Source organism: Bacillus sp. SH5-2 (assembly GCF_008368905.1).
Taxonomy (GTDB): domain Bacteria; phylum Bacillota; class Bacilli; order Bacillales; family Bacillaceae_G; genus Bacillus_A; species Bacillus_A luti.
Window position 1 is genome coordinate 1 of the sequence record NZ_QOSD01000013.1, and the last position, 57,671, is coordinate 57,671.

Sequence of the window (57,671 nt, forward strand, 5' to 3'; positions counted from 1 at the left end):
GAGCTAGAGAAGCCAGAAGAGTTACAAGGAGAACGACTAGAAGAGCCAAAGGTAACAGAAGAGCTGAACGTACTTGAAAAACTAGAAGTAAAAGAGCAACCGGAAGTTTCAAACAAACCAGAGGCTCAAGGTAAAGTAGAAGTACAAAGCAAACAAGATGTGCAAGGTAAAGAAGACGCACAAAATAAATCTGAGGTACCATCTAGTAAGGAAAATAATAAGCAATCAAAATCACTTCCTCAAACAGGAGGAGCATCAACTGAATCTGCTTCTACTCTTGCAGGTATGTTTGCACTGATTATGGGAGCGATGTTATTTAGACGCCCCAAAAAATAATGAGTTTGAGAGTGTTAAGTTGTTGTGTTTTTTAGTTAGAGAATAAGATATATAGAAAAAGGTGGAGACGATTAGTCTCCACCTTTTTTATTTGTGTATGCAACTAAGCTGGGGCATACTTTTTGTTTTAATTTAAATTTTTGATAAACACATGCTTTATTTTTTTGCGAAATCGGGTGATTAACGTAATGATAATAATACCGAAGATGATTTTCCAAAGGTTTTGGCTAAGTACTGTGAATATAAAATCTAAGTTTTCCCCTAACCAGTAACCGCCAATTAAGAAGAATGATACCCAAAATAGGGCGCCTGAATAAATTGTCATCGCAAAGCGGCGAAATGGTAGGTTGATAATTCCTGCAAAGTAACCTGTAAAGTGGCGTACGCCTGGAATGAAAAAGGCGATAAAGATTAGAAAATATCCGTATTTATCGAACCACATTTTCGTTACATCAATTTTACGTTGTGTTAAGAATACATATTTTCCGTATTTTTGAATGAAAGGCATGCCTAGTTTATTTCCTAAAAAGTATTGGAATGTCATACCTACGCTAGTCCCAATAAAAGATAAAATAATTAAAATGGGTAAACTTAAATCACCTTGATTCGATAAAAATCCCGCATAGGCTAATGTTGGCTCCCCCGGAAATGGAAGGGCGATATATTCTAAAAGCAATCCGACGAGTACGACATAATACCCATATTGCTGAAATAATTCTTGAATCCATTCCATATTGTACGCTCCTTTCTTTTCATGTTGAATAGCTCAATCCAATCGTAATTGTGTGAATAACTATACTTCATATAGCTCTTTACTAATTAGTAAAGAGCTATATGAAGTGTGAAGGTTATGATTAGTTAAAATCATAGCGGTATAAAAATATGTTGAAATCATCTTCCTTTGGTCCAAAATGAATTGCTTTTTCTTGTACACGTTGGAAGTGTTGTTTGTCGTAAAATTGATAGTTACATTTATTATCTGTATATAAATATAAAGCTGTTACGTCTTCTTTTTTCATGTATTGGAATAGTTGATTGAGTAAAGATTTCCCAACTCCAAGTCCTCTACATTCCTCAGATACGATGAATAATTGTATACAGCCTTGGAATTGATCTTCTTTTCCTTGAATGAGTTCTTTATATGTTTTTTGAACTTTTATAAATGCTTTTAAAAGCTCTCTATTTTCTTTATTCGTCATGAATAGTTTTAGCGTGTTAAAGACAAAGCTAAAACTATTATGAAATCTTTTTAAACGTTTTTTGTCTTTTTCGGAATCGCCTAAAATGACACCGATAACTTTATTCTCTTTTTCAGCTACTTTGCTAAAGGAACTTCCTAAAATGCAACTGTGAAGGTAGAAATTTAATATTGAATTTAAAAAATTTTTATCGGTAATGAATTCATTAAATCCAAATGCTTCACCAATTAAATGTTTTATATGCTCATAGTCTTCCTTAACAAGACTTCTATATTTTACTGTGTTCATAATTGTATACTCCCTTTATTAATGTAAATGACTTATTATAAATAGTAAGGTCTCCTCTAAGGGGAGAGTCAATGGTTGTATGCGAAAAAATATAAGGGAAGAGATGCAAATGAAAAAGTTATTTTCTATTGGAGAAGTTGCAAAAATAAAAGATATAACGATAAAAGCTTTAAGATATTATCATAAGATGGGGATTCTTATTCCAAAGCATGTTGATGAATCAACGGGGTATAGATATTATTCTATAGATCAATTTATTCACATTGATATTATAAAAAGCTGTAGAGAGTTGAACACGAGCATAGTAGAGTTGCAAGAGATTTTTAAAGAAAGTAATACGGATAAATTGTTGCGATTTTTACAAGTGAAGAGAGCAGAAGCAGAAGAGCATATAAAGAAAATGAAAGAGGTAATGGACACGATTGATGGGTTACATGCGAAAGTAGGGAGTTCGCAGGAAATGTTAAAGCATGATGAAGTATCTGTCGAGTTTTTTGAACAACGTTATGTCATTGTAGCGCCTTGTAAAGAAGTCGGGAGTTTACAGGAGTTACTGTATTATTCAAATCTAGAGAAAATCGTTCAAGATTATGAAGAGAAAATGTCAATGGAGATGGGGATTCTCTACAATGTAAATGAAAAGTGGGATGTAGAACCGAAGTATGTTTTTAATAAGGTGAAAGATCATGTACATATGGAAGAGATGCAAAATATAAAAATATTGCCGGGCGGACAATATGTAACGTTAGCGTATAGTAAAGAGAATGAAGAGGAACGTAGAGATACTATGATTAAATATGTAAAAGAAAACAATATAGAAGTGGAGAGTTTTATTGAAGTGGAGTTAGTGAATGATTTTTTTAATACGGAGTCATATAGTTGCCAAATTCAAATTTTTATAGGGGATTGTGAGAAGAAGAAATATTGATGTTATAAATTTAGGGGTGGGACTGTTCCAAAAGTCTAAATTTGAAATGGAGCTATGTTCTTTTGGGTGAAATAGCAATATTGCATGAAATTATATCGAATTAACTATAAAATGCGACACTAATAGCCTGTCTATTAATAAGAAAGGGCCGTCCCCAAAAAAATGGGACGACCTCATTAGTAGCAAGGAACGTATTATTTACGTGAAAATCCTTCTTCATCAAGGTATTCCGCAGCTTCTGGATAAGAGTTGAATGTACCGTCTAAGTTTACGCCAGCGTACACGTTCCACATGTCATCTTCTGATATAAGAGTCAGGATATGACCATCTTCGTTATGCCATTCTTCTTCTTTCGCAGGTTCTGCAGGTACTACTACTTCTTCTTGTGAAAGTAATTCAATTGATTGTTCGATTACTGAGCGTAATTCATCTGCTGAGAACTCGCGGATGTTAACCATGCCTTTATCGTCCGTTTTGTAACCTTTAATGCCACTTGCATATACAAATCCGTTTCCATTGGGGTGTAAGTGATATACAACGTTCTTTTTATCTAAACGACTTTCTTCAAAGTGAAAGTTTACACGTTTTAATGATACGTTCTTTCTTTCTAGTTCTGGGAAAGATTCAATAATTGATAATTTTTCTTCAAAAGTTAGCATAGTGCCTCCAAGTATATAGTAAAAGATTTAATTCGTTCATTATAGCATAGTTGCAATTGTTTCCAAAGGTAAGGGGGGAACTTTTCATTGAATACGTTTACGTCACGATACTGTAAAAAGTGGACTAACGAATGTATCTTTTTAGGTGTACAATGGAAAATGGACTTTATATGAAGGTGGTTATTATATGTTTCAAAAAATAGCAAAGGAATGTTTAGCAGGATTTACTGTTGCGATCGTTGCGTTGCCACTTGCTATTGCATTTGGTATTGCTGCGACAGGAACGTCTGAGGGAGCGCTTGTTGGATTGTATGGTGCGATTTTTGCAGGTTTATTCGCAGCGTTATTTGGCGGGACACCTGGACAAGTAACGGGGCCAACTGGACCGATTACGGTTATTGCGACAGGAGTTATTGCGACGCACGGGTTAGAGGCGAGTTTTATAGCATTTATGATGGCGGGACTGTTTCAAATTTTATTCGGTGTATGTAAGCTTGGATCTTACGTGCGGTACATTCCGTATCCTGTCGTTTCAGGATTTATGAACGGAATCGCATTAATTATTATTTTAGGTGAAATGAAGCATGTGCAAAATAGTTTTCTACTTGTTGTGTTAACGATTATTGTAATGATTGTTTCTGGCAAATGGATTAAGGCGATTCCGTCTAGTTTAGTAGCACTAGTCGGTGTGACAGCTTTGCTTCCTTTATTTTCTTCTCTACTCGAAGGACTTACAATAAAGTTACCGATTATCGGAAATCTTTCATTAAATAAAGTAATTGAAAAGATTGGAACCATTCCAGAAGCGATGCCTACGCTTCATATTCCATCTTTAAGCGGAACAGGAATAGCAACACTTATTTTACCAGCGCTTAGTATTGCTTTATTAGGATCGATTGACTCGTTGTTAACATCGGTCGTAATGGATAATGTGACAGGTACACGTCATAAAAGTAATAAAGAGCTCGTTGGACAAGGTATCGGTAATATGATGAGTGGATTGTTTGGTGGATTAGCGGGTGCAGGTGCGACGGTTCGGTCGATCGTTAATATAAGAAGTGGCGGTAAAACGGCGCTTTCAGCATGTATGCATAGCGTTATATTATTTATTTTCATTATGGGACTTGGTTCGGTCGTACAATACATTCCGCTTGCTGTATTATCAGGTATTTTAATTTTAACTGGTATTGGAATGTTCGATTGGGAAAGTATGAAAAAGATGCATGTAGCGCCAAAAGGTGATGTTATTGTTATGCTCGTAACGATGATCGTTACAGTGAAGTTTGATTTAATGATCGCTGTTGCATTTGGTATTATTCTTTCTTTCATTATATATATGGTGAAATGTAAAGAACGTAAAACTTCTATTGTAAATGAGGGGGACGTGACGTATAAAATTAAAGGACCGCTTTCTTTCTTATCGGTGGATCGAGTTTTTTATACTTTACAAGATGTGAAATCTCCAGTTATTTTACGTATGAAAGGTGTACATTATATAGATGTATCAGGAGTTATGGCATTATTAAATTTCATTGAGCAATCTCGTAAAGTGGGGATGAGTGTGACACTTGAACAGGTGCATCCACATGTTGAAAAAACAATTGTGGCGATGGCGAATGATGAGCAAAAGGAACAATTGCAATTTTTGAAAGCTGAAACAATATAGAGAGAAGGACCCTCACATGATAGAGTGTGAGGGTTTCTGATTATTCGTATATGTATGTATTGAATTCGAATATCTAGATGTTACACGTCTGTTGACAATTATTAAACTTAGCAGTATAGTAACACTTTAGATTGGCAGTATAGTATTATAATAAGTGTAAGAATTTTAAGATTTCTTTTCACTGAAAAGAAATCGCTTTAAGCTGGAGGGAATATTTGATGTACAAACAGTTACCACACGGAGTAAAAGTCGGAATTACACGTTCAATTGTTGCTTCTTTTGAGCAGTATATGAAGGAAATTGAATGGAATGAAGAAAAGTTTGATATGCAACAATTTGTTGAACAGTGGAAACAGTATTTATACACAAAATCAACTTGGATTAATAAAGTAGACGATGAGTTGAAAGGACATCCAGATTTCCATCAAGCGTTAGCAGTGAAAGTGAATGAAAAAATTAACGAGCTTATTAATGAAGAGCCGACTGAAGAGCAATTAAAAATATTAAAAGATAACAAAATAAACAATATAGATGATTTTTGTAAGTTAGAAGCAGCGTATCATATTGAGTGTTTGTAGTAGAATTACATAAATGGATTTACATAGAAAAACACGTCGTATTCATAAAAGAGTACGACGTGTTTTTGATTCATTCGTTAGCGCATCATTACGATTGTTGCGGGATAAACGCTTTCCATTTAGATAAATCAATAGTTTCCTTTGAAACTGAAGCAGCAGGGAATGTAAAGGTCCAAGGTTTAGTTGAATTGGCCTTGATTCGAAAATCTTTTAATGTAAATGTTTCTTCAGCAACGACGGCGCCAGAACAATCTGCGATATGCAATGGAAGTTGTTCAAGTGTTATATTTTGATTATAGCCATTACGAATTAAAATAGTTGCATTTAAATCTCCATTTTCTTCTACAGCTGCGTTTAGCCCTAGCAAGTTAATCTCACCTTCTGCAGGTGGGGTAAGGTTAGCGACAATTTCTTGCAATTTCATGATTGCACTTTCAGATAGTCTTTCTTGCCATATAGGATCTAAATCTAATGAATGTTCGCCTTTTAATTCAAATACGAGTTGCCAGTTTTCTGTAGAGAGTGTTGCTTCGGTTATTGAATTTTCTTCAAAGACGAAAGTCCAAGGCATATTTACATTTGATGGAATCTCTTCTAAGAGTGACAAATCAAATGCTTGACGTGCACATGTTTCGCCATCGTTATTTAATAAAGATAGAGTAAAAGTTTCAAATTGAATTGGATGTTTTACGCTGCTACGAATAAATGTAGTAATGTAATACGCATTTTCATGCTTTTTACTTTCAATTCCAGCTAGCGAAATTTGATTTTCCTGTAAGGTAGGTAAAGATTTATGTAAAAATTGATAAATGTATTTTTGCTCTTGTGAAACCTCATTCCAAGAAGGATGAAAGTATAAGTTCGGTTTCACGTTTTTTGTATTGTTGATGTCGCTTTCGACTCCTAATAATTGGGAACTCGAAATTACAGAGTCTTTACCTTTTTTTCTTGCCTTCTTTAAAAATGATAGCATGTAATTCACCTCGTTATATGTTTTGTGGAACGTTTATATATCGTGCTAAATATAAAGCAACCTCTTTTTCAAAATGGCTGAATGTTTGTAAAAAGATTTCAAAACCTTCTTTTTGATAAAGACGCGCTGGATCCTCTTGTTGGTATTGTCTTAAGCCAATACCTTCTTTTAAATGCTGCATTGCACTTAAATGGTTTGTCCAACCAGAATCAAGGAAGTGCAAGCTAACTTGACGTAATACTTGTTGTGCATCTGTATTTTTTTCTAAATCTTGCACACGCTCTATATAACTTGTAAGAGTATCTTTTAGTAGCTCTTGTAAGTCCTCATCGGAATGGACGTTATTAGCAGATAATGCTGGAATTTCTTCGGTAGATAAAACTTCTTTTAAAGCTTCTACTAGTCTAGTGAAATCCCATTCTTCAGGAAGCATACCTTCTAATAAATGTTCTTTAGCAATAGTAGATATTGTATTTTTAATCATTGGAATGACAATCTCTATCATATCTACTTCTTCATTTAAAAGGTTATTACGAAGTTTGTAGACTACATTTCGTTGATCGTTAATGACATCATCTAACTTCAAGTTATATTCACGCATTGAAAAATGACTACCCTCACAAATTAATTGTGTACGGTTGACTAAATCATAAATTTTAGTGTTTTGAATTAAACCGTTCTCATCAACTTTAAGTGATTTTGTATACTTTTCTACTTCTTCACCTGCGTAGCGTTGCATCATTTCATCTTCTAATGAAAGGAAGAATTGAGAACTTCCAGGGTCACCTTGTCGGCCAGCTCGTCCTTTTAACTGATTATCAACGCGGCGAGATTCATGTCTTTCTGTTCCGATTACATGTAAGCCACCAAGTTCGTGGACACCTTTTTCTAATAAAATATCCGTTCCTCGTCCTGCCATATTTGTTGCAATTGTGATTTGCCCTTTTTTCCCTGCTAAAGCAATTAAATCAGCTTCTTGCTCAGCGCTTTTTGCATTTAATAGTTGATAAGGTAGTTTCGCTTCATCTAAATAACGTGCAACTGTTTCAGATTGAAGGATGGACATCGTACCAATTAAAATAGGGCGTTTTTTCTTATGTATGTTTAGTACTTCTGCACAGACAGCGTTATATTTAGCATCAGCTGTTACATATACGACGTCTTGTTTATCTTCACGAATGATAGGGCGATTTGTTGGAATTGAAATAACTTCCATATTATATACACGGTTAAATTCTTTCTCTTCTGTTTTTGCTGTACCAGTCATACCAGATAATGACGGATACATGCGGAAGAAGTTTTGAATTGTAATAGATGCTTGCGTCTGATTCTCATCTGTAACCGGTAAGCCTTCTTTCGCTTCAAGCGCCTGATGTAATCCATCGCTTAACGAGCGGCCATCCATAATACGTCCTGTAAAAATATCAACGAGCATGATTTTTTCATCCTCGACAATATAGTCTACATCACGTTGGAAAGCGACATTTGCACGTAATGCTTGAATCATATAATGATATAAAGTTTGATGCTCTAAATCATATAAGTTATCAATATCAAATAAATCTTCAATTTTTGTAATGCCATCTTCTGTAAAATTACATGCTTTTGTTTCCGCATCGTAAGTGTAATGCAAAGTGTCTTGGAATGTGTTCATTACCTTCGCGCATAAATGATGAAAATCGGAACTGCTCGCTTTTTTCCCCGCGATGATAAGTGGGGTTTTAGCCTCATCAATTAAAACGCTGTCAATCTCATCAATAATTGCAAAGTGATATGGGCGCTGCACTTGGTGTGATTTAGACGCTGCCATATTATCGCGAAGATAATCGAAACCAAACTCAGTACCAATTCCGTATGTAATATCAGCTTCATAAGCGCGTTTTTTATCGATAGATTCCATTTGCGCCATATTTAATCCAACTGTTAATCCAAGGAATTCATGAACTTGTCCAATTAATTCTTTATCACGCTTTGCTAAGTAATCATTTACTGTAATAACGTGAACTCCTTTTTTCTCAAGAGCACGTACGTATGTAGGTAAAGAAGAAACAAGTGTTTTTCCTTCTCCTGTAGGCATTTCAGCGATGTTTCCTTCTAGTAATACAAGGCCACCGATTAACTGTACATCGTAGTGACGAAGACCAAGCACTCGTTTTGCAGCTTCTCGAACGACAGCAAATGCTTCTACTTTTATATCATCAACTGTTTTTCCGTTTTGTAACATGTTTTGAAAAACAATTGTTTTTTGGCGTAATTCATCATCTGATAATGTTTCCATCACAGATTCTAATTGATTAATGTCATTCACAATTTGTTCATAATTTTTAATCTTTCTTTTTTGTGAATCTCCCAATAATTTCTTGACCGAATTCAGCATTCTTGTAACACTCCTCTGACTGACAATAGATACATTATAGCATAGTTATACTAGAAAAAAGTAGAAATGGAAAGTGGTAGGGGATTGAGTGAAATCGTTTTTTTGAGTAAGAATACTTTCGTTTTGTTGTAAAAAAGAAAGTATTCAATATATAAGAAATTTGGTATGATAATTTAATGAGATAAAATACGGTCTCTATAATTTGTAATAATATGCTTGAGAATATATGTAAAAAAGAAAAGAGAAGGAACATGAATAAGAAGTTTGTAAAAGGTGCGGCAATTTTAACAATCACAACTTTTCTGTCGAAATTGCTTGGTAGTTTTTTTCAAATTCCGTTACAAAATATTGCAGGAGATGAAGTACTTGGCATATTCCGTCTCGTGTTTCCTGTATATATGATTGCTCTTACATTGTCAGTAGCGGGTGTTCCGCTAGCAATTTCAAAATTGATTGCAGAGTTAAACGGGAAAAATAAGAAAAAAGAAATTGCGAAATTATTTAAATCTGCATCGATTATAGGAATGGCTTTCGGTGCATTTGGATGTTTGGTGATTGTATTATTTTCTACTGAAATTGCAAGTATGCTTGGTGGACAAGAAACGAGGGTGCCATTACTCGTTACGTCATCGGCGTTACTCGTTGCACCATATATGGCAGTTTATCGTGGTTATTTCCAAGGGTTTGGTGATATGAAACCGACGGGGATATCACAAGTCATTGAGCAATTTGTACGAGTATTCTTTATGTTAATCATCGCTTATATATTAGTATATTGGAATAAAAGTAGTGCTGTCATTACTAGTGGGGCAATGGTTGGATCTTTTCTCGGGGTAATAAGTTCCCTTATATACTTACGTATGACGTACAATAAAAGTTCGTACCGATATAAGGAAAGCTTATATGCACTGCGAAATTTGAAAGAAGACGGAAAGAAAATATTGCAAGTATCTATTCCAATTGCTATTGGAGCTTTATCCATGCCGCTTTTAAATTTAGTAGATTCGCTTACAGTGCCACATGTACTGCAAGGGTCATCTGCAGAAATTCAAGCGCAATTTGGTATATATAGCCGAGGTTCTGCATTTACACAATTAATCGTTGTTTTCGCAAGTGCAATTGTATTTCCGTTAATACCATTATTAACATCTGCGCTAACGAAAAGAGATATGAATTTAGCCAAAACGACAGTTCAAAATACGAACTCACTTATGCATGTGCTAACAGCCCCGTTAACGATATGGCTAATGGCATTAACAGTTCCATTAAATGTGGGATTGTTTACAGATGCGAAAGGAAGTAGTATGTTAGCTGTTATGATTGGTAGTTCGTATTTCACATCAGTTATGGTATTATCAATAGGAGTTTTGCAAGGGATTAACCGCTCTGTACAAGCGGCGTGGATTGTTATCGGCGCAAGTTTTGTGAAAGGTTTATTAAACATAGTATTAACGAGAAAGTTCGGTATAGATGGAGCTGCGTATAGTACACTGATTATTTATGTGTTAATCTGCATCGTAAATCATCTATACATTCGAAAATATCTTTCCTATTCCATTCGCATAGGAAGATTTTTTACTGTAATAGGAGTATCTTGTATTTTAGGATTAGGACTATATGAATTAACTACAGTGATAGACGTTACATCTTCAAGAATGATTGCGCTAGTATATAGTGGTGTAGCATTTGTTATTGCAACAATTTTGTACGGGGTATGTGCTTTGAAGTTAAACTGGATATCAACAAAACAAATACCATTTTTGAAAAAATAGATAAAGAAAGTTACGGAATTTGAGAATTGGAATTCGGACGGGCTTATTGTGATGATACTTTTTAACGTATCGTGTTTTTTAGGTAAGGAGTTGGTACCAGTTAGGATAGATGAAACAATTGGTTACCAAATGTTGGAGGAGATTAAGAGTGCGGTTAGTTTTATCAGGATATTATGGTTTTTATAACGTTGGAGACGAAGCTATTCTACAATCGATTATTGAATCGTTACATAAAGAGAATCCGAATATTGAACTCGTTGTGCTGTCAAATGACCCTGACTATACAAGGAAAATGTACGGAGTAGAAGCGGTAAATCGTTGGAGTATAAAATCGGTTTATAAAGCAATAAAAAATAGTGACGGGCTTATTAGTGGTGGAGGGAGTCTCCTCCAAGATAAAACAAGTGTGAAAAGCATTTTATACTATACGGGTATAATGGGGTTTGCCCGTATGCTAAAAAAACCGTATTACATTTATTCGCAAGGAATAGGACCGATTACAAAAAGACATAATCGACTATTAGTAAAATGGCATTTGTCAAAAGCTGCATATATATCAGTTCGAGATGAGGATTCATTTTTATATTTAAAAGAACTTGGAATGAAAAGTGATATTGAGCTTGTTCCAGATCCGGTTTTAACATGGAAACGAAAAAAACAATCGGATTGGCTACAAAAACATGATTTGCACGGGAAAATTATTGCAGTTAGTGTGCGTCACTGGAATGCAAAAGAAGATTACATAAAAAAGTTAGCGATCGCTTTAAAAAAATTGAAGCAAGAAGGATACCAAATTTTATTCGTCCCGATGCATGGGCCATTTGATCAAAATGCTTCGCGTGATGTAGTGGACTTAATGGGAGAGGAAACGTATATGCTTCCATATAAAATGGATATTGATGAGAAAATATCTATTTTATCAGAGTGTTCACTTTTAATTGGTATGCGTCTTCACGCTCTTATTTTTTCGGCTGTCGCGAAAACACCAATGGTCGGAATTTCATACGATCCAAAAATTGATTCATTTTTAAGACAAGTGAATCAACCTGTTATAGGAAGTGTGGATGGAGACTGGAGTGCTGAAGATTTATATAAAATTGCGAAAAAGCAAGTGATGCAGCATGAAGATATACAGCAATCCCTGCAAAGAAGAGTAGATGAGCTTCAACTGCAAGGTGAACAAGCAGCCAAGAAAATTATTTATCATATAGAAAAAAACACTCTACAGAAAAAGTAGAGTGTTTTTTTAATGTACCTCTTTACGCTCGGAATCTTTTTTTCATATATTGCGTAATGAGATAGACGCCGTAACCTTGCATAATCATAAACGTCGGTATTATAAAGTAGCGATAACGCGATTGTACCTCAATGAATATATGGACTCCTGCGTAACCTAAAATTAATAGAGAGAAGAATAGTAACGTTTTATTTTTTTGTTCTTTTATCGTTTTGATGGAAGCGATGCAAGCGAATAGGCAGATGCTTACGTAACATAATTTTTCTAACGTCCATAGTAATCGTGATAATTCAGGTTTTATATACCCTTCTAGCCCCCAATAAATGGATGCGTCATAATCTCCCCACATAACTTTAAATTTATTCTTGAATAACAATAATAGCTGTCCTTTATCGGCAATTCTTTCTGTAATGAGTTGTTTTTCAATTTCAAAACGTTCCTCGCCAATCGGATATTGAAAAACAAGTTTATGGTCAGGGAAAGAAAATCCACCTGTTGTCTCAGGATTTAATCCGACTACAAATTTCCAGTAAGGGTCTCGGCTAGATAATGGATATTGTGTAACCCCTGTGGTAATTAATGTATAGCTAAAGATAAAGTGCACGATATAATACACGCCAAGCATACCAATTAACTTTGAAACGACCATTTTTTTATTAATTTTTTGATCACCTATTACGTGAGTGATCAGTAAGAAAAGAATGAGCGCTAGTAAAATAACAATACCAATTGGTCTCATAATATCGCCAAATGCAATAAGAATACTAACAAATATCCATGCATACGAATGCGAGATTCCTTTTTTTACGAGAAGATAAAAACCAGCGTAGAATAAAAATGTTGCGAGGTGCTGATTTGTTAAAACAGAAGTCATCATAATGTTAGGGATGTATGTTGCGAAAATAAGTGCTGCAACTCTACCGCTAAATTCGTTAAATAAATGCGAAGCTATGCGATATATAAAGTACGTAATGCCAGTACAGTACAGTACGTTTAGTAATTTAATCGCCAATACACTTTCTCCAAATAATTTCAAAACACCAGCTTGATACATCGTAAAGCCTAGCTGATATACCCAAGTAGTAAAGTATGTTTCGTTTGCGAATGAGAAATTGTTATTTGCCGCATCAACTGCTCCGTTATACATTTGTGCGAAATCCTGTACGATATTTGTATGGATTGTTAATACCCATGCAAGGCGCAGTACGAATGCTAGTAAACAAAGAAATATGATAAATTGTGTTTGAGTAAAGAATCGGTTCACGATGATAGAAATGAATACAATACCGATTAGAACAATCATGAGTGCAACTATAAGTAAAAAGGTGTTGTACTTCGGTTCAGTTATTAAATATTGCAATGAGAAAATAAGAGTCATTGCAAAAAATAATACCGTTAATATTTGCAGTGATTTAAATGCAAATGTATATAGTCTAGGCATAGTTATCCTCCGTAGTATGTAATATCTTTGTAGTTATTTCTATATAAACAGAAATAACTACGCCATTATATCATAAAGGATTTCACGGTTGGAAAGGAATGAGGTAGGAAAGAGAAATATTAGAATTATATATTATTCTTATATAATAAAAATATGTATTTTCAAAAGGCTTTATATTAATTTTTATTTATCATGTTTATATAATTAGTATATAATCGGTGTTGGAATAATAAATTCGTAGATTACGAGGAGGATAACCGTGAAGAAATTTTCAAAAGGTATTACGGCAGTTGCATTAACGGGCTCATTACTTTTAACCCCTATTTCAAGTTATGCCGCGAGCGATGATATTACAGGGCATCTATTTGAACAGCATATGCGTACTCTTATTAATAAAGGGATTATGTCTGGATATGGAGATAATGTATATTTACCGGATAAAGCGATAACGAGAGCGGAGTTTGCTACATTAATAGCGAAAGCGCTGCAACTTCCACAAGCAGATTCGAATTTTGGTGATGTGCCAAAATCTTACGGCTTATATGACGGTGTAAGTAGAGCATTCGGAGCGGGAATTATTAAGGGGCGTAGTCCTGAGACCTTTGCACCTGGTGATGTTATTACACGTGAAGAAATGGCCGTAATGGTAAAACAGGCGCTAGACTATAAAAATGTTAAAGTAACTGTAAGTCCGCTTACATTTGCTGATACGAATCGTATTAACTATAAAGAACATGTACAAGTTATGGTAGCTACCGGGATTATTAAAGGTTATCCAGAAGATAATACGTTTAGACCGCATTTATCAGCGACAAGAGGTATGGCTTCGGCGATGCTAAATTTAATGCTTGATAAAATTGGTGGTGGAGAAACGCCTGTAGAAACAAAGAATTATGTGTTGTTAAATGATGCAGGGAAAGTAGTAGAGCGTTACACTACATATAAAGAAGCTGTTACAGCTGCGCAAAATAAAGGCATCAATGCAGTGAAATATGAAAATGAGTATGTATGGATTAAAGATGGCTTTGCAACTGCGAAGAGAGTTAATGGAAATACAATTAATATTTACGGTGAAAATTTAAAAACAGTATATACATACCTTGAGTATGGAACAGAATTTAAAGTGTTAGAAGTTGGAGAAGATCGCGTGAAAGTGCAACTCTCTGATTTAACAGGTTATGTAAAGAAAAACGAAGTCACTTTAGTTCCTGAAAAAGAAATGCAAAAATCATCTTATTATGTTGCCAATGATGGATATTTATATCATAGGTATTATGAGTTTGAAAAGAAGCCGAGCTATACAGGATATAGATACGGCGCGGCACCTGCTTTTATGAAGCCGGGGCAACAAATGGAGAGTATCGATGGAAAGACATTTGGAAATGAAACGTTCTATCAATATTTTAATTACTTATCATTACGCTCTAAAACAGAGTACACGGCAGAACAATTAGACAGTTATGTAAAATCAGTTAGAGCAGATTCTCCATTAATCGGTTTAGGAAAGAAGTTTAAAGAAGTAGAAAGCAAGTATAATGTAAATGCATTATTCCTATATTCATTAGCAGTTCATGAGAGTTTATATGGAACAAGCGATCTTGCACGAGATAAAAATAACTTATTTGGTTTAAATGCAACGGATAATAATCCATTTGGTAACGGTAAAACATTCAATTCCAAAGAGGATTGTATTGAAGATGCTGCAAAAGTATATATGAATGAATGGTATTTAAATCCAGGACATTGGCGTTATACAGCAGCGTATACAGGTGATAAATCTGGTGGTATAAATATGAACTATGCATCTGATGCAAACTGGGGTAAAAAAGTAGCAGGGCATATGTTCCGTTTTGATTCGTACTTAGGTAAGAAAGAGTACAACAAATATAAACTTGCACGTGTAACAAACAAGGTAGAAGTGAAAAAAGATCCTCGTACGTCAGGCGCTAAACTGTATAGCTTATCGCCAAATAAAGTTGTTACGATAACAGGCGAAGAAACGATAAATGGACAAGCATGGGTTAAAGTTATTTCCGACGATCCTGCTGTGAATGAAGCGTATATTGCAAAAGAAAATGTAGAGTACGTAAAACACTAATAAAGTAAACAAAGACTGATCACCTAGATGCATTTTGCGAAAAATGAAAAAGGTGATCAGTTTTTTGTTTGCCGAAAAAAACAAACGACGGCACATAATGGTATTTAGTTACATTAAAATGAAAACAATCCCATTTTATTCAAAATAATAACAAATAATTCGACAAAATAACAGAAATAAAACGCATACATGTCGAAGAGTGTCGATAATTTTAAAGAATATAAATTGTCAATCCATTCAGGATTTATGCTATAATACTATCTGTATATTAAATACAAACGATGTATATACGTTTACATATTAGAAAATTTGATAAAGATATAATTCGACAAATGTTAAGAAATTGTCGAATTATGCGATAATAAAATCTTTTAAAAAAAAGAATTATGACGTATTATATACATGGTTTAACTTTTTGGTAAAAGATAGAATTTATTATGGCTGATAAATTCTGCTTTTCTTAAAAAGAGTTTGTAATTTTAATATATGAATCAGGTAAATCACTAGTTTTTCAAATACATATTTCTAAAGCTAGTATTATATTTCTCAAGGAGGAAATAAATCAATGGCAAAAAATAAGTCTTTTAACAAATTAATGGCTGGTACAATGACAGCTGCAATGGTAGCAGGAGTAGTAGCACCAGTTGCTACAGCAGCAGAAGAGGGCGCATTTAAAGATGTTCCTAAAGGACATTGGTCTGCAGATGCGATCAATTCTATGGCTGCAAAAGGTATTATCGTAGGTACTGGTAATGGCCTATTCGGATTTGGTGACGATGTAACTCGTGCTCAAGTAGCTACTTTCATGGTAAAAGCGAAAGGCATTGAAGCTGGTTCAACAAAAACTCCATTCACAGATGTACCAGAAAGCAACATGTATGCTAAATACATCGCAGCTGCTGAAGCTAACAAAATCATGGCTGGTTTAGGCGACAATAAATTCGGTCCAGACGAGAAGTTAACTCGTGCACAAATGGCACAACTTCTTGTTAACGCATACGGCTTCAAAGCTGATGAAAACAATAAAAAATCTTTCAATGACATCGAAGGTTTATCTTGGGCAACTGCAAAATCTTCAATTGAAACTCTTGCAAGCCTAGGTATCGTATCTGGTGAAGGTGAAGGTAAATTCAATCCAAACGGCGTTGTAACTCGTGAGCAAGCTGCTCAATTCATCTACAATGCGATGAACTATCATCCAGAAGTAAAAACTGATGCTAAAGTTGAATCTGTAAGTGCGATTAACGCTCAAGAAATTAAAGTTACATTCACAAGCCCAGTAAATGAAAAATCTGCGATTAAAGAATCTAACTACATTTTCAAACAAAATGGTGCTGATTTAACATCTGCTGATTTTGAAGGTGAAGCTAATGAGAAAGGTGTTCTTTCAGAAGACGGTAAGAGCGTAACTTTCAAATTAAAAGCTGAGAAAGCATTTGCTAACTCTGACAAATATGCAGTACACTCAACTACAGGCGTATTAGGTGCTGACTTAAAACCTGTAGAAAAATATCTTGATTCAGAAAAAACATTCTCTGACTCAACAGCTCCAGAATTATTAGGTGCACGCGTTGTTGGTAAATCAGTTGAATTAACATTCAACAAACCAGTAAAAGAAAATGCTGACATTAAAATTGACGGCGTTAAAATCGAAGGTGCAAAAGTTGCAAGTAAAACACCAGGTGTATACACTTTAACAACTTCTGCAATTGCTAATAATGGAATCTTCGCAAAAGGCGATCATGAAGTAGTTGTATACGATGCTGAAGATACGTTACGCGTAAATCCTAATAAATCTTCAATCTTAACAACAAAATACACTGTAGCTTCTGATACAACAGCACCAGAAGTGAAAGAAGTTAAAGCTCTTAACAGCCGTACTTTCAAAGTTACATTCTCTGAGCCATTAAGCCAACAACCTGAATTAACTGTGAAAAAAGGTAACTACACGTTCCCAACAGCAGCATACAATACTCAAGGTGGTAATGGTGCAGTACAATTTACAATTGATCCACAAGATGCAACTTCATACATCGTTTCTGTTAAAGAAGATGCAAAGGGTGCTCTTAACCCATTATATGCAGGTAGCGAAAAGAACGTTGACTTAAGTGTTAACATTAAAAACTACAAAGATACAGTAAACTTACTTGGTAAACCAGTTGATATGAGCGTTTCTTTAGCTGCTGATACTGCTGCACCAAAAGTATCTACTGATAGCTTAAACAAAATTGAAGGCAATAACTTACTAGTTAAATTTAATGGTAAAATTGCTGTGAATAATAAAGACCAAATCGTAGTACGTGACAAAGATGGCGTAGTTGTAACATCTGATATCACAGCTGTTGGCGATGTGTTAAACATTAAACTTGCTTCAGAAGCAAAAGACGAGCCTTACACAGTAGAAGTAAAAGCTGGTGCTGTTAAGTTTGCAAAAGATGAGAACTTAGCTTCTTACTCTGTAAACACAAATAGCAACGTTGCATTCAATACAACTGTTTCTTCAACAGGTATCGTAACACCTGTTGTAGAAAAATCTGCTGAAATTATTTCAATCGCAGGTGATGTAATCACTGTAAATTACGGTCAAGACATGAGCGGTAACGCGAAAGATGTAGAAAACTACAAAATCGATGGTAAAGCATTACCAACAGGTACAACAGTAGAATTCGTTGGTAGCAAACAAATCGTTAAGATTTCTTTACCGAAAAACTATTTCGCAAAAGCTCAAGATGCTAAATTTACAATTAGCACAAACGTATTAACTTCTTCTGGAAGCAAAGTAGTAGCTAACGCTCAAACAAAAGCTCCAGTTGAAAAGTTAATCAACTTCGCTGATAACACTGCTCCAAAATTAGCAAGCGCTGTTTATGTGAAAGCTAATAACGAAGCTGAAGTTTCAAACACAATCAAAGTTACATTTGATGAAAACCTTGGAGCGATTGCAGACGAAGCTAAATTTATCGATGACTTAAAAGTTGTTGTAAATGGTAACGACGCAAAAGTTACTAACATTAAAAAATCTGCTGACAATGCAAAAGTTGTTTACTTAACAACTGAAAAAGCATTAAACGTTGCTCAAGCTGCAACAATTAGTGTAGTACCAAAAGGTGCAAATAATGCAGAAATCAACATTACAGATGCTGCTGGTAACAAGTTAGCACTTGGTGAAGTAACTGCATCAACTGCTGTAGTTGAAAAATAATAATAGATAGTATATCTATTATTGATGAAAATCCCTTGTAGGAAATTTCCTGCAAGGGATTTTTTATATTATTCAGTTGTTTGCAAGCAGGAGACTTATGATGTTTGATTGCTGCAATGCGATGGGAAATCAGAATTAAATATAGAAGTTATAAAAAATACCATGCCCTCAAAATGAGTGCATGGTATTTCAACTGTTATTCAATTTCCAAATCGAAGATCATATAAGCAAGTATAACAGCAAAGAAAATGCTAACGGCTGGTGCTGTTAATACGTGTCCGGACATAAAGGCGATGCCGAGTGATAGGACGAGTGTGCTAGCTAGTAGCATGTGTTTCGTGCTAAATAGTTTCTTGAAGTTTGTGATTATACGAATGAATATTTTTATACCGAAATAAAGAATCGGTAGTAAGTACATAAGGAACCCGACAATTCCGAATGCGAAGAATAGGTCGTAGAAATCCATTTCGATTAACTTTATCTTCGTTGTATAGTTACCAGCGTATCCCATTCCAAATAGTTTTTGAGATAGTGGTGCGTCTTTATAATATTGTTTGTATACTTTTAAATACTTGTCACGATCACTGTAAATTAAACTTTTTACTTCAGAATCTGTTAGTTCACCCTGCTTATGTTCTTCTTCTTTAATTACTTTTCCTTCTTTTCGTTCTTTTTCTTCTTGTACTGATTTTTTATATTCATACATTTGTAAATGAATGCTCATATTTTTTGCGATAGGAGTTTGTGGTGTAAGTGCAAGTAAACCTCCTAATACGACAGCAGCAATAACTGTGTTTACAAGATGTGTGAATCCTTTTCCTTCTTGTTTGCGATGAATCATGTATTGAATGAATGAGAATAACAGTGCCACGCCAAGCGTAACAAGAATTGCACCATATCCTACTTTCGTTCCAACCATAATGCTTGCATACATCGCGAGTATAGTTGGAATCCAGTAATAGAATTTCGAGAAAGATGTTGTTTTATGAACTGAGTATAAGACAACGATTGGGAACATAATTGCAAAAATAGAACTTAAATCATTTCCAGCAAAGAACCAACCTCTTGAACCGATCTTTGAGTGAGGGTAGCTTTGGAAATCTGTACCCGTTACCATCGCCGCAATGAGTGAGATACTCAAAATTAATGTTGCATATAAGAAATAGGTAATGATTTTATGAAACGCATAGTCGTTATTTTTTAGTTCTTTAAGTGCGATAATATATCCAAACAGTAGTACAATTGGATATACACTCTTTAAAATAAATTTCACTTCTTCTCCGAATGAAACTGGAGATTTGACCATTAAATTATTCACAAGGCCGATTGCGAGTACGATGCCAAAGAGACATAAGTAGAGAATATACTTTTTTGCACCGTGTTGTTTATGATGAAGAAGTAGATAACCTAATGCAAGAAGCATAAAGGCGAAACGGACTACAATTCCGACTGTTGCGCTCATGTGTAATACATAAATTGAAAAAGATGTTAATAAATCTAAAATTGGTTGAAACACAATGAATAGCAGTAGGAAATGCGGGAAGTAGTTATCCATCTGTTTTAACTTAGTAACCATATGTGCCTCCATTTCTTCATTCCTTTATTTCAGCACTTCTATATAATAGGAAGGAAAATGAATTTCTATATTTGATTTTTTATATCAAACTTAAGAATACACCATTTCATTGTAATGGTAAATAGATGAAAAGTATGGATAAACCGACTTTAATTGCTATATTTTTCAACGGAATTGTATGTTTTATACGAGGGTATATACAAATTCTGAGATTATTAGACAGAAAATTGAGAAAAAAGAAGGGTTTTTCATTCCCTTTCTATAATTATATAAGTATAATCTTTATGTGGAAAAGAGGGGTATATATAATGGAAGTAACAAGTAAAACAGAATCTGTTGTTGTGAAGTATGAAGGGCGCGTTGCAACGGTTATGGTCAATCGCCCAGAGGTGCTAAATGCATTAGATGAGCCAACATTAAAAGAGCTATTACAAAAGTTGAAAGAAGTAGCGGAGAGTTCTGCGCATATCGTTGTGCTATGCGGGAATGGCCGTGGTTTTTCTGCGGGTGGGGATATTAAATCGATGCTTTCGAGTAATGATGAAAGTAAGTTTGATGGTATTATGAATACTATTTCTGAAGTCGTTGTTACGTTATATACGATGCCGAAGCTTGTTATTAGTGCCATTCATGGACCAACTGCAGGTCTTGGATTAAGTATTGCGTTAACAGCTGATTATGTGATGGCAGATATATCATCCATTATTGCGATGAACTTTATTGGAATCGCTTTAATTCCAGATGGTGGCGGTCATTTCTTCTTGCAAAAGCGCGTAGGGGAAAATATGACGAAGCAAATTATTTGGGAAGGAAAGAAATTATCGGCGAGCGAAGCGCTTGATATCGGCTTAATTGATGAAGTAATCGGCGAGGATTTCCAAACTGCTGTGAAGCAAAAAATTAGTGAATGGTCACAAAAACCGATTAAAGCGATGATTCAGACGAAGCAGATTTTGTGTGAAGTAAATCGCTCTAATTTAGAACAAACATTGCAGCTTGAAAAACGTGGCCAATATGCGATGAGACAAACAGCGGATCATAAAGAAGGAATTGCTGCGTTTTTAGAAAAGCGTTTACCTACATTTAAAGGTGAATAAAGTGGAGAAAGTGCTAACACATTTTAGTATAATTGTGTTAGCACTTTTTTTAAGGGGTAATATATGAAGAAAATTATCAGTGTGATCGGCATGATTGTAATTGGATATTATGCTCTGCATAGTACACCATCTATGGCAGTGCGAACTGCGTTGTTTTTTGAAGGTCATCCAAGTGTTGCTTTCTCAGGTGAAGTGACGAAAGAACGGGATGCGAAAAAAGAGGCGATTCCTGATGCGTACCAGACTTTATACGGCGATAAGAAAGAAGAATTAGAGCATTATTTCTTTCCGGTAGTAAGGGCGCACGGATCAGGAATTGATATGTTAAGTGCTTGTGTGAAAAAAGAGTGGTTATTTTATAAAGCAGAGCTTGGGTGTTTCTAAGTATAGGAGGTTGAATGATGTCAGCGTATAACAAGTTAGTAAGAGATCGTGTTCCAGAGAAGATTTTAATGTCTGGAAAAACGTATACAGCACAAAAGTTAACAGGGCAAGCATACATACAAGCGTTAGCGAAAATTGGAACGGAAGAAATTCGTGAATTTGCTTCTATGAAAGAGCGTGAACATGCGCTAGATTCTCTTGCAGATGCACTGGAAGTTATTATTTCATTGGCGCGTGCAGAAGGTGCATCGATTGAAGATGTAGAACGTCTTCGTAAGCAAAAGGAAATAGAGCGCGGTGGATTTGAAAGAGGCATTTATTTATTAGACGTTTCAGAAGAATAGTTTTATAGGAAAAGCATAGCGTTAGTGAGTAATGCTATGCTTTTTTGTTGCGATTAAACTAATGATGAAGAAGATAGCTGTTACTATCCAGCCGATTGTAATAGAAGTAGTAGTATGAACTGCGTAAGAAACTTGTAAGCAAAATAATGATGCTAAAAACCAAATGAGTGCAATGTGTACATGTTTTTTTGATATATTCATATTTCATAACTCCTTTTGTATACTAAAGTGAATTTTACTATAATTTAGAAAATTAAGCTATATGAGTAGAGGTTTTCTAGCAAATTTTGTATACTGAATAGTAGAGAAAATGAGGAGGAAACGACGATGGCACATCATACGAAAGAAACGATGGAACTTATTAAGGAGCTTGTCTCTATTCCGAGTCCATCTGGAAATACAGAGAAAATTATTCGTTTTATTGAAAACTATGTAAGTGATTGGAATGTGGAAACGAAGCGTAACAATAAAGGGGCTCTTATTATTACGGTAAAAGGAAAAAATGATGCACAGCACCGTTTATTAACAGCGCACGTTGATACGTTAGGTGCGATGGTGAAAGAAATTAAGCCTGACGGTCGTCTTCGCCTTTCTATGATTGGTGGATTTCGCTGGAACTCTGTAGAAGGGGAATATTGCGAAATTGAAACATCAAGTGGCAAGACGTATACAGGAACGATTTTAATGCATCAAACATCTGTACACGTATACAAAAATGCAGGTGAAGCGAAACGTGATGAGCAAAATATTGAAGTTCGTATTGATGAGCGTGTTTCTTCGGTCAATGAAGTACGTGAATTAGGGATTGAAGTAGGAGACTTCGTTTCATTTGATCCACGCGTTCAAATTACAGAGAGTGGATACATAAAATCTCGTCATTTAGATGATAAAGTAAGTGTTGCGATTCTATTAAAATTAATTAAGAGATTACAGGATGAAAACGTAACATTACCATATACAACGCATTTCTTAATTTCTAATAATGAAGAAATCGGATACGGTGGTAATTCTAACATTCCAGAAGAAACGGTTGAATATTTAGCTGTTGATATGGGAGCGTTAGGTGATGGACAAACATCTGACGAATATACAGTATCGATTTGTGCGAAAGACTCTAGTGGCCCGTATCATTATGCACTACGTAAACATTTAGTAGAGCTTGCGAAAAAGAACAATATTGAATATAAAGTAGATATTTATCCATTCTACGGCTCTGATGCATCAGCTGCGATTCGTGCTGGATTTGATGTGAAACATGCATTAATTGGAGCGGGTATTGATTCTTCTCATGCATTTGAGCGTACGCATGAAAGCTCGATTGCGCATACAGAAGCACTTATATATGCGTATGTGATGTCTAATTTAATTGAAGGCTAATTTCATAGAGAATAGAGAAAGCTGATTGAAAATAGTATTTTTAGTCAGCTTTTTATCTGGGGGATAAATATGAAGAAACTATTGATGGGTGGTATCGTAGTAAGTTTAGCGTTAAGTGGATGTTCTACAGAAAGTGCTAAAGAAAGTTCAGGGGAAAAGGAAGTAAATAAGGTAGAGGATATCAAGGAGAATAAAAAAGAGGATAGACAAATACAAGGATCACAAATGAATCCACAAGTGCAAAGTCGTTACACCGTTGCGATGAACTCTGTAGAAGGAGAAACGTATACTTTGCATGTATTTGCAAATAACGAAGAACATGAAACACAAAAAGAAGCTTGGGTTGGTGCACAAGAAGGGGATCAAATATATAAAGGTGAATATCAACTTGCCTTACAATCTACAAGTGCGACGTTATATTTACAAGAGGCACAAATTGGAGAGTTTGTATTCAATACTTCTAGAAAAAATGGATTTGTTAGTAAAGGTACACCGGATTTCTTTATCGCACTACAGCGCGAATCTTCTAATCTTTCAACAGCGAAAGTTTTTTACATTCATAAAGGGAAAGTAATGAAAGTGAAATTTGGTGAAGGTGACTTAGGGATTGCAGGAACTTGTTTTAAAACGTTAGATAAGGGGAAATTTCTTATTGGGAATTATGATAATGGGGAAGGAATGTGGTACTTTTCAACGTTCCAAACAAATTTAGATACGGGGGAAGCGAAACAAATAGATGAGAAAAAACTTCCTTTAGAAGAAGGCAAGACATATGTCGAAGAAAACTTTAAGTAGTATAGAAAAAGCGATTCGTTTAATGAATAACTAATCGCTTTTTTGAATTTTATTTATATTTATTATTCCTTATATACTCACATTTGATAATATGGGTGGGAAACGTATTTACTACAGTGATAGAATGTTATAAACTATTATAGGAGTTATTTACCAATTAATATTTTTAATATTAGTTTGATTAAGAGAATTGTATAATGCTAGATTTCGAGAGGGGATTTATTTTTTATGAAGTACAAAGCAATAGCTGCTGGTATGTTAGCGGCAAGTTTACTAGCTTATCCAGTTAGTAGTTTAGCAGAAACGAAGAAGTTTTCAGATGTTCCGGATAACGCATGGTCAAAAGACGCAATTTACTATTTAGTAGAGAGAAATGTAATTAGCGGTATGACGGACAGTACGTTTGTACCACAAGGTCTTTTAACACGTGCTGAAGCAGCGACAATTGTAGCGAAAGCAATTGGATTAAACGTTAATCCAGCGGCGAAGCCATCTTTTAATGATTCAAAAAATCATTGGGCAGCTCAGTATATTGCAGCAATTGAAAAAGAAAATATTATTGCAGGACGAGGAGCAGGCGTATTTGATCCTGAGGGAAAAGTAACGCGTGCTGAGATGGCATCTATGCTTGTGAAAGCTTATAAATTAAAAGATTTAGTAAAAGCTCCAATAACGAATAAATTTAATGATTTAGAAAATCACTTCGGTAAAGAAGCGGCAAATATTTTAGTAGCGTTAGAGATTTCTGCTGGTACAGGAACGAAAACTTGGAGTCCGGATCTTTCTATACCACGTGAACAAGCAGCACAAATGACGTATAAAGCGGACAAGCTAAAGAAAAATGGTAATGACATTAGTAAACCAGAAGATACAACAAAGGAAATGTATATTGATCGTAAGTTCATTACATATCACCAACCATCTTTATCATCAGGAATCACTGACGTGCAACATGAACCACAAAAAGTGGTAGTAAAAGAAGAGCGAGATGGATGGATTAAAATTGTAACGAGTAAAGGTGATAAATGGACACCTTTAACAGAGAAAACAGAAGTGATTAATGAAGGATTTACAACGTATGCAGAAGCGTCACATTCTTCTAAAGTGTTAGGGAAACGTGAAGCGCAAAAAGTAACGGTTATTGAAGAAAAAGATAGCTGGATTCGTATTCGTACAAATAGCGGCTTCCAATGGGTGGATAAAAACCAATTAAACCCAGTGAAACAAGGTAACTTCTTAGAAGGTAAAGCGATTATTATTGATCCAGGTCATGGTGGAGAAGATCCAGGACATCTTGGTGTAAATATGGATGAAAGTGCTATTGTATTAGATACATCATTACGAGTACAAAAATTATTTGAAAAGAAAACACCATTTACTGTGTTATTAACACGTACAGATGATACACGTCCGGGAGTTGATTCTGGCGATTCTTTAAGAAAACGTGTAGAATTTGCTAATAAAAATAACGGTGACATTTTCGTAAGTATTCATGCTAATGGATATAACAACTCAGTAGAAGGTACCGAAACATATTATTATAGATCAGCAACACCAAATCCAAACAAAGAAGAAAGCCGTATACTGGCAGAAAAAGTACAAAAACGTTTAGTTAATGCCCTTGAGACAAACAATAGAGGGGTAAAAACAGATAACTTCTATGTAATTAAATATAATACAATGCCGGCTATTCTAACTGAACTAGGATTTATTGATGCAAAAGGTGAAGGTGAAAAGCTATCTTCAGAACAATGGAGACAACGTGCAGCGGAAGCCATTTATCAAGGTATTTTAGATTACTACGAAGCAATGGGTAATAACGTATCTTCTTTCCGTTAATAACTAAAAAGAGATTGCCAATAGGCAGTCTCTTTTATTTGTAAAACAAATTATAAAGGTTTCTCTTTATTTCGGGCATGTGATATCATTTAATTTTACATGAAAAAGATGTTCGAGTAGTTGTGATAATAATTTAAAATGATAAAGGATGATCATAGATTGAATAATCATAGTAAAACACCTGCATGTATATATACGTATGCATTTCGTGAGGAGGAGCGTGCTTTATGTTACTTGGAAATGCGCTCGTTCTTTGGAATGGAGTCTCACGTTAATATTTTGAAAAGTGACGTTAAGATTGATCCGAGTAGAAGTGCGTTTATTAAAGAGCGCGTTGAAGTTATGTATGAAGGAGACGACTTAGAAAGCATCCTAAAACAAGTGGAACAAATTGATTTAGCGGGAGCGACATTCAAAGTTATCTTCGTTAAAATAAATGACCTTGGGAAAGAAAATAAGATTGAATATGGAGAGAGACGTCTTATTGAACGAGACCTCGGCATGCATATTGAAGGAGAAGCAGACGTTCGTAATCCGGAGCGTGTATTCGGGATTGTTCCTCTTGGAGGACGTTGGTATTTCGGACACTATGTGGAAAGTGAACCGGTTTGGTATCATCACATCAAAAAACCGCATAGCTATTCGACTTCTCTTAGCACACGTGTTGCGAGATCGGTTGCAAATATTGCTGTACCAAATCCAGAGGGAGTACGAGCAATTGACCCGTGCTGCGGCATTGGAACGGTAGTAGTAGAAGCACTTTCTATGGGAATTAACATCGTTGGTAGAGATATTAATCCACTTGTAGTTCTTGGAACGCGAAAAAACATCGCACATTTCGGGTTTGAAGGAACGGTAACAAAAGGTCCAATCGAGGAGATTACTGAGAACTATGACGTTGCAATTATCGATATGCCGTACGACTTATTTACGCACGCAACACCAGAAGATCAGCTCTCTATTCTTTCAAGCGCACGTCGCATCGCGAAAAAAGTAGTCGTTGTTACGATGGAAACAATGGACGATATGATTCATGAAGCAGGATTTGAAATTGTAGATCGTTGTGTTACAAGAAAAGGAACATTTTCTAGACAAATTCTTGTATGTGAATAAGAAAGGAAGGTCACCCGTTTGGGTGACCTTTTTTGTTTGTATTGATGTGTGATTGGTTGGTTGTTTAGATGGATGAATTAGCGGAATTTGTCGGTAAGTCGATATTCCATGTCGAATCGTCGATATATGATAAGTTGTGAACGATATATTTGAAACATCGTTGATATATTCCGAGAATCGCCGATATCGTTACATTAGAATGTTACTGTTCCTTTAATTTCTCTTGCTGTGCAATTAATAAATTGCGCAAGACGTGTCCGCGGTAGCTTTCTAGCTTCCGTCCTTCATAGTAACGAACGCCTAATTTTTTTAGTTCTGCTACGTACCAGCCTTTTGTTCCGTAGTACATGAGATCACTTCCTTTTTCTTTTGAACAGTATATGTTGGGGTGATTTGGAAATTTCACTTCAAATTAATATTGAATATTCAGTTTATTTATATTATGATTAACTTATTATCGGATGACAGTGATTAGCCTCCCTGTAAGCCCGGATGTATGCTTGAAATGAATAGAGGAACTTCTTTCCACTTGAGCTTCCTTAGCAGGAGGACGAGCCATAAGGATAGAGGCAGTAAAATTCAATGCGGTTGTATGCGTTGTTTTTCTGGCTCTTTTTATTTTTTCTTAAAACGTAGGAGGCGATTTCGAGAAAGCGTTATCAATGGGTTGTGGCGCACGTTCATGCTAATGGAGGGGTTGGTGAACTGTTTGGCTAAAGAGAAAAAGGAGTTACAAAAGGATTTAAAAACGCGGCATATAACAATGATTTCGATTGGCGGGGTTATCGGGGGCGGTTTGTTTGTAGGAAGCGGGACGATTATTCAGTCGTCAGGACCCGCGGCGATTTTGTCCTATATTATCGGCGCTTTAATAGTTGTGCTCGTGATGCGGATGTTAGGAGAAATGGCGGCGGAAAATCCTGATAGCGGTTCTTTCGCAACGTATGCGAATAAAGCAATTGGTCCGTGGGCAGGATACACGATCGGATGGTTGTATTGGTTTAACTGGGTCATTATTATCGCAATCGAAGCGGTGCTTTTAGGCGTAATGATTAACAATTGGTTTCCTTCCGTTCCAGCTTGGATCGCAAGTTTATGTATGGTCCTTTTAATGACGATGACGAATGTATATTCAGTAAAATTGTACGGTGAGTTTGAATATTGGTTAGCGTTTATTAAGGTCGTGGCGATTGTTGCGTTTTTAATTTTAGGAGTGTCAATGTTCTTTGGTCTCGTTCCGGGGGTGGATAGACCGAGTCTTTCTATTATTACAGAGCACGGTGGTTTCTTCCCGAACGGTATTGTCCCTGTTTTACTGAGCGTTGTGTTTATTTCGTTCTCGTTATCGGGAAGCGAAGTAGCTGCGATTGCAGCCGGAGAATCGGAAAATCCAGAGAAGAATGTTATACGGGCGATTAATAATGTAGTATGGCGCCTTATGCTTTTCTTCGTCGGATCAGTAACGATTTTAGTTATGTTTATTCCGTGGACGGATAAGGAGTTATTAAAGCTTCCGTATGCGAGTTTATTTAATATGGCAGGAGTACCTGCAGCCGCAGAAATTATGAATGGTGTCGTATTTTTATCACTACTTTCCGTTATGAATTCAGGTATATATACGAGTTCGCGTATGTTATTTTCACTTGCGAAAAAAGGTGACGCTCCGTCCGCTTTTTCAAAGTTAAATAGTAGAGGAACGCCGGTTATCGCAATCTATGCGAGTATCGTATTTGCCTTTATTTGCGCGATGTTGAAATTTATATCTCCTGACAAACTGTTTGCGTTTTTAGCGAATAGTTCAGGCGGAGTAACGATGCTTATGTATATGTTCGTTGCCGTTTCGCATGTGAAGTTAAGACGAGAAAGGGAACGAGAAGGGGCTGGAAAGCTAAAAGTGAAAATGTGGTTATTCCCTTATCTCACATATGCAACACTTTTAATGATTATTACGATCTTTGTTTCGCAGGCGTTCATCGCAGATATGCGCATGCAGTTTTATATGACGTTACTAGCTACTACCCTAGTAATAATAAGTTATTTTCTGAGAGTTAGAAAGTTAGATAGGCAAAAGTTGAATGATTTTACGATTATAAAAGATTCGGAAATTAGCATAGAAAAAGAATAAGAAAAGGGGTATGTTCCATGTTGAAAGATATTGTTACTACAAAATCTAGCATATTACATGAAAGAAGAAAAAATGCGGTGCCAGAAGGGCCATACAATATTACGGAGTTGTATGTGCAATCAGCAAAGGGAGCAATTATTACAGATATAGATGGGAATGAACTGATCGACTTTGCGGGCGGAATTGGTATGCAAAACGTTGGGCATTGTCACCCGAAAGTAGTGAAGGCGATTCAAGAACAAGTGGAATCTTCTATTCATAGTTGTTTCCACGTAGCGCCATATGAAAGTTATATTACGTTAGCTGAAAGGCTGAATGAATTAACGCCAGGTGATTTTAAGAAAAAAACGATGTTTGCCAATAGCGGAGCTGAAGCAGTAGAAAATGCAGTGAAGATAGCTAGAAAGGCAACGGGAAGAAGCGCGATCGTTTCGTTTGAACGAGCTTATCACGGACGTACACTTATGACGATGTCACTTACAAGTAAGGTGAAACCGTACAAGCATGGATTTGGGCCGTTCGCATCCGAAGTGTATAAACTACCATATCCGTATTATTACCGTGCTGACGAAAGATTGACGCAAGAAGAAGTCGACGAACAAATTTTATCGTATTTTGAGCGTTTTATGTTAGAAGAAGTCGCAAGTGATACTATTGCTGCGATTATTTTGGAACCGCTTCAAGGAGAAGGCGGATTTATCGTTCCGACGACTACATTTATGCAAGGTGTCCGAAATATTTGTGATAAGTACGGAATTTTGATGATTGCGGATGAAATTCAAACTGGTTTTGCTCGTACAGGTAGTTTATTTGCAATGGATCATTTTGGGATAGCTCCTGATTTAATGACATTTTCAAAATCAATTGCTGCTGGCATGCCGCTTAGCGCAATAACAGGAAGAGCGGAACTAATGGATGCACCTGGTCCTGGTCAACTTGGAGGTACATTCTCTGGAAGTCCAGTTGCTTGCGCAGCTGCGTTAGCTGTTTTAGATGTAATAGAAGAAGAGAATTTAGTAAATCGCGCTGCTGAAATTGGCGCACGTATGATGACAGTATTTAATAGTTGGAAAGAGAAATACGAACTAATTGGTGATGTGAGAGGAATCGGCGCGATGACTGCAATCGAGCTTGTAAAAGATAGAGAAACGAAAGAGCCAGCAACGGAAGAAGTGAAAGCGATTATGAAGGAAACGCATAGTAAAGGGGTTATTACGATAAGTGCAGGTATTTATAGTAATGTACTTCGTTTCTTACCGCCTCTCGTTATAACAGATGAACAGCTGGAAGAAGGGCTTACTATTTTAGAAGCGGCAATTGCAAAACTATCAAAATAAAAATGGTGGGGGCAGGGGAATGAAGTTTTTCAATTATATAAACGGTGAGTGGAGAGAACCTTCCACGAATGCATATGTGAAAAATTATAATCCGCATAACGGGGAAGTGCTAGGCGAATTCCCGTTTAGTTCAGTAGAAGATACGCTACTAGCAATTGCATCAGCGAAAGAAGCGTTTCATAAATGGCAAAAGTTATCGTTTCAAGAAAGAGCGAGCTATTTATGGAAAGCGGCAGCTATTTTAAAAGAAAAGGTAAATGAAATTGGCCGAGATGTAACGAATGAAGAAGGAAAGACGCTTGCAGAAGGAATAGGCGAGACGAAGCGAGCAATTAGCATCCTTGAATATTATGCCGGGGAAGCGAATCAGCCGATTGGAGAGATTATTCCGTCTGCGAATGAAAGTACGATGCTTTACAGTAAACGTGTAGCAGTAGGGCCGGTCGGATTAATTACGCCGTGGAACTTCCCAATTGCGATTCCGGCGTGGAAAATGGCGCCAGCGCTTATTTACGGAAATACAATTGTCATTAAGCCGGCAGAAGTGACGCCGAAATCGGTGTACCATCTTGTAAATGCGTTTCATGAGGCGGGTATTCCGGCAGGTGTTATAAACTGTGTGTTCGGCAAAGGATCTGAAGTTGGAGCAGAGTTAACGGGAAATCCGGATATAAAAGCGGTATCCTTTACCGGTTCTAATCACGTCGGCAATATCATTCAGAAAGCAGCCGTTGAAACGAGGAAAAAAGTGCAATTAGAGATGGGCGGGAAAAACCCGTTAGTTGTATTAAAAGATGCCGATATTGAAAAGGCGGTAACAATTGCGATAAAAGGAGCGTTTATGTCAACGGGGCAAAAATGTACGGCAACGAGTAGAGTCATTGTAGAAGCTGAAATTTATGAAGCATTCAAGGGTCGACTGTTGCAGCGTACGGAAGCTCTTACAGTGGGTAACCCGTTAGAGCCTGATACATTTATGGGGCCATGTGTTTCTGAGGGGCAGCAACAATCTGTTTTATCGATGATTGAAGTAGGAAAAAAAGAGGCTTCTTTACTGTATGGTGGTAGCGAGCCGAAAGATGCTGAATTGCAGAATGGCTTTTACGTGTTACCGACTATTTTTGAAAATGTAGACGCGGATGCTCGCATTGCAAAAGAAGAAATTTTTGGCCCGGTAATCTGTTTGTTTAAAGTGAATAGTTATGAAGAAGCAGTTTCTTTAGCAAACGATACAGAATACGGACTAAGTGCATCGATTTGTACGAATAATTTAAGTTTATCTCAGCGGTTTATTGATGATATGGAAGTTGGAATGGTTCATGTAAATTCAGAAACGGCAGGAGCAGAACCACAAGTTCCGTTTGGCGGAATGAAAAACTCCAGTGCTGGCCCGCGTGAACAAGGGAAAGCGGCGAAAGAATTTTACACGAGAATAAAGACAGTATACGTAGATCAAGTATAAACACTAAAAACATCGTAACGGAGGATGCAATATGCGCAAAGGAACTTTTTTCATGGCAGGACATTCGAGACTTCCGAAAGGGATGGCTGTTCGCAGTATGTATGAAACATTAACAATTACGATTGAAGCAGATCATAAATATCATGTCATTATTGAAGCGTCATGTACGCTCGCAACAGAGCACGGCAGAGACTTTGTCGCTCAAATTTTGAGAGGACATAGTTTGCGGGATGGTATTGAAGAAATCGTGCAAGATATTACGGATCATTATCAAGGAAAAGCACAAAATGCTATCGTCAGTGCGGTAAAAGATTTACATCGCCAATATGTAAGTTATTTGAACGATGAAAAGCCTGCGGAAGAGTATGAGGAAACAAATTTATAAAATAACTGTCTAGTTTGTATAGCTATAAACGAGAGCCAGTTGTATTCCTTTTAAAGGGATACGACTGGCTTTTTATCCCGCTTTAACTGGCAGTAAGACCCCCACCTCAAATCAGCGAAAGCAAAGAGGTAGGTGGGGGATCAACTGCCCGTAAAAGTCCGATTGGTTCAACTAATAATCAGTGGGGGATGAATAAAACCCCCACTGATTAAAGTTTCACTTTATATTAGAGGAGGCAAGGAATATGAAAAAGTTAAATGATGTGCAAGTTGTAAAACAAGAGACGAAGAAAAGAGGATGCGCAGAAAGTAAGGGGATTTGTACAATGTGTAAAGTTTGTAGAGAAAATAAGAAAAAACGAATTGACAGTTAGAATATTTTGAATTATCATTTAATTAATCAATAAGATCCATTCGAGAAATTAGCCTTCTCTAAATTCGATCTTGTTTTCCTGTTTTACACATATTTTCATATGAACTGTCTATTATTATTGTACTTTAAGAGATTAAAGAACACTCGTAATTATGAGCCAGTTGTATGTATCTGCGATTGTTTTGTCGTGGATATGTATGACTGGCTTTTTCGTTGTTAGGGCAGTAAGACCGAATCTCAGCATAAGAAGATAAGGATAACTGTCTGTAAAAAGTGTCAATACGTTCTTCATATTTCATTTAGGGAGGAATTGAAATGTCGATTATTACAGAACAAAGTGCGAAGAGGAAGTTTGCAAAGAAATATGAGGGATATGAAATTGTTCCTCATCCGGAGCATAAACGTTTATATCATATCGTATTAAATCAGCAATTGCTTAAGCAGTTTTTTGAAGAGGTAAAAGAGCATTCAGAGCAGTCACTCCAATACATTCCGTATTCTCGGTTTAATCTTGCAGATAGTATGAGAAAGATTTTTGGGCAATCGTTCATGGATAACATTCGCGGCATTATTCATGATAGAGAGACGGGCGGATTTACAATTGGTGTACAAGGTGAAACGATAGATCCAGCAGACTACGTGAAATTTGCGACAGCGTTAACACATTTAATCGGAACGCCGAACTTTGATGCGATGACAGGAACGTATTATGCTAGATTTAATGTGAAAGATACGGATAGTAGTGACTCATACCTTCGCCAAGCGTACCGATTATTTACACTTCATACAGACGGAACATTCGTGGATGAGCCAACTGACTGGCTTCTTATGATGAAAATTGAAGAACAAAATGCGGTAGGCGGGGAATCACGGTTACTACATTTAGACGATTGGGAAGATCTTCAAAAATTTAGAGATCATTCGCTTGCATCTGTTAAAATTACGTATAAAGCACCACCAAGTAAAAACTCGCAAGAAATCGTCTATCGTGAAACGTTTTTTGATGTAAATAACGCACCGTGCATTTGCTTTATTGATCAGTTCGCGTATCCAGATAATATCGAACAAGCAAACTATCTAAAAGATTTATCGTATTCAGTTGAAAATTCACCGGCAACACATGCATTAAAACTACCAGTTGGTGATTTAGTTCTTTTAAATAATTTATTTTGGATGCACGGCAGAGCCGCATTCGAAAAGAATAAAGATTTATATAGAGAACTCATGCGTCAACGCGGTTGTTTTTCTAAATAATATGTACGGCGGGTCTTTCAAAGAGGCCTGCCTTTTATACTATTAAGGGGGAAGTAGGATGTATGACTTTATAATTATTGGCGGAGGAATCGTTGGTCTTTCAACGGGAATGGCTTTAACGAAAAAATTCCCTCATGCAAAAATCGCAATCATTGAAAAAGAAAAGGAACTAGCGCATCATCAAACAGGACATAATAGCGGTGTCATTCACTCTGGCATTTACTATAAACCTGGAAGCTATAAAGCAAAATTCGCCAAAGAAGGAAACGCAGCGATGGTCCAATTTTGTAAAGAAAATGACATCGCTTATGACATGTGCGGCAAAGTCATTGTCGCGACAGAAAAAGAAGAACTTCCTCTTTTACATAACTTATACGAAAGAGGACTACAAAACGGTTTACATATTACTAAAATAGATAAAGAACAATTAGCAGAAGTCGAACCGCATGTAAAAGGACTAGGCGCAATCCGTGTTCCTTCGTGCGGGATCGCTGATTATAAAGGAGTCAGTTATGCATTTGCTCGATTAATTCAAGAATGCGGCGGTGAAGTACACTTAGGAACAGCCGCAGAGCGTATTACGGAAAAGAAAGATCTTGTCACAATTGAGACAAACAAAGGCACATTTAAAACGAAATTTCTCATTAACTGCGCCGGCTTACATAGCGATCGCATTGCGAAAAAAACAGGCATATTAACGGATATGAAAATCGTTCCGTTCCGCGGTGAATATTATGAACTCGTCCCAGAAAAACGCCATCTCGTAAAACATTTGATCTATCCAGTTCCAAACCCAGAATTCCCGTTTCTAGGTGTTCATTTCACAAGAATGATAAACGGAGACGTACACGCAGGACCGAACGCAGTATTAAGCTTCAAGCGTGAAGGCTATACGAAAAAAGACTTCGACATAAGAGACTTCATGGAAACAATGACATACACAGGCTTCTGGAAAATGGCAATGCCAAACATGAAAGAAGGCATAAAAGAAATGGTGCGCTCATTCAGTAAACAATCATTTCTAAAAAGCTTACAGCGCCTCATACCAGAACTAACAGAAAAAGATATCGTCCCAACGCATGCCGGGGTAAGGGCACAAGCCATCCTGTCAAACGGAAATATGGTTGATGACTTCTGCATTATTCCTGGCATCAATTCTCTGCATATTTGTAATGCACCATCCCCGGCCGCAACGGCTAGTATAAAGATTGGGGAGGAGATTGTAAGGCAAGTGCCGGATGTTGTGGCGGTTAGGGTTTGATGGAGCCTCTACAAATGAAGAAGAGCTTTTTTGTTAAGTATTAGGGCTACAAAATTGAAAAAAATAAGATATCACTTCTATTTTTAGCTTCTTAAAATAGGATTTATAGTAAGAATTTTTTTGAATATAAAGGAGGGATATGCTTTGTTTCCAGGTACTTTATATGAAACACATGTTAAAACAAAAAATTTAGAAGTGGCAAAAGAGTTTTATACTAAACTTGGATTATTTCATGCTCGCACTATTGAAGAACGCCGTGTAGCATTCTTTTGGTTTGATAAAGAAAATAAGAAAGAACAGATGCTGGGCGTTTGGGAGGTATCGGAAGAAGCATTCCATACAAGTCACTTTGCATTCAAGGTTAACTATGAAGAAATCATTCATGCAAGAGAATGGCTTCTTAATAAAGGAATAAACCCAAGGGCTGCTTTCGGTCTTGAACCTTCCGAGCCTATGGTTCAAACTTGGACACCTACCGCAAATCTTTATTTTTATGATCCTGATGGCAATTCTTTAGAATTTTTATGTTTACTTCCTGAAAAGAAAAACGTAAAACAAGATGTCATGTATTTAAGTGAGTGGGAAAGCTTGGAGGATGAAGAATAAATTTGGTTTTTAATTTAAATCCCGTCAAATTATTTTAAAAGGAACTATAACCTAGTCAAAGTGGAAAAGCTATAGTTTAAATTATCCTCTGAGTTTTCGGAGGATTTTTTGTTTTGAGGTTTAGTGAGGGTGGGGCTGATTGGAGATTAATAATCACCGACTATCTACTGTATAAAAAAATAGACAGTAGTGTATGTTTTTTTGAAAAAAGTATACAAATCTCGCCCTTATACGCTGGCATGATACTTGCAATAAAAATAGTATCAACATATAGGGGAGAGATAGAAATGAAGGTTAGTAAAATATACACGACAATTGATGCTCACGTAGCGGGGGAACCGCTTCGAATTATTACGGGTGGCGTGCCAGAAATTAAGGGAGAAACGCAACTAGAAAGACGTGCATACTGCATGGAACATTTGGATTACCTTCGCGAAGTTCTTATGTATGAACCGAGAGGACATCACGGCATGTACGGTTGTATCATTACTCCGCCTGCAAGTGCTCACGCTGATTTTGGCGTATTATTTATGCACAATGAAGGCTGGAGTACGATGTGTGGTCACGGCATTATTGCTGTTATTACAGTAGGAATTGAAACAGGTATGTTTGAAGTGACAGGTGAAAAACAAAAGTTCATTATTGATAGCCCGGCTGGGGAAGTCATTGCGTATGCGAAGTTTAACGGGAGCGAAGTAGAGTCCGTATCATTCGAAAACGTTCCTTCGTTCGTATATAAAAAAGACGTTCCTATTAAAATAGATGACTACGAATTTCAAGTAGATATCGCATTTGGCGGAGCATTTTACGCGGTAGTAGACAGTAAAGAATTTGGTTTGAAAGTTGATTTCAAGGACTTACCTGCCATTCAAGCGTGGGGCGGTAAAATTAAGCACTATATTGAAAGCCAAATGGAAGTAAAACATCCACTTGAAGAAGGGTTAAAAGGAATATACGGCGTCATTTTCTCAGACGAACCGAAAGAAAAAGACGCTACTTTACGAAACGTAACGATCTTCGCTGATGGGCAAGTAGACCGTTCCCCTTGTGGCACAGGAACTTCTGCAAGAATCGCAACCCTTTTTGAAAAAGACGCTCTGCAAAAAGGAGAAATCTTCATTCATGAATGCATTACTGACGGGAAATTTGAGGGAGAAGTATTGTCGGTAACAGCGGTAGATACATATGAAGCTGTCGTTCCGAAAGTAACCGGGAATGCATTTATTACAGGATTTCATCAGTTCGTTGTAGATCCGAGGGATGATTTGAAGCGTGGGTTTTTGTTAGGATAGAAGGAGGAGGTGGAAAGATATGCTAGTCATAAGCGCGAACGAACAAAGAAACTTAGTAAATATGAACGAAGTTATTGAATACGCGGCGCTTGCTTTACAAGAATTTTCCGCAGAAAGAACGATTACACCAATACGTGGCTCACTACCATTTGCAAGCGAACAAAATACGGCATTAATTATGCCTTCAGTAGCGGAAGGACTTGAAGCACTCGGTTTAAAAGTAGTAACAGTAGTCCCGCATAATAAAAAGATAGGAAAGAAAACGATAAACGGGATCGTAATGCTATCAGACTTTCAAACGGGAGAACCACTCGCACTTTTAGAAGGTTCGTATTTAACAATGATCCGAACAGGCGCCTTATCAGGAGTAGCGACGAAACATTTAGCTCGTCATAATGCAAAAACTTTATGTATTATCGGGACTGGAGAACAGGCGAAGGGAATTGCGGAAGCTGTATTTACGGTTAGAGATATTGAAAAAGTCATTTTATACAATCGAACAGAAGAAAAAGCGTATGCATTTGCGCAATATATACAAGAGAAATTCAATAAACCAGCATACGTTTACAGAGATCCAAATGAAGCAATAAGCGAAGCAGACATTATCGTCACAACTACGAACGCATCCACACCAGTCTTCTCAGAAAAACTACAAAAAGGCGTCCACATAAACGCCGTCGGCTCATTCAGGCCAAGCATGCAAGAACTACCATCTCACGCTATCACAAGCGCAAACAAAGTAGTAGTCGAATCAAAAGAAGCGGCACTAGAAGAAACAGGTGATCTTCAAGTTCCGATAAAAGAAGGTCTATTCGAAGCTAGCAACCTCCACGCCGAACTCGGTCAAATTATAAGCGGAGAAAAAGCCGGCCGCGAAAATGATGAAGAGATTACTATTTTCAAATCAGTTGGTTTGGCAGTAGTGGATATTATCGTTGCGAAGTATTTGTATGAGAAAGCGGTGGAGCGAGGGGTTGGGAATAGGATTGAGTTTTGAGGGACTGCCTTTTGGTGGTCTTTTTTTTATTGATAGGGGGAAGCTATGTGTTTTTGAGTGTAGGTTTAAAAATAAAAAGGTACTCACATATTAGTCATGTCCAATATGTGAGTACCTTTTCTATTTAGCTGTCATAGCACCGTCTGCAACTACAGCGCTACCAGTCATTGCTGATGATTCATCTGAGGCAAGGAATAAAGCGACATTCGCAATTTCTTCTGTATGAATGACACGACCAATTGGTTGGAAGTCATCGATATTATTTAGTACGTTTTCGATACCACCCATTAGATTCGCGTGTGCATCGTTAATGGTAGTATTCACCCAGCCTGGACAAATGCAATTGGCACGAATATTTTCCTTGGCATAATCCAATGCTATCGCCTTGGTAAGCATTAATATAGCTCCTTTGGAAGCCACATATGCAGATAACATAGGCTCGGCAACCAAGCTGTTTACAGAACCTAAATTAATGATAGATCCGCCACCATTTTTTCTCAGCTCAGGGATACCGAACTTGGTCGTAAGGTACATGGATTTCACATTTACATCCATGGTCCGGTCCCACACCTCTTCCGTGATATTCTCGATTTTTCCAGGTACATTTATCCCCGCATTATTACAAATAATATGTAAAGCGCCAAAATGTTCCACAGTATAATTGATTAAACTTTGAACTTGATTGGAATCGGAAACATCTATACGGAAAAATTCAGCATCGCCACCCGCATTTTTTATTTCCTTTGCCACCTCGGTTCCTTGATCGATGATATCACTCACCACGACTTTCGCCCCTTCTTCAGCGAATCGTTTTGCAATAGCTGCGCCAATTCCTCTTCCAGCTCCTGTTACAATTGCAACTTTTCCTAACAATCTCATACGCCAATCCTCCATTCAATTGTATTACTCTCGGAATGCCGGTGGCTTTATTTTATATCCACCTGATTTAACTGCGCCTACCGTAATTCCGAGAATCAACCAGCAAGCTCCAAAAATAAAGGTCTTTAGGCCGAATCCTGACCAAACAAAAGTAACAATGCCAAAACCAACCAAAGGCATAATCAAATAATATATAAAAGATTTCAAACCACGATTTTTCTTTTTAAAGAAAAAGTACCAACAAACACATAAATTTAAAATCATAAATGAAGTAACGGCTCCAAAGTTAACAACCATTAAGATTGTTTCTGTTGGTAACGTGAGAACAGTAACGGCACATATGATGGCAGACAAATAAGTTGAATTTACTGGTGATTGATATTTTGGGTGAATCTTCTTAAACACATTCGAGAATGGTAGAAGATTGTCACGGCTCATAGAATAGAGAATTCTAGAAGTCGCTGCCATACAGTTTAAATTTACTGCTCCGGCTATAGCAACTACGTTGATAAGGATGATTACTACGTAAAAGGCGGTACCACCGGCTTCTTTCAAAATATGAAAATAACCTAAATCTGGGTCGAGGTTGGCATAGTTTGGATGGATTAAATGTGCGATATATGCTTGAGCCACAAAGAAAAATCCGATAAATACAATGGAAAGAACCGTTGCCTTTCCAACCGTTTTTCTTGGTTCTTTTGCCTCTTCCGACAGCGTACTAATCCCATCAAAACCTAAAAAACCAAGGACGGCGATTGTAGTTGAAGTGGCAATCAGTCCAAAATTGAAGTGGTTAGATTGGAAGAATGGATCAAAGGTAAATCCACCAGTGCCGTGACCACCTACAAATACATAGTTAATACCAACAATTAATACGGCTGCAATGACGATGACTTGTACATAAAACATAATCATGTTCATTCGAGAAGTAACTGTGATTCCCCGGATATTAATATACGTATTAATAGCAATAAACAGCAACGCCCATATTGCAGAAGGGACATTAGGAAAGACTCCGGTCATCCAGTTTCCAGTCATCGAATACAATAATGCAGGCAGTAGGACATAGTCAGCAAGGATAATCCAACCTGCTACGAATCCAACATGCGGATTTACTGCGCGTTGGATGTACGAATATACAGATCCAGATATAGGGAATTCCTTTGCCATATGGCTATAGCTATAGGCAGTAAACAACATGGCAATTACCCCTACGATATACACCAAACATGACATGCCAAAACTTTGCTGGGCTACCATTCCATACACTTGCATTGGTGCCAGTGGAGCCATAAAGACCATGCCATAAATGGTCAGCTCTTTTAAACCAAGGCTTCGCTTTAATTCTTGTTTGTATCCAAATTGACTTATTTCAGTTTCAATCTGAGACATTGAATCCCCCCTTTTTTAATATATTCTAGTGTATTATAGTGAAAATTCTGAATATTTTCAATAATATTTTTCAAAGCCATTAATTAAAATATTACTGGTGGGATCAAGTGCAAAATGAGACTCGTTTGTAGATAAATATAAGCAAAAAGGTGAATATCAAAACGTAGAGTTAACATTGACGGAAGATCTATTACAGATGGACAGGAGAATTTTTATTGGAGAGGATAGAAGCGATGTTGGCTTAAAGGTGTGAATTAGTTCTTACTATAATATGTATAAGAGAATTAGTCCTTGATCCAGAGGGATTTGATTTAGAAGATGTTAATGATATGTTGGAACATGTGAATCCTGTGCGGATATGAAATCATTAATTCAATTGGCGTATGAAAAAAGCTGCACCTCTAACAATTAGAGGTGTAGCTATTTTACCACTCCCGCCATTCTTCTGTTATGTCTTCTTCGGATTCTAAGCCAGCTATTTGTGCTGCTGTATCGATAAATTCATAGAGATCTTCTCTTTCCATTGTTTCGATAAAATGGTCATGTTCGATATTTAATTCATTTATTTTAATAACTACCTCTTTAACGCCTTGCATTATTGCGGATTCGGTTGGATTTTCCCCTAATTGTTCTAAATGATTTATGTAACTATCAAGCACTTTATTTGTTGCACTTATCTTTTCTTCAGTGAAAAACTCCCCATCTTCATCATACTCAACCCATGAGGTTGTTGGTTTGTTTTTTTTCAATTCATCAAATGTCATGATAACCTCCTAAATATTTCTTGTATTTAATCCCATTTTAGAGAAATTTTCTGTAGACTGCTAGTTTTTCAACTCATTTTGCAAGGCCATTTTTTCGTGGTCTTTTTATTTTACGCCCCGCATAAATATAGTTTATCGCAAGAATTCATTGGTAGATTTCAAACTTTCTACCTTTATGAAAAAGTTTGACAATACATACAGGCAGTGGTATTTTAAAACCTATAAGAAAACTCGGTATTAATTCCGAGTTTTCTTATAGGTGTAAATAGTCGAGAGGGGTCGAAATATGAAAAAGAAATTGTTTGCATTACCATTTGTCCTACTATTACTTATTGCATTAGCGGCTTGCTCTGGGGAGAAAGATTCTTCGAAGCAAGCGGGAACTAGTACGTCAGGGACTCCGAAAGATGGAGGGACGTTAACAATTGGCGTTAGTGACAATCCAGAAACGATGAATCCGCTTTATGCGAATGATCGTGTGTCATTAACTGTGCAGCAAGCTTTATATGCACCGCTGTACCATATGGAAGACGGTAAGAAAAAGTTTGTTCTTGCTGAGAGCTTTACGCCTTCAGAGGATCAATTAACATGGACTTTAAAATTAAAGGATAATTTGAAATGGCATGATGGTAAGAAAATTACATCAGATGATATTGCATTTACATTCCAATCAATTTTAGATGAGAAGCAAAATAGTTCAAGCCGTGAAAACTTTATTTTTAAAGGAAAGCCGCTTGAGGTGAAAAAAGTGGATGAGCTAACGACTCAATTCGTATTACCACAAGTAAGTGCATCTTTCGAAGGGGTTATGAATGATTTCTTCCCAATTCCGAAACATGTATTTGAAGGTGAAGCGGATTTAGTGAAGAGTAAGAAAAACTTACAACCTGTAGGATCAGGTCCATTTAAATTCAAAGAGTTTAAATCGGATGAATATGTTGCGTTAGAGCGATTCGATGATTATTTTGCTGGTAAAGCGAAATTAGATTCTATCGTGTACCGCGTTGTAAAAGACCGTAATACGGCAAATGTTTCACTTCAAAATGGTCAAATCAACATGAAGATGATTGAGCCACAAGACTTTAAGAAATTAGATAGCACAGGGAACTTCTCAATGGTGACATTCCCAGAAGGTAGATTATTCTACTTATCTTATAACAACAATACAGATCTTATGAAGAAGAAAGAAGTGCGCCAAGCAATTGCACATGCTTTAGATAAGAAAGAAATGATTAACTCAGCGTTCGTTTCTAGTCAATTTGCAGAACCGGCAAATTCAATCTTAACGCCAGACGCTATGTATTATGCGAAAGATATTAAAGAGTATAAGTATGATCAAAAAGCAGCGAAAGATTTATTAGCAAAAGCTGGTGTGAAAGATAAAGAAAAAGTACGTGTTATGTATGTAACGAATAATAAAATTATGGAAAGCTTAGCACTTTATACACAGCAAAAATTACAAGAAATTGGCTTACAAGTTGAACTGAATGCATTAGATGCTAGTGCAGCAAGTGAAAAAGGCTTAGATAAAGAAAATAAAGAATATGACATTACATTCGGTGGTTACATAATGGGACCAGAGCCAGATTCATATAAGAGCTTATTCTTAAGCAATGCCGAGTACAATTATGCACGTTATAAAAATGCTGACTTCGATAAATTATGGGAAGAAGCTGCAGTTGAAACAGATAAAACGAAACGCGCAGAGCTTTACCATAAAATCCAAGATACAGCGAGAGAAGATTTACCTTATCTTCCAATCGCATATCCGAAAGCAGTGATTGCAGTAGATAAAAAGTTTGATGGATTAAAAGAAGCAAAAGCAATTCCAGTTACAATGTTTGAAGATCTATCGAAGATTTATGAAGTGAAATAAGAAACGATAAAGAAGCTGGTGAAAATCAGCTTCTTTATCCCGCTTTAATGGGCAGTAAGACTCCCACCACAAAACTCGGCGAATGCGGGGAAGTGAGGTGGAAGCTCTGCTGATTAAAGTTTCACTTTATCTTGAGGGGGGAAGTTCGTGTATAAAGTAATTGCAAAGAGGCTTTTAAATGCAATTCCGCTTTTATTTGTTATTTCTATTATTTCTTTTCTATTAATAAAACTAGCGCCGGGCGATCCGGTTCGAAACTTTGTAACGCCGAATATGAGCCCAATTGATGTCGAGCGTATTCGCAAAAGTTTAGGACTAGATCAACCGATTTACGTGCAATATATTTTATGGTTAAAAAATATTTTAACAGGGAACTTTGGATATTCACTTCAAAATCATCGTCCTGTTTTAGAACTTATTACAGAAAGATTACCCGCAACAATCGGATTAATGGGGTCATCTTTACTCGTCTCCTTTGTAATCGCAATTCCGCTTGGACTACTTACAGGGGTGAAAAAGAATTCGTTCTTTGATCGCATTGTAAATTTTATCTCTTATGTAGGAATCTCAATGCCAGTCTTTTGGTTCGCTTTACTATTAATCTACTTATTCTCGTTAAAGTTGAATCTTCTTCCGAGTATGGGTATGCGCACAGTCGGTCAAGATTCCTTATGGGATATTGTCCAGCACGGCATTTTACCTTGCATGGTGCTTGCGTTCCAGAATGTATCTGTTTATATGAGATATATTCGTTCAAGTACAATCCAGCAATTAGAAGAAGATTACGTACAAATTCAATATGCGTACGGTGCTTCGAAGAAATCAGTTTTATTTAATCACGTACTTCGAAATGTATTAATACCGATTATTACAATTTTCGGATTATCCATTCCAAGTTTAGTAGGCGGAGCGTTCATTACGGAAACAGTATTCTCATGGCCGGGACTTGGTTCGCTCGGGGTGAATGCTATTTTTAGATTTGATTATCCAATTATTATGGCAATCACATTATTATCATCATTCATGTTAATTCTCGGTAATTTAATTGCTGATATTTTATATGGCGTAGTAGATCCGCGCATTCGAATGAGGGGGTGATTTGGAATGAATAATAGGAGATTTCAAACGATAAAAAGTAGTTTTACAAAAAATAAGTTTGTAGTAATGGGAGTTATTATACTTTCGGTTTTAACGATCGCATCAATTTTTGCATTCGTATCGCCATACGATCCTAGTAAAATGTCGATTCCAGATCGTTTACAAGAACCGGGTATGAGTCATCCTTTCGGAACGGATGATTACGGAAGGGATTACTTAACGAGAGCATTATATGGAGGAAGAGTGTCGCTTGCGGTTGGTTTTCTAGCGATGGTTGTTTCTATTACAATCGGGACCGCAGTCGGAACAATTAGCGGATATTTTGGCGGAAAGTTAGACAACTTCTTAATGCGAATTGTGGAAGTGTTAATGTCGATTCCATCATTCTTTTTAATGCTGTTATTAAATGCATATTTAAAACCAGGAATTACAACGCTTGTTCTTATTATTGGATTACTGACATGGATGGACACCGCACGTATCGTAAGGGCGGAAACGTTATCGGTAAAAGAGCGTGAGTACGTGTTATATGCAAAAGTGTCAGGGCAAAAGTCATTTATGATTATTGTAAGACATATCATTCCAAACATTTTATCGACCATTATAATCGCAGCGACATTAACAATTGCGACATCTATTTTAATGGAATCATCACTTAGCTTCTTAGGATTAGGTATTAGAGAACCAGATTCATCTTGGGGTAGCATGCTAAATAATGCGCAAGGATATATCGGTGAAGCTTGGTATTTAACACTCTTCCCAGGGTTCCTTATTCTATTAACAGTACTAAGTTTTAACGTGATCGGTGAAGCGTTGAAAAAAGCTTTCGCACCAAAAGGGGCTCATCATGAGAACTAATGCTTTAAGTGAGGGGGAGTGAAAAGCGTGTCTGAAAAACTATTAGAAGTAAAAAATTTAAAGACTTCTTTTTTCATAGAGGGCGGCGAAGTAGAAGCTGTTCGCGGCGTTTCATTTAGTTTGAAAAAAGGGGAAGTCGTCGGGATTGTTGGCGAATCGGGAAGCGGAAAGAGCGTTATGGCCAAATCCGTTATGGCTCTCGTTACGTCTCCGGGGAAAGTGAAAGAAGGAGAGATTCTTTTTCAAAATGAAAACGTACTTTCTAAATCAGAAAAAGAATTACGCTCTATTAGAGGAAATCAAATTTCACTTATCTCCCAAGATCCGATGTCGGCATTAAACCCAGTTGTGAAAATTGGAAAGCAAATGACAGAAGTAATTATAAGGCATCAAAAAGTGAAAAAGAAAGAAGCAGAGCGCATCGCGGTTAACTTGTTAAAACAAGTCGGTCTTTCTTCGCCGGAAGAAAGGGTAAAACAATATCCGCATGAGCTAAGCGGCGGAATGAAACAGCGGGTGATGATCGCAATGGCGATGTCTTGTAACCCAGACCTTCTCATTGCGGACGAACCGACGACAGCACTTGATGTAACGATACAAGCGCAAATACTAGACTTAATGAAAAACTTAAAAAACGAAACGAATATGTCGTTATTGCTCATCACGCATGACCTTGGAATCGTCGCGCAAAACTGTACACGAGTTATCGTTATGTACGGCGGACTTATTATGGAAGAAGGAGCTGTACTTGATATTTTCCAATCGCCGAACCATCCATATACGAAGGGGCTATTAAACTCCTTGCCGAAAATATCGAACGGCGTAAAAGAAAGACTCGCGCCAATTCAAGGTGTAACGCCAAACTTACTACATCCGCCGAAAGGTTGCCCATTCGCAGAGCGTTGTCCGCATAAGATGGACATTTGTGAAAAAGAACGTCCGCCATATTTTGAAATCGGAAACGAAAGACGCTCTATGTGCTGGTTAAACGATGAAAAAGTAGGTGATTCCCATGCGTGAAGAAAACTTAATTGAAGTACGGAACTTAAAAAAGTATTTTCCTATTAAAAAAGGACTATTCGGCAGAAAAACAGAGCAATTAAAAGCAGTAGACGACTTAAGCTTCACAATAAAAAAGGGTGAAACATTCGGGCTAGTAGGGGAATCAGGCTGCGGAAAATCAACGACAGGAAGAAGCATCATTCGCTTACACGACGTCACTTCAGGGAATATATTATTCGACGGACAAGACATCGCGAATTTAAAAGAAAGTGAACTAAAAGAATATCGAAAACGAATGCAAATCATTTTCCAAGATCCATACGCATCATTAAACCCGGCAATGAACGTATTCCAAATTATTAGCGAACCGATGAACATTCATGGCTCTTACACAGCCGAAGAAAGAAAAGAAATCATTCTAGACCTACTCAAAAAAGTAGGCCTAAAAGAAGAACACCTATATCGCTACCCGCACGAATTTAGCGGAGGCCAAAGACAGCGCATCAGCATCGCGCGCGCACTATCTGTAAAACCTGACTTCATCCTATGTGACGAACCAATCTCAGCACTCGATGTCTCAGTCCAAGCACAAGTCGTAAACATGCTGCAAGACATCCAAGAAGAAACAGGCGTCACATACTTATTCATCGCACATGACCTATCTATGGTAAGACACATATCAGACCGAATCGGAGTCATGTACCTAGGAAACATAGTAGAAATTGCCGACAGCGAAGACCTATATACAAAACCGGCACATCCATACACACAAGCACTACTCTCATCCATGCCAGAACCAGACCCAACAAACGCAGGCAAAGAACGAATCATTCTAGAGGGTGAAGTTCCAAGCCCGCTCAACTCACCATCCGGCTGCAAATTCAGAACGCGCTGCAAATTCGCCACTGAAAAATGCGCGCAGGAAGTACCGAAAATGGTGGAGATTGCGAAGGGGCATCAGGTGGCTTGTCATTTATTTTAGAGGAGAAAGCACTAGGGGGACCTAGTGCTTTTTTCTTTTGTGTTGGGGTTGCATATTGATAATAAAGTCATTTAAAAACAAAAGTAAATCTCTTATTGTTATTTTGTTAATTTTTACCGTGCAAAAAATAAAGTTAAAAGTGATGTAAAATGAATTCGTAGATTTGAATAAATAGGAGGGAAGTTCTAATAAACAAAAAAGAAATTGAAGAATTATTTGAAGGCGTACCACCAACATTTCGGAAATTTTGTACGGTAAGCAGTCAAAACTATAAAAATTGATTGTAATGTGTTCGCTTAAGCCATTGCCAAAAAGATATTAACCACTAATCATCGGCACTTTGTTTTTGGTAATGAGTTTTGGTGACGGCGAAAGAAGCCAGTGAGAAATGGGGCATTTCAGATCGTCGGATACAGCTTTTATGTAAGCAGGGCAGGATTATAGGTGCATATCGGCTCGGCTGGACATGGGCTATTCCAGAGGATGCCGTAGAACCTGTTGATGGACGAACGAAATAAATCTTAAAACTACAGGGAAAATACAGATTGCTGTGTTATCTTTTTTACGGAGGTATACATTTATGGATATACGAATACTGCTTGTCGAGGACGATGAGCATATTTGCAATACAGTAAAAGTCTTTTTATCTGGAGCGGGATATAAGGTGGATGCCTGTTTTAACGGGGATGAAGCGCATAGCAAGTTTTATGATAACACCTATCAGCTTGTCATTCTTGACATCTTGCTGCCGGGAATGAACGGTCATGAGCTTTTAAGGGAGTTCCGTAAGCTGAATAATACGCCGGTTCTGATGATGACCGCTCTTTCCGATGATGAGAATCAAATCAGAGCATTTGATGCGGAAGCGGACGATTATGTGACTAAGCCGTTCAAGATCCAGCTATTGCTGAAACGTGTGGAGGCGCTGCTCCGTCGCAGCGGTGCGGTGGCAAAGGAACTTCACTATGGCAGGCTGACACTTTTGCCGGAAGATTTCAAGGTTTTTTATGACGACGAAGAATTACTTTTGACCCTTAAAGAGTTTGAAATCTTAATGCTACTGGTGCAAAACAATGGCAGAACACTATCTCATGAAGTTATTTTGTCCCGCGTTTGGGGCTACGATTTTGACGGTGATGGCAGCACCGTGCATACTCACATTAAAAACCTACGGGCGAAGCTACCGGATAATATCATCAAAACAGTACGCGGGGTGGGCTACCGATTGGAGGAAACTTCATGAAAAAGAATGGGATATTTATTAAGATTTTTGCCTATACGATAGTTGCTATGCTGTTGATTGTTTTCGTAACTGCCACATTGTTTTCAGGTCAATTCTTAACACTGTACAGAGCAGTTGAAAGGGAACAAATATTAGTGTCCTATCAGCCTTTGGTCAATAGAGTAAAAAATAGTGATTATAACGATATTCCCGCAGCAGCGCAAAGGTTTCGTGACAACAACCAATCATTTGAGTTTTGCATTATAGATGATAATGGCAGCGTGATTTACGCTACGCCGGGTGCTGATACCTCGGATAATTTCAATGGTGACTTTTACTATGTGGTGCATAATGATAAAGCCCGCGGCTATTCTGTCGTCGCCCAGACCAGACCGGGCTTAACTGCCTTTTACAATGAAATAATTGTGCGGGCATTGGTCGCGTTTGCCATTATACTCGCCCTCTGCCTTGTGTGCGCGTATGTTTTTGCACGTCAGATAACCAACCCCATCAAGCGACTGGCGGATGACGCCGGGAAAATGACAAGGCTTGAAGATGTACCGCAAAGCCTACCTATACGCCGGGATGAATTAGGCGATTTGTCGCGTGACATTCACTCTATGTACGATAAGTTGAAAGATACCATTTCCCGGTTAGAAAATGAAATCCTGCGGGTAAGGGAAATGGAGGAAGCACAGCGATATTTCTTTTCGGCGGCTTCACATGAGCTAAAAACGCCTATCGCGGCAACAAGTATCTTGCTGGAGGGTATGCTCGAAAATGTAGGTGATTACAAAGACCATCCCAAATACCTGCGCGAATGCGTGAAGATGATGGACGCGCAGGACGATGTGATTTCCGAGATACTGGATATTGTCAACCTGAGCGATGGGAAAATCTCTCAGGATCTTGAAAAACTGAAAGTCAGGCAAATAGTGGCTGACATACTGCCTGACTTTCAGATATTAGCTGAAGCAAACGGTCAGTGCATTGTTATGGACATTCCTGACGGACAAAACTGCCTTGTCGATTCTAAAATGCTTCAAAAAGCACTTTCCAATATCATTTTGAACGCAGTACAGAATACGCCTACAGGCGGTGAAATTAGGATATGGAGCGAGCCTGCGGCTAAACAATATCGCCTTTGCATACTAAACACAGATGCAAGGATAGACGATACAGTTCTGCCTAAGTTATTTGACCCATTCTACCGTATGGATAAAGTGCGGGGGCGGAAAAGTGGGCGCAGCGGTTTAGGCTTGACCATCGTGCGGAAAACGTTGGAAGCAATGAACATTGAATATGCTTTGGAAAACGTTCCGGATGGCGTTCTATTTTGGATGGATTTGCCAAAGGCATAAATAACACAAGGAGAAAAAATAATGAAATCAGAAAACCGAAATAAACTTACAATTACATTGTTTGTAGTATATATGCTGCTGTTGACAGGCGTCATTCTCTTCAAATTACCGTTTTTTTCTTCTGAAATATCAGATGGGATACGAGTAATCAATCTGATTCCATTTCAGGGGTCTTTCGATGACAGCGGAACTATTGATTTTAGAGAAATAAGAGCTAATATATTTATTTTTATCCCTTTAGGTATATATATTTGTATGCTAAAAAGCAAATGGCCTTTTATGAAGAAAGTTCTTCCAATTGTTGCTTTGACATTGGCGTTTGAAACTATACAATTCATTTTCGCAATGGGAAGAAGCGATATTACTGATGTACTTGACAATACGCTTGGAGGGGTAATCGGCATTGGTATTTATGCTTTATTGTTCAAGATTTTCAAAAACAGGACTGTTAAGGTTGTAAATATACTTGCTCTGGTAGTAACTGTTTGCGTAGTATTATATTTCGCCTATCTGTTTTATCTCAGCCATTTTGTTATGAGGCGTCTGCACCCCTAATGTTAGCAATCAAGCTTTATCACTTTGACCGACAGGATTATTCCTGCCGGTCTTTTTTGATGTTCTCCGCTACAGACAAACTACAGGGAAAATACAAATTGCTTTGCCATAATAGGAGCATGACAAACGTAAATGTCTATTTTACGCCATACATAGGAGGACTACCGCAATGGACGTAAAGTAACTCGATTATTCTTAATTATTCGACAAGATGCAACAATTTAAGATCGTATTTTTTGCTATGATAAGTAAGGAATTTACATATCGTGTTATTGGGGGATAAAAAGAGATGTTGAAAAAATTTACTACATGTATTTTAGGTGGCGCTTTAGTATTCAATTTATCTGGTTGCGGCAATACATCCGACAAAACTTCTTCAGAATCTAAAGAAACCAATTCTAAACAAGAAGAAAAGAAAGTGCAAACAACTGATGAGGCGAAAACGAAAGAGAATACAAAGCAGAAAAATACAGAACAAACAAAAGAGAAATCAAAAATAAAAGAAAAAGAGTATGCTGTAAACAAGGATTTTCATACGCCTAAATTTGATGTAACTGTAAAAAGAGTTGTAGAAAGAGATAAGGTTGGTAAAGAAAGTATAGGATTCCAAAAACCTGAAGATGGACATGTCTTTATTGTTGTAGAAGCAGAAGGGAAAAATATCACAAACGAACCGATGAAATTAGCCGTTTTACCATCAGTGGATTTAGTGGATGAAAATGATAATGCTTACCAAAGTGATGTGTGGGCAGCTAGTACTTATGCGGTTGAAAAAGGCGAGACCTCTACTATTACTAAGGGATTAAAACCAGGGGAGGTAATGAGAGAAAGTAAAGTTTATGTGATTAATAAAGAAAAATTTGATACAGGAAAATGGTATGTAGTTGTTAACAATGAGTATAAGGAACAAATTAAATAGTGTTTATTTATGAAGAGGAGATGGCTCCTCTTTTTTTGTTATAAGTTAACACAGAATTTCGTTATGAGGACACTATTAAATTTTGAAGTTGATGGATGTGTGGTGCTACCCCATTGCTATCAAGCTAGTAATTTCAAGTATCCCCAAAACGGAAATTTCATTATTTTACAGTAATTTATGAGTGTAAACTTTGATAAATTTAAGACTGAATATTTTTAATAATTAAACTAATATTTCTATAAATTCTAAATATTTTCTTTTTTGTAAAAAATGATACATTTGATGTATGAGTTACAAAACTATTAAAGGGGGATTTTTTATGTTCAAGAAATTAGTAGTCGGAGCATTAGCAACAGGTATTGCATTAACTGGGGGGATTGGTGCAGCATCCGCTGATACAGTAAAACCTATTCCAGATAGAATTGAAAGTATAGTTGAAAATACAAATGAAGTCGAAAGACCATTTGTACCAAATCTTTCTGATAAAAATAATCTTATTGGAGAAAAAGCAGTTGCAGCATTTGATTGGGGATATTCCGGTAGTTATAATTTTTCTACATCAATTCAAGTGAAAAAAACTGTATCTGTAGCAGACAACGGAACTATTGGAGTAGCTATTCAAAATAATAAAAATTTTAATTTTAAAGTTGTAGTAAAAAGTTTATCATCAGGAAACACTGTAACCCATAATGTAACAGGAGGGCCAATGAGTGGTGGTAATTATGTTTATAATTACTTTGGTCCTATGAAAGCAGGAAACTATGTTGTAACTCTAGTAAATACAGATGGTTCATGGCACCAAGGCACTGTTTGGCTTGGATGGTAATTACTTGAATTTATTTATTTTTGGAACAGACTTTTCAAAAAAGAAAAGTCTGTTCTTTTTAATTCTGCATGCCCCTTTGTTTTCGAGATGCTGATTTAGAGGACCCGCCACATCGCTATCAAGTTAAGAAATACAAACACCTCCAAAACGAGAAAATTGACATCTTCATGTGAAAATGTACAATTTTTTTATTTTGGGGTGTTAGAAAACTCTTAAGTTGATGGGCATGGGGTAGTACCCGTAAATTGTAAATCTGCAAGTTCTTGATGTTATTTCAGTTTTTTATTAATTTTAATATATTTTAGGTTCATGAGTACTTACTGGGGATATTATTAGAAATGTGTATTGAATTAAATACAAAGTGTATCTAGTGTATTGTCTTTTTCTTCCTTTAAAAAAATCAAAATCATCGAAAAAAAACTCTGGTTTGGGAGTAGTGGCTTTTGTAGGATTGGGTCAACTCGTTGCTAATATCAGTCTTGGTTTTGCAACACAAAAGATGGTAGCAATTGTATTAATGTGTGTATACTCCATGCTTTCGTTTATGTTGTTTCATTTTATTATGGAACTCCATAGGTACTATTATTTAAGGAAGCATATAGAAGATGGGGGTAGAACACATGAAATCTTTTAAAGAGTCTGTATTGAATATATAAGTATATAATCGCGGTTCTCCTATAGCCAGTAAAGACTGCGGAAAAGAAAAGGGAGAAGCAACATCATAAATATAGAATTACATTTAGATAAAGGAAGGATGGGGAATAGGATTAAGTTTTGAGACTGCCTTTTGGTGTTCTTTTTTGCATAAAATCTTGTAAAGCAAGAAAAAGTAGAATATTAATATTCTAATATTCAATAGAAAGATAAAACGTTTAAAAGTTCAGAATAATACATTATAATATGTTTAGTAAAATTAACCAAAATATATTTTGCTTATTATGTATTAAAGGGGAAATGAAAATGGCTGGACAAATTCGTATGTCACCAGAGGAGCTTAAATCAAAAGCGACTCGATATGGACAAGGTGCAAATCAAATTGAGGATATTTTAAGTCAATTACAAAACTTACAAAATGAATTAAGAGGAGAATGGGAAGGTCGTGCTTTCGAAGGTTTTGATCAACAGTTCAATGAATTAAAGCCAAAAGTACAAAACTTTGCACAGCTATTGCAAGAAATTAATATGCAGCTGAATAAAACTGCAGAGGCTGTTGCTTCTCATGATGAAGAATTATCACGTAATTTCGGTTTGAAATAAAAATTGCTTTACTCTATATAACAAGCATTTCAAATGAGCCATACAGCTTATATTGTATGGCTCATTTGATTGCATGCCTAGCGAGTGATATTGATAGGGATATATATTTTATGAGATTTCTTTGATGCATTTGGAAAACTTATAGAAAGGGTTTGAAAGAATGGGACAATTTCAAAGTAATTTACAAACAGCAACGCAAATTGCTACGAAAATGGGATCAGCCTCTGATAGGATTCAAAGTGCAACCAGTCGTTCTATAACAAAGGCGACGCGTACAACATTATCTGTTAACTTCAAAGCACAAGAAGCGAATCAACAAATGTTAGACTTGACGAAACAATTTTCCGCTGCCTTTCAACAAGCGGTTGATAATATTCATTCGGTATCTAATGAATTTGAGAGAATGGATAACGAACTTCACAATACTTTTCGCTAATGTGACAACCTACGTAAAGTAAAATAGTAGGAGGAAAAAGATGAGTCAAGATATTGAAAAACAAATTAATCAAGTAGATCAAAATTTACGAAGTGTATTTGAAGAACAAGACCGAAATCAATCTGCGATTCAAGCTCAAGAACAAGCGGAAGCAGACTTTTATGAATGTAGAAGTCGAAATCGTCGTTTGTTTGATCGAATTTTAGGAACTTGGCATGGTGATAGAGAAATGTCCCAGTTTTTTATGAATACGTATCAAGATGCACAACATATTGAACGAAAAGTCACATTTGAATTGGAAAACAAAAAAGAAACGTTGCTTAAAGAAAGACGAGACCTTAATGATTTAGAAAACGCCCTTTCCTATCAACAACAACAATTAGTAAAGGAGGCTAATTCATGAGTTTAAATATGTATTTGGGAGAAGTACAAAACCAAACTCAAAGTATGAACGCTGTATGTACGGCCACCATTCAAGGTATGGAACAAGCAATTCAGTCGATTGATGCTTTTGCAACTGATACTGTGTTACAAGGGCAAACATATAGCAGTGCAAAAGCATTTTTTGTACAAACCTTTCGACCTTTGGCACAAGGAATTATTTATTTGTGTGAAGAATTAATCCGTCAGAATGATGCTTTTCCAAGTCAATTTCAATCACAAGTCGCTTCCACAGATGTAATTGAACAAGAGATATTAGAACAAATTCGGGAAATTGACCGAATGAAAACAAGTATGGAAGCTGTCAATCAAGCTATGCCAATGCCGGGTATGGATGCCATGGTAAATCTTTTTATTGTCATGAGGCAAAAACTGCAAGAAAAGCTGGATCATTTGTATCAATTCAATCAGACCTCTAGTAATAATTATAGTACAGCAATTCAATTAGCAGCGAGTATTGCTGCAGGTCTTGCGGAAGTTCAAAGTGGGAAAGGGTTTAGTGGCGTCAGCGGTACATTTAGTACACAAGGATTGAATATGGATTGGACGGGGCCTATTCAAAAAATTACAGAAGATAAAGCTCGTGAAGTTGAAAGGTTAAATAAGGATTCTGAATCTGGTGAAGTAGACAAAAAAGATTCATTTTTAGGTATGACTGGATTCAGTTGGAATGCACCATTGGATGGACCGGGGAATATATTCGGAACACTTACAGGTGCAGCGGCAGTAATAGAAAAGGCTAATAAAGTAATTAATGGTTATAAGGTAACATACGATTTGGACAGAAGAGCACAACGCGTCCTTGTAAGAGAATATTCCGGTTTTAAGGGAAATAAAAAAATTAATGGAAAGTATAGGGATTATAAGATTTATTATGTAGATGATGTCGCGGCAAAAATGACAAATGGAACTGCTAGCAAGACGATAAAAGAAATAGATGCTCTTATAAAAAATGGAAGTGCGCTAAGTGCGTCTAAAATGGCTTTAAAGGATAAACTTGGATGGTTTAGTGTGGCTATAGACTCATATACGGATACAAGTGAGAATATCAAAAATAATGAATCAAATGATAAAATCGCAGGGGATATTATTGGTAATGTTGTTGTAGGAGGAGCAGTAACCGTAGGGGCAACGGCTCTTACAGTTGCTGCCCTCCCAGCAGCACCAGTTCTGGCGGTTGCGGCAGCTGGATTTGCTGTTTCAGTAGGACTAACATATTTTACAGAAGGTGTGAAATGGGATGTTGATTTAGATGGTGATGGTGAAGATGATAGTATTAAAGATATGGTGAAAACGGGTGCGAAAAAAACTTGGTCAACAGTAGCGGGGTGGTTTAATTAATATGAAAAAAAGTATAGATTTTAATAAGAAAGCTTTTGTACATTATATGGCTCTTTATCCTGTAAATGAAATAAGATTCCAAATAATTGCCCTTGTTCTTGTGGGAGCGGACATATTTATTCTGTTGCCCGCTTTTGCGAATCCTTTTCGATTACTCTATGTATATATAGTAACTCCTCCAGTTGTTTTTTTAAATTTGTGGGCGATATGGATTGCTATCAATCCTCGGAAACGACAATTACAATACACCCTATTTCGAGGAGTATATGGCGCCATATGTTCAGTCGGATTATTGGTTATAACTCAAAAATATGCTTATGAAGTGTTACAATTACAAACTCCCATCTATTTTATTCTTTCATTTGGTTTGTATGGTTTTGCTTTGTATTATTTTTATAAAAATCATATTGAAAAACTTCAGGAACCAAGAAAAAAATCAAAGTCGTCGAAAGGAACTGGTGGTGTAAAAGTAGCAGCTATTGCAGCGGGATCGGGGCAGTTAATTGCTAATATAATTCTTAGCATTGCAACACAACAGATGGGGGCAATTGTATTTATGTCTGCATGCACAGTGTTTTCGTTTGTTTTGTTTTATATGATTATAGAACTCCATAAGTATTATTATTTACGGAAGCATATAGAAGATGGAGGGAAAATACGTATAGGCTTTTAAAGAGGATTTGTTGCATTTCAAGTATATAATCGCATTCTTCTTATAGTTGGTTAAAGGATAGAAAAAATAGGAGGGAGAGTTAATCTCATGAATGTGGAATTACATTTAGATAGCAGAGATATCTTTTTTCTATTTTGGGTGATAGGGATAAATAATACTTAATCGAAAACGACAGGATGGTGCAAGTGAGATTCTGCGCTATTCAAATAATCTTTGAAAAATATATCAGCCGTATAAGAAAGGGCGGAGAATTATGCAATTTTCTAAAGAAAAGCTGTTACCAAATGGCTCTATTGTTCTGTTAAAAGGAGGGACAAAAAAGGTTGTAATTTATGGGAGAAAACAACTACTTATGGTTGAAGAACCGGTTATGTATGACTACATAGGCTGTTTTTATCCTGAAGGATATATTGATCCTGATTATACATTTGTATTTAATCATGATGCTATTGAAGAAATTATATTTGTAGGTTTTATAGATGAGGAAGAAGAGGCATTTGTAGGATTGCTTAATTGAATGTGATTTAGAAACAGGTGACCTTCAAATTCTGATAAAACTAGCAATCTCCACGCCGAACTTGTACAAATTATAAGCGGGGAAAAAGCTGGACACGAAAATGATGAAGAGATTACTATTTTCAAATCATTTGGTTTGGCAGTAGTAGATATCATCGTCGCGAAGTATTTGTATGAGAAAGCGGTGGAGTGCGGGATGGGGAATAGGATTGAGTTTTGAGACTGCCTTTTGGTGGTCTTTTTTGCATAAAATCTTGTAAAGTAAGTAAAAGTAGAATATTCAATAGAAAGATAAAGTGTTTAAAAGTTCGGAATAATATATTGTAATGCGTTTGGTGAAATTAACCAATATATATTTTGCTCATTATGTATTAAAGGTGAAATTATAATAGGCGGGTATGGTTATAGATTCCGCGCAGGTGAAGAATCAGGGTTTTCCGCAACTTCACCTAACGGTTATGGCGGGGGAGTTTCATTTAAATTTGAGAAGGAATCGAGATAATAGAATGCGAAAATTTTCAAAAATAGTTATATGTGTTGGTGCGTTAATAATGATTATACTGGGCATGATTGTACATGATGCATGGAAGGATAGGATTTATTTTTCTTTAGCTGTACTTTTTGTTACCGTACTTTCTTTACTATGGAATATAGTTGCTCATAATATTATGGATAAATTTAGAAAAAAGGAGAATGAATAGCTATGAAACTTTTACCGATTGGAACAGTAGCAGGGTGGGTTAATTAACATGAAAAAAAGTATAGATTTTAATAAGAAAGCTTTTGCACATTATATGGCTCTTTATCCTGTAAATGAAATAAGAGTCCACGTAATTGTTCTTGTCCTTTTGGGGACAGATGTGTTTGTTCTTTTGCCTGCTTTTGCGAATCCTTTTCGATCAC

53 protein-coding genes and 3 pseudogenes (1 of these 56 running past the window's edge) are annotated in these 57,671 nt (G+C 36.7%); 44 read left to right on the forward strand and 12 right to left on the reverse strand.

Annotation, left to right across the window (positions count from 1 at the left end; genetic code table 11):
- The coding region (locus DN410_RS10140; protein ID WP_149176396.1) for an LPXTG cell wall anchor domain-containing protein at positions 1-336 on the forward strand (336 nt) is incomplete at its 5' end.
- 127 nt (positions 337-463) lie between these two features.
- Here the strand turns inward: DN410_RS10140 and DN410_RS10145 are convergent.
- Both DN410_RS10145 and DN410_RS10150 read right to left on the reverse strand, forming a co-directional pair.
- Positions 464-1,069, reverse strand: a complete 606-nt coding sequence (locus DN410_RS10145) for a DedA family protein (protein WP_149176397.1) — start codon at positions 1,067-1,069, stop codon at positions 464-466.
- A 121-nt stretch (positions 1,070-1,190) separates the two neighbouring features.
- Positions 1,191-1,823, reverse strand: a complete 633-nt coding sequence (locus DN410_RS10150) for a GNAT family N-acetyltransferase (protein ID WP_149176398.1) — start codon at positions 1,821-1,823, stop codon at positions 1,191-1,193.
- Between the two features lie 79 nt (positions 1,824-1,902).
- Between DN410_RS10150 and DN410_RS10155 the strand changes: the two genes are divergently transcribed.
- Positions 1,903-2,751 (forward strand): MerR family transcriptional regulator, encoded by an 849-nt coding sequence (locus DN410_RS10155; protein ID WP_149176399.1) that lies wholly within the window; start codon positions 1,903-1,905, stop codon positions 2,749-2,751.
- 194 nt (positions 2,752-2,945) lie between these two features.
- Here DN410_RS10155 and DN410_RS10160 read toward each other — a convergent pair whose 3' ends face one another.
- Positions 2,946-3,410 carry a hypothetical protein gene (locus DN410_RS10160; protein ID WP_098759192.1) on the reverse strand — a complete coding sequence of 155 codons (465 nt, stop codon included), beginning with the start codon at positions 3,408-3,410 and terminating at the stop codon, positions 2,946-2,948.
- Between the two features lie 187 nt (positions 3,411-3,597).
- Here DN410_RS10160 and DN410_RS10165 point away from each other — a divergent pair, with 187 nt between their 5' ends.
- Together DN410_RS10165 and DN410_RS10170 are read left to right on the forward strand one after the other, a co-directional pair.
- Positions 3,598-5,076, forward strand: a complete 1,479-nt coding sequence (locus DN410_RS10165; RefSeq protein ID WP_149176400.1) for a SulP family inorganic anion transporter — start codon at positions 3,598-3,600, stop codon at positions 5,074-5,076.
- Between the two features lie 218 nt (positions 5,077-5,294).
- Positions 5,295-5,654: a hypothetical protein gene (locus DN410_RS10170; protein WP_071710786.1), complete on the forward strand. Its 360-nt coding sequence runs from the start codon at positions 5,295-5,297 to the stop codon at positions 5,652-5,654.
- An 88-nt stretch (positions 5,655-5,742) separates the two neighbouring features.
- Here DN410_RS10170 and DN410_RS10175 read toward each other — a convergent pair whose 3' ends face one another.
- Both DN410_RS10175 and secA2 read right to left on the reverse strand, forming a co-directional pair.
- Positions 5,743-6,627 (reverse strand): accessory Sec system S-layer assembly protein, encoded by an 885-nt coding sequence (locus DN410_RS10175; RefSeq protein ID WP_149176401.1) that lies wholly within the window; start codon positions 6,625-6,627, stop codon positions 5,743-5,745.
- A 13-nt stretch (positions 6,628-6,640) separates the two neighbouring features.
- Positions 6,641-9,004: an accessory Sec system translocase SecA2 gene (gene secA2 / locus DN410_RS10180; protein ID WP_149176402.1), complete on the reverse strand. Its 2,364-nt coding sequence runs from the start codon at positions 9,002-9,004 to the stop codon at positions 6,641-6,643.
- Positions 9,005-9,255: 251 nt separating this feature from the next.
- On the opposite strand from secA2, the gene DN410_RS10185 reads away from it, so the two are divergent.
- Both DN410_RS10185 and csaB read left to right on the forward strand, forming a co-directional pair.
- Positions 9,256-10,776 carry a putative polysaccharide biosynthesis protein gene (locus tag DN410_RS10185; protein ID WP_149176403.1) on the forward strand — a complete coding sequence of 507 codons (1,521 nt, stop codon included), beginning with the start codon at positions 9,256-9,258 and terminating at the stop codon, positions 10,774-10,776.
- A gap of 148 nt (positions 10,777-10,924) precedes the next feature.
- Positions 10,925-12,013 (forward strand): polysaccharide pyruvyl transferase CsaB, encoded by a 1,089-nt coding sequence (csaB, locus tag DN410_RS10190; protein WP_149176404.1) that lies wholly within the window; start codon positions 10,925-10,927, stop codon positions 12,011-12,013.
- A gap of 22 nt (positions 12,014-12,035) precedes the next feature.
- On the opposite strand, the gene DN410_RS10195 is transcribed toward csaB, so the two are convergent.
- Positions 12,036-13,454 (reverse strand): glycosyltransferase family 39 protein, encoded by a 1,419-nt coding sequence (locus tag DN410_RS10195; RefSeq protein WP_149176405.1) that lies wholly within the window; start codon positions 13,452-13,454, stop codon positions 12,036-12,038.
- Between the two features lie 259 nt (positions 13,455-13,713).
- Between DN410_RS10195 and DN410_RS10200 the strand changes: the two genes are divergently transcribed.
- On the forward strand, positions 13,714-15,552 hold the full coding sequence (locus DN410_RS10200) for an S-layer homology domain-containing protein (RefSeq protein ID WP_149176406.1): 1,839 nt from the start codon (positions 13,714-13,716) through the stop codon (positions 15,550-15,552).
- 565 nt (positions 15,553-16,117) lie between these two features.
- Positions 16,118-18,754, forward strand: a complete 2,637-nt coding sequence (locus DN410_RS10205; protein ID WP_149176407.1) for an S-layer homology domain-containing protein — start codon at positions 16,118-16,120, stop codon at positions 18,752-18,754.
- 196 nt (positions 18,755-18,950) lie between these two features.
- On the opposite strand, the gene DN410_RS10210 is transcribed toward DN410_RS10205, so the two are convergent.
- Positions 18,951-20,330, reverse strand: a complete 1,380-nt coding sequence (locus tag DN410_RS10210; RefSeq protein ID WP_149176408.1) for an O-antigen ligase family protein — start codon at positions 20,328-20,330, stop codon at positions 18,951-18,953.
- A gap of 284 nt (positions 20,331-20,614) precedes the next feature.
- On the opposite strand from DN410_RS10210, the gene DN410_RS10215 reads away from it, so the two are divergent.
- The 3 genes from DN410_RS10215 to DN410_RS10225 all read left to right on the forward strand — a co-directional run bounded on the left by DN410_RS10215 (position 20,615) and on the right by DN410_RS10225 (position 22,155).
- Positions 20,615-21,427: an enoyl-CoA hydratase gene (locus DN410_RS10215; RefSeq protein ID WP_141524735.1), complete on the forward strand. Its 813-nt coding sequence runs from the start codon at positions 20,615-20,617 to the stop codon at positions 21,425-21,427.
- A gap of 63 nt (positions 21,428-21,490) precedes the next feature.
- Positions 21,491-21,811: a hypothetical protein gene (locus DN410_RS10220; RefSeq protein ID WP_149176409.1), complete on the forward strand. Its 321-nt coding sequence runs from the start codon at positions 21,491-21,493 to the stop codon at positions 21,809-21,811.
- Positions 21,812-21,828: 17 nt separating this feature from the next.
- Positions 21,829-22,155 carry a nucleoside triphosphate pyrophosphohydrolase gene (locus DN410_RS10225; protein ID WP_001277350.1) on the forward strand — a complete coding sequence of 109 codons (327 nt, stop codon included), beginning with the start codon at positions 21,829-21,831 and terminating at the stop codon, positions 22,153-22,155.
- 21 nt (positions 22,156-22,176) lie between these two features.
- Here DN410_RS10225 and DN410_RS10230 read toward each other — a convergent pair whose 3' ends face one another.
- The gene (locus DN410_RS10230) at positions 22,177-22,356 is read right to left on the reverse strand and encodes a hypothetical protein (protein ID WP_149176410.1); all 180 of its coding nucleotides are present in this window, start codon (positions 22,354-22,356) and stop codon (positions 22,177-22,179) included.
- Between the two features lie 126 nt (positions 22,357-22,482).
- Between DN410_RS10230 and DN410_RS10235 the strand changes: the two genes are divergently transcribed.
- The 4 genes from DN410_RS10235 to DN410_RS10250 all read left to right on the forward strand — a co-directional run bounded on the left by DN410_RS10235 (position 22,483) and on the right by DN410_RS10250 (position 27,279).
- Positions 22,483-23,532 (forward strand): M42 family metallopeptidase, encoded by a 1,050-nt coding sequence (locus tag DN410_RS10235; protein WP_149176411.1) that lies wholly within the window; start codon positions 22,483-22,485, stop codon positions 23,530-23,532.
- A 69-nt stretch (positions 23,533-23,601) separates the two neighbouring features.
- On the forward strand, positions 23,602-24,327 hold the full coding sequence (locus DN410_RS10240) for a hypothetical protein (protein ID WP_149176412.1): 726 nt from the start codon (positions 23,602-23,604) through the stop codon (positions 24,325-24,327).
- A 228-nt stretch (positions 24,328-24,555) separates the two neighbouring features.
- Positions 24,556-26,166 (forward strand): N-acetylmuramoyl-L-alanine amidase, encoded by a 1,611-nt coding sequence (locus DN410_RS10245; RefSeq protein WP_149176413.1) that lies wholly within the window; start codon positions 24,556-24,558, stop codon positions 26,164-26,166.
- Positions 26,167-26,325: 159 nt separating this feature from the next.
- Positions 26,326-27,279 carry a TRM11 family SAM-dependent methyltransferase gene (locus tag DN410_RS10250; protein ID WP_149176414.1) on the forward strand — a complete coding sequence of 318 codons (954 nt, stop codon included), beginning with the start codon at positions 26,326-26,328 and terminating at the stop codon, positions 27,277-27,279.
- Positions 27,280-27,481: 202 nt separating this feature from the next.
- Here the strand turns inward: DN410_RS10250 and DN410_RS10255 are convergent.
- Positions 27,482-27,672: pseudogene (locus DN410_RS10255) on the reverse strand (YflJ family protein).
- Between the two features lie 307 nt (positions 27,673-27,979).
- Here DN410_RS10255 and DN410_RS10260 point away from each other — a divergent pair.
- The 10 genes from DN410_RS10260 (at position 27,980) to DN410_RS10300 (ending at position 38,370) form a co-directional block, all read left to right on the forward strand.
- On the forward strand, positions 27,980-29,404 hold the full coding sequence (locus tag DN410_RS10260; protein ID WP_149176415.1) for an amino acid permease: 1,425 nt from the start codon (positions 27,980-27,982) through the stop codon (positions 29,402-29,404).
- 17 nt (positions 29,405-29,421) lie between these two features.
- A complete protein-coding gene (gabT, locus tag DN410_RS10265) occupies positions 29,422-30,741 on the forward strand; it encodes a 4-aminobutyrate--2-oxoglutarate transaminase (RefSeq protein ID WP_149176416.1) in 1,320 nt (439 codons plus the stop codon).
- A gap of 19 nt (positions 30,742-30,760) precedes the next feature.
- A complete protein-coding gene (locus DN410_RS10270) occupies positions 30,761-32,203 on the forward strand; it encodes an aldehyde dehydrogenase family protein (protein ID WP_149176417.1) in 1,443 nt (480 codons plus the stop codon).
- A gap of 31 nt (positions 32,204-32,234) precedes the next feature.
- Entirely contained in the window at positions 32,235-32,588 is a 354-nt protein-coding gene (locus DN410_RS10275; RefSeq protein WP_088106503.1) for a DUF3870 domain-containing protein, read from the forward strand.
- Between the two features lie 244 nt (positions 32,589-32,832).
- Positions 32,833-32,961 (forward strand): hypothetical protein, encoded by a 129-nt coding sequence (locus DN410_RS28400; protein WP_255446720.1) that lies wholly within the window; start codon positions 32,833-32,835, stop codon positions 32,959-32,961.
- Positions 32,962-33,275: 314 nt separating this feature from the next.
- Entirely contained in the window at positions 33,276-34,214 is a 939-nt protein-coding gene (gene glaH, locus DN410_RS10280) for a glutarate dioxygenase GlaH (RefSeq protein ID WP_149176418.1), read from the forward strand.
- Between the two features lie 58 nt (positions 34,215-34,272).
- Positions 34,273-35,475, forward strand: coding sequence for an L-2-hydroxyglutarate oxidase (gene lhgO / locus DN410_RS10285; protein WP_149176419.1), 1,203 nt, complete (start codon positions 34,273-34,275; stop codon positions 35,473-35,475).
- A gap of 144 nt (positions 35,476-35,619) precedes the next feature.
- On the forward strand, positions 35,620-36,081 hold the full coding sequence (locus tag DN410_RS10290) for a VOC family protein (RefSeq protein WP_071710766.1): 462 nt from the start codon (positions 35,620-35,622) through the stop codon (positions 36,079-36,081).
- 239 nt (positions 36,082-36,320) lie between these two features.
- A complete protein-coding gene (locus DN410_RS10295) occupies positions 36,321-37,373 on the forward strand; it encodes a proline racemase family protein (RefSeq protein WP_149176558.1) in 1,053 nt (350 codons plus the stop codon).
- A gap of 19 nt (positions 37,374-37,392) precedes the next feature.
- Positions 37,393-38,370, forward strand: a complete 978-nt coding sequence (locus DN410_RS10300) for an ornithine cyclodeaminase family protein (protein WP_149176420.1) — start codon at positions 37,393-37,395, stop codon at positions 38,368-38,370.
- Between the two features lie 120 nt (positions 38,371-38,490).
- Here the strand turns inward: DN410_RS10300 and DN410_RS10305 are convergent, their stop codons facing one another.
- From DN410_RS10305 to DN410_RS10315, 3 genes are all read right to left on the reverse strand, one after another.
- Entirely contained in the window at positions 38,491-39,249 is a 759-nt protein-coding gene (locus DN410_RS10305) for an SDR family NAD(P)-dependent oxidoreductase (RefSeq protein WP_149176421.1), read from the reverse strand.
- 24 nt (positions 39,250-39,273) lie between these two features.
- Positions 39,274-40,641 (reverse strand): APC family permease, encoded by a 1,368-nt coding sequence (locus tag DN410_RS10310; RefSeq protein ID WP_149176422.1) that lies wholly within the window; start codon positions 40,639-40,641, stop codon positions 39,274-39,276.
- A 425-nt stretch (positions 40,642-41,066) separates the two neighbouring features.
- A complete protein-coding gene (locus DN410_RS10315; protein ID WP_149176423.1) occupies positions 41,067-41,405 on the reverse strand; it encodes a hypothetical protein in 339 nt (112 codons plus the stop codon).
- Positions 41,406-41,691: 286 nt separating this feature from the next.
- On the opposite strand from DN410_RS10315, the gene DN410_RS10320 reads away from it, so the two are divergent.
- The 19 genes and pseudogenes from DN410_RS10320 to DN410_RS28745 form a co-directional block, all read left to right on the forward strand.
- Complete coding sequence (locus DN410_RS10320) at positions 41,692-43,281, forward strand: ABC transporter substrate-binding protein (RefSeq protein ID WP_149176424.1); 1,590 nt, start codon at positions 41,692-41,694, stop codon at positions 43,279-43,281.
- 147 nt (positions 43,282-43,428) lie between these two features.
- The gene (locus DN410_RS10325) at positions 43,429-44,379 is read left to right on the forward strand and encodes an ABC transporter permease (RefSeq protein WP_149176425.1); all 951 of its coding nucleotides are present in this window, start codon (positions 43,429-43,431) and stop codon (positions 44,377-44,379) included.
- 6 nt (positions 44,380-44,385) lie between these two features.
- Positions 44,386-45,237 (forward strand): ABC transporter permease, encoded by an 852-nt coding sequence (locus DN410_RS10330; protein WP_071710759.1) that lies wholly within the window; start codon positions 44,386-44,388, stop codon positions 45,235-45,237.
- Positions 45,238-45,264: 27 nt separating this feature from the next.
- Entirely contained in the window at positions 45,265-46,257 is a 993-nt protein-coding gene (locus tag DN410_RS10335; RefSeq protein WP_149176426.1) for an ABC transporter ATP-binding protein, read from the forward strand.
- Complete coding sequence (locus tag DN410_RS10340; protein WP_149176559.1) at positions 46,250-47,221, forward strand: ABC transporter ATP-binding protein; 972 nt, start codon at positions 46,250-46,252, stop codon at positions 47,219-47,221. The genes DN410_RS10335 and DN410_RS10340 overlap by 8 nt, the downstream gene beginning before the upstream one ends.
- A 580-nt stretch (positions 47,222-47,801) precedes the next feature.
- Positions 47,802-48,464: a response regulator transcription factor gene (locus DN410_RS10350; RefSeq protein WP_149176428.1), complete on the forward strand. Its 663-nt coding sequence runs from the start codon at positions 47,802-47,804 to the stop codon at positions 48,462-48,464.
- Positions 48,461-49,804, forward strand: coding sequence for a sensor histidine kinase (locus tag DN410_RS10355; protein WP_149176429.1), 1,344 nt, complete (start codon positions 48,461-48,463; stop codon positions 49,802-49,804). The genes DN410_RS10350 and DN410_RS10355 overlap by 4 nt, the downstream gene beginning before the upstream one ends.
- A 21-nt stretch (positions 49,805-49,825) precedes the next feature.
- Positions 49,826-50,359, forward strand: a complete 534-nt coding sequence (locus DN410_RS10360) for a VanZ family protein (protein ID WP_149176430.1) — start codon at positions 49,826-49,828, stop codon at positions 50,357-50,359.
- Positions 50,360-50,648: 289 nt separating this feature from the next.
- Positions 50,649-51,278, forward strand: a complete 630-nt coding sequence (locus DN410_RS10365; RefSeq protein WP_149176431.1) for a hypothetical protein — start codon at positions 50,649-50,651, stop codon at positions 51,276-51,278.
- A 319-nt stretch (positions 51,279-51,597) separates the two neighbouring features.
- Positions 51,598-52,104 carry a hypothetical protein gene (locus tag DN410_RS10370; RefSeq protein ID WP_149176432.1) on the forward strand — a complete coding sequence of 169 codons (507 nt, stop codon included), beginning with the start codon at positions 51,598-51,600 and terminating at the stop codon, positions 52,102-52,104.
- A gap of 388 nt (positions 52,105-52,492) precedes the next feature.
- Positions 52,493-52,738: pseudogene (locus tag DN410_RS10375) on the forward strand (hypothetical protein); the annotation flags it as partial.
- 326 nt (positions 52,739-53,064) lie between these two features.
- Positions 53,065-53,361 (forward strand): WXG100 family type VII secretion target, encoded by a 297-nt coding sequence (locus tag DN410_RS10380; RefSeq protein ID WP_000918602.1) that lies wholly within the window; start codon positions 53,065-53,067, stop codon positions 53,359-53,361.
- Positions 53,362-53,521: 160 nt separating this feature from the next.
- Complete coding sequence (locus tag DN410_RS10385; RefSeq protein WP_149176433.1) at positions 53,522-53,797, forward strand: TIGR04197 family type VII secretion effector; 276 nt, start codon at positions 53,522-53,524, stop codon at positions 53,795-53,797.
- A gap of 40 nt (positions 53,798-53,837) precedes the next feature.
- Positions 53,838-54,200, forward strand: coding sequence for a DUF3958 family protein (locus DN410_RS10390; RefSeq protein ID WP_149176434.1), 363 nt, complete (start codon positions 53,838-53,840; stop codon positions 54,198-54,200).
- A complete protein-coding gene (locus DN410_RS10395; protein ID WP_149176435.1) occupies positions 54,197-55,579 on the forward strand; it encodes a T7SS effector LXG polymorphic toxin in 1,383 nt (460 codons plus the stop codon). The genes DN410_RS10390 and DN410_RS10395 overlap by 4 nt, the downstream gene beginning before the upstream one ends.
- Position 55,580: 1 nt before the next feature.
- Positions 55,581-56,252 (forward strand): hypothetical protein, encoded by a 672-nt coding sequence (locus DN410_RS10400; RefSeq protein ID WP_149176436.1) that lies wholly within the window; start codon positions 55,581-55,583, stop codon positions 56,250-56,252.
- A 253-nt stretch (positions 56,253-56,505) separates the two neighbouring features.
- The gene (locus tag DN410_RS10405) at positions 56,506-56,769 is read left to right on the forward strand and encodes a DUF4176 domain-containing protein (protein ID WP_001160636.1); all 264 of its coding nucleotides are present in this window, start codon (positions 56,506-56,508) and stop codon (positions 56,767-56,769) included.
- A gap of 36 nt (positions 56,770-56,805) precedes the next feature.
- Positions 56,806-56,988 (forward strand): annotated as a pseudogene (locus DN410_RS10410) (ornithine cyclodeaminase family protein); the annotation flags it as partial.
- Positions 56,989-57,517: 529 nt separating this feature from the next.
- Positions 57,518-57,671: the start of an AHH domain-containing protein gene (locus DN410_RS28745; RefSeq protein ID WP_149176437.1), read on the forward strand. It continues 314 nt past the right edge of the window; 154 of the gene's 468 nt are visible here — the first part of the coding sequence; it begins with the start codon at positions 57,518-57,520; its stop codon lies off the right edge, out of view.

Coding starts and splice junctions, on each gene's coding strand:
- DN410_RS10145 (WP_149176397.1), bottom strand. CDS start 1,069: ATGGAATGGATTCAAGAATTATTTCAGCAATATGGGTATTATGTCGTA.
- DN410_RS10150 (WP_149176398.1), bottom strand. CDS start 1,823: ATGAACACAGTAAAATATAGAAGTCTTGTTAAGGAAGACTATGAGCAT.
- DN410_RS10155 (WP_149176399.1), top strand. CDS start 1,903: ATGCGAAAAAATATAAGGGAAGAGATGCAAATGAAAAAGTTATTTTCT.
- DN410_RS10160 (WP_098759192.1), bottom strand. CDS start 3,410: ATGCTAACTTTTGAAGAAAAATTATCAATTATTGAATCTTTCCCAGAA.
- DN410_RS10165 (WP_149176400.1), top strand. CDS start 3,598: ATGTTTCAAAAAATAGCAAAGGAATGTTTAGCAGGATTTACTGTTGCG.
- DN410_RS10170 (WP_071710786.1), top strand. CDS start 5,295: ATGTACAAACAGTTACCACACGGAGTAAAAGTCGGAATTACACGTTCA.
- DN410_RS10175 (WP_149176401.1), bottom strand. CDS start 6,627: ATGCTATCATTTTTAAAGAAGGCAAGAAAAAAAGGTAAAGACTCTGTA.
- secA2 (WP_149176402.1), bottom strand. CDS start 9,004: ATGCTGAATTCGGTCAAGAAATTATTGGGAGATTCACAAAAAAGAAAG.
- DN410_RS10185 (WP_149176403.1), top strand. CDS start 9,256: ATGAATAAGAAGTTTGTAAAAGGTGCGGCAATTTTAACAATCACAACT.
- DN410_RS10195 (WP_149176405.1), bottom strand. CDS start 13,454: ATGCCTAGACTATATACATTTGCATTTAAATCACTGCAAATATTAACG.
- DN410_RS10205 (WP_149176407.1), top strand. CDS start 16,118: ATGGCAAAAAATAAGTCTTTTAACAAATTAATGGCTGGTACAATGACA.
- DN410_RS10210 (WP_149176408.1), bottom strand. CDS start 20,330: ATGGTTACTAAGTTAAAACAGATGGATAACTACTTCCCGCATTTCCTA.
- DN410_RS10215 (WP_141524735.1), top strand. CDS start 20,615: ATGTGGAAAAGAGGGGTATATATAATGGAAGTAACAAGTAAAACAGAA.
- DN410_RS10220 (WP_149176409.1), top strand. CDS start 21,491: ATGAAGAAAATTATCAGTGTGATCGGCATGATTGTAATTGGATATTAT.
- DN410_RS10225 (WP_001277350.1), top strand. CDS start 21,829: ATGTCAGCGTATAACAAGTTAGTAAGAGATCGTGTTCCAGAGAAGATT.
- DN410_RS10230 (WP_149176410.1), bottom strand. CDS start 22,356: ATGAATATATCAAAAAAACATGTACACATTGCACTCATTTGGTTTTTA.
- DN410_RS10235 (WP_149176411.1), top strand. CDS start 22,483: ATGGCACATCATACGAAAGAAACGATGGAACTTATTAAGGAGCTTGTC.
- DN410_RS10240 (WP_149176412.1), top strand. CDS start 23,602: ATGAAGAAACTATTGATGGGTGGTATCGTAGTAAGTTTAGCGTTAAGT.
- DN410_RS10245 (WP_149176413.1), top strand. CDS start 24,556: ATGAAGTACAAAGCAATAGCTGCTGGTATGTTAGCGGCAAGTTTACTA.
- gabT (WP_149176416.1), top strand. CDS start 29,422: ATGTTGAAAGATATTGTTACTACAAAATCTAGCATATTACATGAAAGA.
- DN410_RS10270 (WP_149176417.1), top strand. CDS start 30,761: ATGAAGTTTTTCAATTATATAAACGGTGAGTGGAGAGAACCTTCCACG.
- DN410_RS10275 (WP_088106503.1), top strand. CDS start 32,235: ATGCGCAAAGGAACTTTTTTCATGGCAGGACATTCGAGACTTCCGAAA.
- DN410_RS28400 (WP_255446720.1), top strand. CDS start 32,833: ATGAAAAAGTTAAATGATGTGCAAGTTGTAAAACAAGAGACGAAGAAA.
- glaH (WP_149176418.1), top strand. CDS start 33,276: ATGTCGATTATTACAGAACAAAGTGCGAAGAGGAAGTTTGCAAAGAAA.
- lhgO (WP_149176419.1), top strand. CDS start 34,273: ATGTATGACTTTATAATTATTGGCGGAGGAATCGTTGGTCTTTCAACG.
- DN410_RS10295 (WP_149176558.1), top strand. CDS start 36,321: ATGATACTTGCAATAAAAATAGTATCAACATATAGGGGAGAGATAGAA.
- DN410_RS10300 (WP_149176420.1), top strand. CDS start 37,393: ATGCTAGTCATAAGCGCGAACGAACAAAGAAACTTAGTAAATATGAAC.
- DN410_RS10305 (WP_149176421.1), bottom strand. CDS start 39,249: ATGAGATTGTTAGGAAAAGTTGCAATTGTAACAGGAGCTGGAAGAGGA.
- DN410_RS10310 (WP_149176422.1), bottom strand. CDS start 40,641: ATGTCTCAGATTGAAACTGAAATAAGTCAATTTGGATACAAACAAGAA.
- DN410_RS10315 (WP_149176423.1), bottom strand. CDS start 41,405: ATGACATTTGATGAATTGAAAAAAAACAAACCAACAACCTCATGGGTT.
- DN410_RS10320 (WP_149176424.1), top strand. CDS start 41,692: ATGAAAAAGAAATTGTTTGCATTACCATTTGTCCTACTATTACTTATT.
- DN410_RS10330 (WP_071710759.1), top strand. CDS start 44,386: ATGAATAATAGGAGATTTCAAACGATAAAAAGTAGTTTTACAAAAAAT.
- DN410_RS10340 (WP_149176559.1), top strand. CDS start 46,250: ATGCGTGAAGAAAACTTAATTGAAGTACGGAACTTAAAAAAGTATTTT.
- DN410_RS10350 (WP_149176428.1), top strand. CDS start 47,802: ATGGATATACGAATACTGCTTGTCGAGGACGATGAGCATATTTGCAAT.
- DN410_RS10355 (WP_149176429.1), top strand. CDS start 48,461: ATGAAAAAGAATGGGATATTTATTAAGATTTTTGCCTATACGATAGTT.
- DN410_RS10360 (WP_149176430.1), top strand. CDS start 49,826: ATGAAATCAGAAAACCGAAATAAACTTACAATTACATTGTTTGTAGTA.
- DN410_RS10365 (WP_149176431.1), top strand. CDS start 50,649: ATGTTGAAAAAATTTACTACATGTATTTTAGGTGGCGCTTTAGTATTC.
- DN410_RS10370 (WP_149176432.1), top strand. CDS start 51,598: ATGTTCAAGAAATTAGTAGTCGGAGCATTAGCAACAGGTATTGCATTA.
- DN410_RS10380 (WP_000918602.1), top strand. CDS start 53,065: ATGGCTGGACAAATTCGTATGTCACCAGAGGAGCTTAAATCAAAAGCG.
- DN410_RS10385 (WP_149176433.1), top strand. CDS start 53,522: ATGGGACAATTTCAAAGTAATTTACAAACAGCAACGCAAATTGCTACG.
- DN410_RS10390 (WP_149176434.1), top strand. CDS start 53,838: ATGAGTCAAGATATTGAAAAACAAATTAATCAAGTAGATCAAAATTTA.
- DN410_RS10395 (WP_149176435.1), top strand. CDS start 54,197: ATGAGTTTAAATATGTATTTGGGAGAAGTACAAAACCAAACTCAAAGT.
- DN410_RS10400 (WP_149176436.1), top strand. CDS start 55,581: ATGAAAAAAAGTATAGATTTTAATAAGAAAGCTTTTGTACATTATATG.
- DN410_RS10405 (WP_001160636.1), top strand. CDS start 56,506: ATGCAATTTTCTAAAGAAAAGCTGTTACCAAATGGCTCTATTGTTCTG.